The organism is Sphingomonas sp. AC449, from assembly GCF_979253475.1.
The window spans coordinates 218,186-273,501 of record NZ_CEEDCZ010000002.1 but is presented as its reverse complement, the minus strand read 5'-3'; the positions used below and the strand labels follow the sequence as shown (position 1 = coordinate 273,501).

At 65.7% G+C, this 55,316-nt stretch carries 57 protein-coding genes and 1 tRNA gene (2 of these 58 running past the window's edge); 27 read left to right on the top strand and 31 right to left on the bottom strand.

What is annotated here, in order from left to right:
- From AC0CH3_RS04885 to AC0CH3_RS04865, 5 genes are all read right to left on the bottom strand, one after another.
- On the bottom strand, positions 1–2,559 hold the 5' portion of the coding sequence (locus tag AC0CH3_RS04885; RefSeq protein WP_465237661.1) for a class I SAM-dependent DNA methyltransferase. 306 nt of this gene lie to the left of the window's left edge; only the first 2,559 of its 2,865 coding nucleotides appear in the window; its start codon is at positions 2,557–2,559; its stop codon lies beyond the left edge, outside the window.
- 83 nt (positions 2,560–2,642) lie between these two features.
- Positions 2,643–3,182 (bottom strand): hypothetical protein, encoded by a 540-nt coding sequence (locus AC0CH3_RS04880; RefSeq protein ID WP_465237660.1) that lies wholly within the window; start codon positions 3,180–3,182, stop codon positions 2,643–2,645.
- Between the two features lie 74 nt (positions 3,183–3,256).
- On the bottom strand, positions 3,257–4,120 hold the full coding sequence (locus AC0CH3_RS04875; RefSeq protein WP_465237659.1) for a hypothetical protein: 864 nt from the start codon (positions 4,118–4,120) through the stop codon (positions 3,257–3,259).
- A gap of 49 nt (positions 4,121–4,169) precedes the next feature.
- Positions 4,170–4,826, bottom strand: a complete 657-nt coding sequence (locus AC0CH3_RS04870) for a hypothetical protein (RefSeq protein ID WP_465237658.1) — start codon at positions 4,824–4,826, stop codon at positions 4,170–4,172.
- A 41-nt stretch (positions 4,827–4,867) separates the two neighbouring features.
- Positions 4,868–5,521, bottom strand: a complete 654-nt coding sequence (locus tag AC0CH3_RS04865) for a hypothetical protein (protein WP_465237657.1) — start codon at positions 5,519–5,521, stop codon at positions 4,868–4,870.
- Positions 5,522–5,649: 128 nt separating this feature from the next.
- On the opposite strand from AC0CH3_RS04865, the gene AC0CH3_RS04860 reads away from it, so the two are divergent.
- The 3 genes from AC0CH3_RS04860 (at position 5,650) to AC0CH3_RS04850 (ending at position 8,727) form a co-directional block, all read left to right on the top strand.
- Positions 5,650–6,099, top strand: a complete 450-nt coding sequence (locus AC0CH3_RS04860) for a hypothetical protein (protein ID WP_465237656.1) — start codon at positions 5,650–5,652, stop codon at positions 6,097–6,099.
- Between the two features lie 359 nt (positions 6,100–6,458).
- Positions 6,459–7,124 (top strand): hypothetical protein, encoded by a 666-nt coding sequence (locus AC0CH3_RS04855; protein WP_465237655.1) that lies wholly within the window; start codon positions 6,459–6,461, stop codon positions 7,122–7,124.
- 424 nt (positions 7,125–7,548) lie between these two features.
- On the top strand, positions 7,549–8,727 hold the full coding sequence (locus AC0CH3_RS04850) for a hypothetical protein (RefSeq protein WP_465237654.1): 1,179 nt from the start codon (positions 7,549–7,551) through the stop codon (positions 8,725–8,727).
- 109 nt (positions 8,728–8,836) lie between these two features.
- On the opposite strand, the gene AC0CH3_RS04845 is transcribed toward AC0CH3_RS04850, so the two are convergent.
- Positions 8,837–10,879, bottom strand: a complete 2,043-nt coding sequence (locus AC0CH3_RS04845; RefSeq protein ID WP_465237653.1) for a hypothetical protein — start codon at positions 10,877–10,879, stop codon at positions 8,837–8,839.
- Positions 10,880–11,017: 138 nt separating this feature from the next.
- Positions 11,018–11,091 (bottom strand) — tRNA-Gly (locus tag AC0CH3_RS04840).
- 244 nt (positions 11,092–11,335) lie between these two features.
- Here AC0CH3_RS04840 and AC0CH3_RS04835 point away from each other — a divergent pair.
- The 5 genes from AC0CH3_RS04835 to AC0CH3_RS04815 all read left to right on the top strand — a co-directional run bounded on the left by AC0CH3_RS04835 (position 11,336) and on the right by AC0CH3_RS04815 (position 16,690).
- Positions 11,336–14,386 (top strand): TonB-dependent receptor, encoded by a 3,051-nt coding sequence (locus AC0CH3_RS04835; protein WP_354302348.1) that lies wholly within the window; start codon positions 11,336–11,338, stop codon positions 14,384–14,386.
- A complete protein-coding gene (locus tag AC0CH3_RS04830; RefSeq protein ID WP_354302346.1) occupies positions 14,386–15,417 on the top strand; it encodes a phytase in 1,032 nt (343 codons plus the stop codon). The genes AC0CH3_RS04835 and AC0CH3_RS04830 overlap by 1 nt, the downstream gene beginning before the upstream one ends.
- Before the next feature lie 107 nt (positions 15,418–15,524).
- The gene (locus tag AC0CH3_RS04825) at positions 15,525–15,773 is read left to right on the top strand and encodes a glutaredoxin domain-containing protein (RefSeq protein ID WP_465237652.1); all 249 of its coding nucleotides are present in this window, start codon (positions 15,525–15,527) and stop codon (positions 15,771–15,773) included.
- A 3-nt stretch (positions 15,774–15,776) separates the two neighbouring features.
- Positions 15,777–16,334, top strand: a complete 558-nt coding sequence (locus tag AC0CH3_RS04820; protein WP_354302344.1) for a TspO/MBR family protein — start codon at positions 15,777–15,779, stop codon at positions 16,332–16,334.
- Positions 16,331–16,690 (top strand): thiol-disulfide oxidoreductase DCC family protein, encoded by a 360-nt coding sequence (locus tag AC0CH3_RS04815; RefSeq protein ID WP_354302343.1) that lies wholly within the window; start codon positions 16,331–16,333, stop codon positions 16,688–16,690. The genes AC0CH3_RS04820 and AC0CH3_RS04815 overlap by 4 nt, the downstream gene beginning before the upstream one ends.
- A 2-nt stretch (positions 16,691–16,692) precedes the next feature.
- Here the strand turns inward: AC0CH3_RS04815 and AC0CH3_RS04810 are convergent, their stop codons facing one another.
- Complete coding sequence (locus tag AC0CH3_RS04810) at positions 16,693–17,556, bottom strand: NAD(P)-dependent oxidoreductase (RefSeq protein WP_354302342.1); 864 nt, start codon at positions 17,554–17,556, stop codon at positions 16,693–16,695.
- Positions 17,557–17,737: 181 nt separating this feature from the next.
- On the opposite strand from AC0CH3_RS04810, the gene AC0CH3_RS04805 reads away from it, so the two are divergent.
- Both AC0CH3_RS04805 and AC0CH3_RS04800 read left to right on the top strand, forming a co-directional pair.
- On the top strand, positions 17,738–18,352 hold the full coding sequence (locus tag AC0CH3_RS04805) for a TetR/AcrR family transcriptional regulator (protein ID WP_056021153.1): 615 nt from the start codon (positions 17,738–17,740) through the stop codon (positions 18,350–18,352).
- 272 nt (positions 18,353–18,624) lie between these two features.
- Entirely contained in the window at positions 18,625–19,017 is a 393-nt protein-coding gene (locus tag AC0CH3_RS04800) for a hypothetical protein (protein ID WP_354302340.1), read from the top strand.
- 251 nt (positions 19,018–19,268) lie between these two features.
- Here the strand turns inward: AC0CH3_RS04800 and AC0CH3_RS04795 are convergent, their stop codons facing one another.
- Entirely contained in the window at positions 19,269–20,027 is a 759-nt protein-coding gene (locus tag AC0CH3_RS04795) for a competence/damage-inducible protein A (RefSeq protein ID WP_056021146.1), read from the bottom strand.
- Positions 20,028–20,078: 51 nt separating this feature from the next.
- On the opposite strand from AC0CH3_RS04795, the gene map reads away from it, so the two are divergent.
- Complete coding sequence (map, locus tag AC0CH3_RS04790) at positions 20,079–20,906, top strand: type I methionyl aminopeptidase (protein ID WP_056021143.1); 828 nt, start codon at positions 20,079–20,081, stop codon at positions 20,904–20,906.
- A 134-nt stretch (positions 20,907–21,040) separates the two neighbouring features.
- Here map and AC0CH3_RS04785 read toward each other — a convergent pair whose 3' ends face one another.
- Positions 21,041–21,403 carry a hypothetical protein gene (locus AC0CH3_RS04785; protein ID WP_156350402.1) on the bottom strand — a complete coding sequence of 121 codons (363 nt, stop codon included), beginning with the start codon at positions 21,401–21,403 and terminating at the stop codon, positions 21,041–21,043.
- Between the two features lie 130 nt (positions 21,404–21,533).
- Here AC0CH3_RS04785 and purL point away from each other — a divergent pair, with 130 nt between their 5' ends.
- From purL to bfr, 3 genes are all read left to right on the top strand, one after another.
- The gene (purL, locus tag AC0CH3_RS04780; protein ID WP_354302338.1) at positions 21,534–23,762 is read left to right on the top strand and encodes a phosphoribosylformylglycinamidine synthase subunit PurL; all 2,229 of its coding nucleotides are present in this window, start codon (positions 21,534–21,536) and stop codon (positions 23,760–23,762) included.
- Positions 23,763–23,884: 122 nt separating this feature from the next.
- On the top strand, positions 23,885–24,055 hold the full coding sequence (locus AC0CH3_RS04775; RefSeq protein WP_082445953.1) for a (2Fe-2S)-binding protein: 171 nt from the start codon (positions 23,885–23,887) through the stop codon (positions 24,053–24,055).
- Positions 24,056–24,155: 100 nt separating this feature from the next.
- Complete coding sequence (bfr, locus tag AC0CH3_RS04770; RefSeq protein ID WP_056022246.1) at positions 24,156–24,671, top strand: bacterioferritin; 516 nt, start codon at positions 24,156–24,158, stop codon at positions 24,669–24,671.
- A gap of 90 nt (positions 24,672–24,761) precedes the next feature.
- Here bfr and AC0CH3_RS04765 read toward each other — a convergent pair whose 3' ends face one another.
- The 10 genes from AC0CH3_RS04765 to AC0CH3_RS04720 form a co-directional block, all read right to left on the bottom strand.
- Positions 24,762–25,199, bottom strand: coding sequence for an Hpt domain-containing protein (locus AC0CH3_RS04765; protein ID WP_082446028.1), 438 nt, complete (start codon positions 25,197–25,199; stop codon positions 24,762–24,764).
- 49 nt (positions 25,200–25,248) lie between these two features.
- Complete coding sequence (locus tag AC0CH3_RS04760; protein ID WP_354302335.1) at positions 25,249–25,491, bottom strand: sulfurtransferase TusA family protein; 243 nt, start codon at positions 25,489–25,491, stop codon at positions 25,249–25,251.
- Positions 25,492–25,503: 12 nt separating this feature from the next.
- Positions 25,504–26,874, bottom strand: coding sequence for a ribosome biogenesis GTPase Der (der, locus tag AC0CH3_RS04755; protein ID WP_354302334.1), 1,371 nt, complete (start codon positions 26,872–26,874; stop codon positions 25,504–25,506).
- A 73-nt stretch (positions 26,875–26,947) separates the two neighbouring features.
- Positions 26,948–28,270 (bottom strand): PQQ-binding-like beta-propeller repeat protein, encoded by a 1,323-nt coding sequence (locus AC0CH3_RS04750; RefSeq protein WP_056021131.1) that lies wholly within the window; start codon positions 28,268–28,270, stop codon positions 26,948–26,950.
- Positions 28,267–29,028 (bottom strand): tetratricopeptide repeat protein, encoded by a 762-nt coding sequence (locus tag AC0CH3_RS04745; protein ID WP_082445951.1) that lies wholly within the window; start codon positions 29,026–29,028, stop codon positions 28,267–28,269. Before AC0CH3_RS04745 ends, AC0CH3_RS04750 begins: the two co-directional genes overlap by 4 nt.
- A gap of 128 nt (positions 29,029–29,156) precedes the next feature.
- Positions 29,157–30,017: a 3-methyl-2-oxobutanoate hydroxymethyltransferase gene (gene panB / locus AC0CH3_RS04740; protein WP_056021128.1), complete on the bottom strand. Its 861-nt coding sequence runs from the start codon at positions 30,015–30,017 to the stop codon at positions 29,157–29,159.
- A gap of 66 nt (positions 30,018–30,083) precedes the next feature.
- The gene (locus AC0CH3_RS04735; RefSeq protein WP_056021125.1) at positions 30,084–30,494 is read right to left on the bottom strand and encodes a hypothetical protein; all 411 of its coding nucleotides are present in this window, start codon (positions 30,492–30,494) and stop codon (positions 30,084–30,086) included.
- Between the two features lie 116 nt (positions 30,495–30,610).
- A complete protein-coding gene (locus AC0CH3_RS04730) occupies positions 30,611–30,892 on the bottom strand; it encodes a DUF427 domain-containing protein (RefSeq protein WP_354302330.1) in 282 nt (93 codons plus the stop codon).
- An 11-nt stretch (positions 30,893–30,903) separates the two neighbouring features.
- Positions 30,904–31,260 carry an arsenate reductase gene (locus AC0CH3_RS04725; protein WP_354302328.1) on the bottom strand — a complete coding sequence of 119 codons (357 nt, stop codon included), beginning with the start codon at positions 31,258–31,260 and terminating at the stop codon, positions 30,904–30,906.
- A 58-nt stretch (positions 31,261–31,318) separates the two neighbouring features.
- A complete protein-coding gene (locus AC0CH3_RS04720; protein ID WP_354302326.1) occupies positions 31,319–31,696 on the bottom strand; it encodes a hypothetical protein in 378 nt (125 codons plus the stop codon).
- Between the two features lie 120 nt (positions 31,697–31,816).
- Here AC0CH3_RS04720 and AC0CH3_RS04715 point away from each other — a divergent pair, with 120 nt between their 5' ends.
- From AC0CH3_RS04715 to AC0CH3_RS04700, 4 genes are read left to right on the top strand one after another with little or no spacing between them, the layout of a single operon-like run.
- Positions 31,817–33,868, top strand: a complete 2,052-nt coding sequence (locus AC0CH3_RS04715; protein WP_354302324.1) for an NAD(+) synthase — start codon at positions 31,817–31,819, stop codon at positions 33,866–33,868.
- Positions 33,869–33,916: 48 nt separating this feature from the next.
- Positions 33,917–34,777, top strand: coding sequence for a CDP-alcohol phosphatidyltransferase family protein (locus tag AC0CH3_RS04710; RefSeq protein ID WP_354302322.1), 861 nt, complete (start codon positions 33,917–33,919; stop codon positions 34,775–34,777).
- A gap of 15 nt (positions 34,778–34,792) precedes the next feature.
- Positions 34,793–35,884, top strand: a complete 1,092-nt coding sequence (locus AC0CH3_RS04705; protein ID WP_056021109.1) for an inositol-3-phosphate synthase — start codon at positions 34,793–34,795, stop codon at positions 35,882–35,884.
- A gap of 1 nt (position 35,885) precedes the next feature.
- A complete protein-coding gene (locus AC0CH3_RS04700) occupies positions 35,886–36,587 on the top strand; it encodes a phosphocholine cytidylyltransferase family protein (RefSeq protein ID WP_354302320.1) in 702 nt (233 codons plus the stop codon).
- Positions 36,588–36,609: 22 nt separating this feature from the next.
- Here the strand turns inward: AC0CH3_RS04700 and AC0CH3_RS04695 are convergent, their stop codons facing one another.
- Positions 36,610–37,878, bottom strand: coding sequence for a M24 family metallopeptidase (locus tag AC0CH3_RS04695; protein ID WP_354302318.1), 1,269 nt, complete (start codon positions 37,876–37,878; stop codon positions 36,610–36,612).
- 72 nt (positions 37,879–37,950) lie between these two features.
- On the opposite strand from AC0CH3_RS04695, the gene AC0CH3_RS04690 reads away from it, so the two are divergent.
- On the top strand, positions 37,951–39,288 hold the full coding sequence (locus AC0CH3_RS04690; RefSeq protein WP_354302316.1) for a dicarboxylate/amino acid:cation symporter: 1,338 nt from the start codon (positions 37,951–37,953) through the stop codon (positions 39,286–39,288).
- Positions 39,289–39,306: 18 nt separating this feature from the next.
- Here the strand turns inward: AC0CH3_RS04690 and AC0CH3_RS04685 are convergent, their stop codons facing one another.
- The 6 genes from AC0CH3_RS04685 to AC0CH3_RS04660 all read right to left on the bottom strand — a co-directional run bounded on the left by AC0CH3_RS04685 (position 39,307) and on the right by AC0CH3_RS04660 (position 46,269).
- Positions 39,307–39,942 (bottom strand): glutathione S-transferase family protein, encoded by a 636-nt coding sequence (locus AC0CH3_RS04685; RefSeq protein ID WP_465237651.1) that lies wholly within the window; start codon positions 39,940–39,942, stop codon positions 39,307–39,309.
- Positions 39,939–40,826 (bottom strand): class I SAM-dependent methyltransferase, encoded by an 888-nt coding sequence (locus AC0CH3_RS04680; protein ID WP_354302312.1) that lies wholly within the window; start codon positions 40,824–40,826, stop codon positions 39,939–39,941. The genes AC0CH3_RS04685 and AC0CH3_RS04680 overlap by 4 nt, the downstream gene beginning before the upstream one ends.
- A 246-nt stretch (positions 40,827–41,072) precedes the next feature.
- Positions 41,073–42,146 (bottom strand): recombinase RecA, encoded by a 1,074-nt coding sequence (gene recA / locus AC0CH3_RS04675; protein WP_056021090.1) that lies wholly within the window; start codon positions 42,144–42,146, stop codon positions 41,073–41,075.
- A 157-nt stretch (positions 42,147–42,303) separates the two neighbouring features.
- Positions 42,304–43,197: a 4-(cytidine 5'-diphospho)-2-C-methyl-D-erythritol kinase gene (locus AC0CH3_RS04670; RefSeq protein ID WP_354302837.1), complete on the bottom strand. Its 894-nt coding sequence runs from the start codon at positions 43,195–43,197 to the stop codon at positions 42,304–42,306.
- Between the two features lie 2 nt (positions 43,198–43,199).
- Positions 43,200–44,600 (bottom strand): tetratricopeptide repeat protein, encoded by a 1,401-nt coding sequence (locus AC0CH3_RS04665; protein WP_056021084.1) that lies wholly within the window; start codon positions 44,598–44,600, stop codon positions 43,200–43,202.
- Positions 44,601–44,607: 7 nt separating this feature from the next.
- Positions 44,608–46,269: an electron transfer flavoprotein-ubiquinone oxidoreductase gene (locus AC0CH3_RS04660; protein ID WP_354302309.1), complete on the bottom strand. Its 1,662-nt coding sequence runs from the start codon at positions 46,267–46,269 to the stop codon at positions 44,608–44,610.
- Positions 46,270–46,456: 187 nt separating this feature from the next.
- Between AC0CH3_RS04660 and AC0CH3_RS04655 the strand changes: the two genes are divergently transcribed.
- From AC0CH3_RS04655 to moaB, 3 genes are read left to right on the top strand one after another with little or no spacing between them, the layout of a single operon-like run.
- Positions 46,457–47,158: a uracil-DNA glycosylase gene (locus tag AC0CH3_RS04655; RefSeq protein ID WP_354302307.1), complete on the top strand. Its 702-nt coding sequence runs from the start codon at positions 46,457–46,459 to the stop codon at positions 47,156–47,158.
- A complete protein-coding gene (locus AC0CH3_RS04650; protein WP_354302305.1) occupies positions 47,155–49,080 on the top strand; it encodes a lytic transglycosylase domain-containing protein in 1,926 nt (641 codons plus the stop codon). Before AC0CH3_RS04655 ends, AC0CH3_RS04650 begins: the two co-directional genes overlap by 4 nt.
- Before the next feature lie 5 nt (positions 49,081–49,085).
- Entirely contained in the window at positions 49,086–49,613 is a 528-nt protein-coding gene (gene moaB / locus AC0CH3_RS04645; protein WP_333996297.1) for a molybdenum cofactor biosynthesis protein B, read from the top strand.
- A 7-nt stretch (positions 49,614–49,620) separates the two neighbouring features.
- Here moaB and AC0CH3_RS04640 read toward each other — a convergent pair whose 3' ends face one another.
- Complete coding sequence (locus AC0CH3_RS04640; RefSeq protein ID WP_156350471.1) at positions 49,621–49,803, bottom strand: hypothetical protein; 183 nt, start codon at positions 49,801–49,803, stop codon at positions 49,621–49,623.
- A gap of 183 nt (positions 49,804–49,986) precedes the next feature.
- Here AC0CH3_RS04640 and AC0CH3_RS04635 point away from each other — a divergent pair, with 183 nt between their 5' ends.
- Positions 49,987–50,685, top strand: a complete 699-nt coding sequence (locus AC0CH3_RS04635; protein WP_354302303.1) for an outer membrane protein — start codon at positions 49,987–49,989, stop codon at positions 50,683–50,685.
- 79 nt (positions 50,686–50,764) lie between these two features.
- Positions 50,765–51,838, top strand: a complete 1,074-nt coding sequence (locus AC0CH3_RS04630; protein WP_354302301.1) for a PA0069 family radical SAM protein — start codon at positions 50,765–50,767, stop codon at positions 51,836–51,838.
- A 26-nt stretch (positions 51,839–51,864) separates the two neighbouring features.
- On the opposite strand, the gene AC0CH3_RS04625 is transcribed toward AC0CH3_RS04630, so the two are convergent.
- From AC0CH3_RS04625 to thiS, 3 genes are all read right to left on the bottom strand, one after another.
- Complete coding sequence (locus AC0CH3_RS04625) at positions 51,865–52,524, bottom strand: HAD-IA family hydrolase (RefSeq protein ID WP_465237650.1); 660 nt, start codon at positions 52,522–52,524, stop codon at positions 51,865–51,867.
- Positions 52,525–52,616: 92 nt separating this feature from the next.
- The gene (locus tag AC0CH3_RS04620) at positions 52,617–52,799 is read right to left on the bottom strand and encodes a CsbD family protein (RefSeq protein ID WP_055875955.1); all 183 of its coding nucleotides are present in this window, start codon (positions 52,797–52,799) and stop codon (positions 52,617–52,619) included.
- Between the two features lie 110 nt (positions 52,800–52,909).
- Complete coding sequence (gene thiS / locus AC0CH3_RS04615) at positions 52,910–53,917, bottom strand: sulfur carrier protein ThiS (protein WP_354302296.1); 1,008 nt, start codon at positions 53,915–53,917, stop codon at positions 52,910–52,912.
- A gap of 142 nt (positions 53,918–54,059) precedes the next feature.
- Here thiS and aroQ point away from each other — a divergent pair, with 142 nt between their 5' ends.
- The 3 genes in view from aroQ to accC are tightly spaced (at most 14 nt apart) and all read left to right on the top strand, a layout consistent with a single transcriptional unit that may run on beyond the window.
- On the top strand, positions 54,060–54,494 hold the full coding sequence (gene aroQ / locus AC0CH3_RS04610; protein WP_354302293.1) for a type II 3-dehydroquinate dehydratase: 435 nt from the start codon (positions 54,060–54,062) through the stop codon (positions 54,492–54,494).
- A 14-nt stretch (positions 54,495–54,508) separates the two neighbouring features.
- Complete coding sequence (gene accB / locus AC0CH3_RS04605) at positions 54,509–54,997, top strand: acetyl-CoA carboxylase biotin carboxyl carrier protein (protein ID WP_037527677.1); 489 nt, start codon at positions 54,509–54,511, stop codon at positions 54,995–54,997.
- Positions 54,997–55,316, top strand: the beginning of a protein-coding gene (accC, locus tag AC0CH3_RS04600; RefSeq protein WP_354302291.1) for an acetyl-CoA carboxylase biotin carboxylase subunit. 1,033 nt of this gene lie beyond the right edge of the window; the window shows 320 of its 1,353 coding nt (coding positions 1–320); the start codon lies at positions 54,997–54,999; its stop codon lies off the right edge, out of view. Before accB ends, accC begins: the two co-directional genes overlap by 1 nt.

The following is a 55,316-nucleotide window of genomic DNA, read 5'->3' as shown; positions in this document are numbered from 1 at the left end:
AAGGGTATTAGAATAAGAAAAGTCGGTACGCATACGAACACATACGGTGCCGATCCAGACCCAATGAAGCCGAGATGCGATCAGAGCAATCTCAATCTCCTTACCATCGTAGATCGCAAAATTTCGATCGCCGACGATAACATTCCCGTCGGCCATAGCCACCGGGAGGTATTCCCGATTTTCCGAGCTTACCCGTGGTATGATAATTGAATATCGTTCTGCTACGTTCTGGATTTGCCTGAACCGATGCGGGAATTCTGCCGCTGGTCTCGTTTCAGCGGCTTTGCTCTCGATCCTCACCCGCCGGACGCCCTCGATCCGACGTGAGACTTCGGGACTGCTCTCGGCAAGATCAACGTCGCCATCAGTCATCCATAGGCAATAACGTTGTTCGCCCCGAATAAGCTCTTGGGCACCGACAAATGGACGAATTATCGACCGTACCTGCGGCGAGTTTCTAAGCAATACTTCGCGTTCTTCACTATCTAAGAACAAAAATCCGCCGTCAGTTGGTTTGTTGCCCCATACCATTGGGGTTCGTCCAGCAGGCGGTTTACTGACCGGCTGCACTATCACGTCGGGACCTGCAACGAGGTATGCGTTTATGTTCGGCACAACCCGCTCAATTGCGTTCCCGGCCGCATCGGTTGTGTAGAGCTTTGCGCCTTTCGCTGTACCTGCAGAGAGCCCAACGACAGCAACAGTTACGCCAGCATTATAGTTCGCCAGATTTGCCCACTTAAAGGAGGGATAAGCAAATTCGATAGATCTACCCATCGCGAAAAGTACTGGCCAAAGGATAGAAACCTGAATACCCTGACACAACGAATTTGTCGTTACGAATGCGCTCTTTGCCGCACTTGAGTGCCCGTACTGACTGGCCTTCAAAAACCATCCCGCTACATAATCCAGCGATTTCCAATTTTTGGTTAGATTCTCGAAGAGATTCTGGAGTTCCTCTTTCTGCTCTTCGCTTTGCCATGTGCTTCCTAGATAGGGCGGATTGCCGCAGATGTAGGTTTCCGCATCAGCGACGTCTTCTAATCCCGTTACCTCTAACGCCAGCCGCCCGGTCACACCGCCCAGATCGCGCTCCAGGCCGAGGGCGGTGCGCACTGGCGGGCACACGTCCGGCCAGTCCAACCGAAGCGCATTGCCGACTGTGATCTGTCCGGTCTTATGGAGGGGCAGCACCATCGCGCGCGCCTCCTGCTGGCTGAGGTACAGGCAGTCCGCCTGGAACTCAGCGATCAGCAGCGCGAGGCGGGCGATCTCGGCGGCGAAGCCCTTGATCTCGATGCCGTAGAAGTTGCTGAGCGGGATGACGCTGCGGCGTTCGTCCAGCTTCAGACTGGCCTCGCCGCCCAGCCGCTCGACGATCACCGCCTCAATCGCGCGCATTTCCTTGTACGCAATGACCAGGAAATTGCCCGATCCGCAGGCCGGGTCGAACACGCGGATGTTCGCCAGCCGCCGCCGCAGGTTGCGCAGTTTCTGGCGGCTGTCGCCCGCCGCCTCCAACTGCTCGCGCAAGCCGTCGAGTAATAGCGGGTTCAGCACCTTCAGGATGTTGGGCACGCTGGTATAATGCATGCCCAGCTCGCCGCGCTCGCCATCGTCGGCTACCGCCTGGATCATCGATCCGAAGATGTCGGGGTTGATCTCCTTCCAGTCGAGATCGCCCGCGCGCAATAGAAAGGCGCGCGCGGTCCGGCTGAAGCGCGGGCTTTCGGTCGCGTCCGTGAAAAGGCCGCCGTTCACGAACGGGAAGACGTCCGCATAGGGGCGGATGCCGGCGGCGCGACGATAACGATCGTCGAGATTGCGATCATGCGTGACGGGCGTATCCATCGCGCGGAACAGCTCAGTCAGCACCTCGTGCGTGTTGCCCCATTGCTCGTCGCCGCCGCCATGGCCGGCATGGCTCATCTGGGTGATGGTGGCGGTGAACTGGTTCTCGCGGAAGATGCCCGTGTCCTCGGCGAAGAAGCAGAAGATCAGCCGTGCCATGAACTGGTTCAGCTCGTGCCGTCGCTCCTCGGTCGCCCAGTCAGGATTGTCCTTCAGCAACTCGACATACAGCTTGTTGAGCCGCCCCGTCGCCTTGACGTCGATCGGGTTGTTCTTGATTTCCTTGACAGTGGAAATGCCCGCCAGCGGCAGGAAAATCCCGAAGTGGCGCGGCAGGTCGGCATAGGCGCAGGCGATCACGTCGCCGCCGATCAGATCCTCGGCCTCGACCGTCTCGCCATCGGTGGCGAGGATGAACTTCGCCTTGGCGCTCGCGGTCTTGGGGCTAGCGCGCAGGGCCGTCAGCGTCGTGCCCACCTCGCCCGCCGCGGCGATGCCGATATGAATGTTGTTGCGCTGCAGGACGCCGCCGACATCGGATTGGTTGGTGCCATTCTTCGTCGCGCGGAGGCGATCGACAGTTGCCTTCTTGGCGCCGAACGCGGTGATGAACTGGAACGGAAATTCGGCGGCGTCGAACGGCTGTTGGACGAGGTCGGATACGGCTTCTTCGATCTCTACGGCGTTCATGCGGTTCGACAGGTCCAAGGTGCTGGCCCGCATCGGCGGGACTGGGTCATCGGGCGGATGATAGGACACGTCCGCCCGATAGTCATCGGTTGTGTGCCGCGTCAGGCTGCCGAGCGGATCGCCTCCATTGGCATGGCGTCGGCGTAGCTGCCGCCGGCGGGAACGAAGACAGAGCCTGGAAGCTCAACGCCGTGCACCTGTTCCGTCACTTCTCGCCAGCGGCGGTGAGCGCGCTCGATACCACGCTTGATCCGGCTCCGCGGCGGCAGGGCCGATGCGGTCAGGACATTGCGGGGGCCGACCGACCAGCGATGCGTATCCGTCAGGATCTCGACGGACGTGCCGTCGCTGGCGAGGTAGAGCTGCACGTCGGCATGCCAGTCGACGTGCAGGGTAGCGCGGGTGGCGAGGGAGACGCCGATCGGTCCGTCGGCGATCGGTAGGTCGAATTGGACGAGGATCATGTCGCGGCCGATCTCCTCGACGATGGCGGCGACTTCCAGTGCTTCGGCGAAGTTCTTGCGTCCGCCAGAGGCGAAGGCGGTCGGATTGGCGACTGGTGCATATTCCGGATAGCCCATCGCCACCCGAAGGCCGTGAGTCCACGCCTGCATGGTGTCGATCGAATGCTGCTTGGTCATGTCGGTAATCTCCTCTGGGGCCATCGGCCCGTTCGTTTCTTTTCCGCCCCCTTCACGAAGGCCATCATCCCCGCTCAGCGACAGGCCACCGGTGCGAAAATTTCCGCCTTGCGGGCTTCTGCGGCGAAGGCTGTGGCGAGCAGGTCGTCGCCGTATCGCTGCCAGTCGGCCGCGTAGGCGCGGTGGGCGCAGTGCTCGGTGACGAAGCCCGTCAGCCGTCGCGTCGCCTCCAGGACGGAGGCGGTGCCGCCGGACAGATGACGCCAGCGCATGAGGAGCGTGGCCGTGGTCAACACATCCCCTTCGCAGACCGAGCGGACGGCCGACCATTTCCCCTGCTTCATCAATTGGGAGACTAGGTCCGGGCGGCAGGTCAACTTGGCCGGGATGCCGAGCCGGGCGGCGATCTCAGCTAGATGAGCAGGCGCTGCCCCGCCGCATATCTCGCCGCACAGGTCGAGATGCCCCGAGGCATCGCGGCGCCAGGGCGACTGCAGCGCCTTCAGGCTGGACGGCAGCCGCAGCCCCGCATCCATTGCCCCGATCAGAATCTGCGGCAGATCGTTATGGAATCCACCCCACGTCACGATCTGGACGTGACCGAGCTGCCCTATGTCGGCGAAGAAGGCCCGCAAGGCAGCGGCCTCGTCCTGCTCCGGCAAGCCCCGGGTTTCGAGACGCAACGGGCGCAGGCCGTCCTCGGCCTCGGTCATCACCAGCCAGCTCAACGTCGTGATGCGATGGCACGGCCAGCGCGGCGTCACGCGGGGGTCGGTGCGCAGGTCGCGCGGTGACAGATGCCCGGCGTCGGCGGGCAGGAAGCGCTCGCTCGCCTGGTAGCGGGCGTGTGCTTCGTGGTCATAGGCAAGTTCGGCATCAAGGACGACGACGAAGCGGGGCGATGTGCTCTTCCAGAGCGAGGTCAGGTGGTGGTGCATCGTAATTCTCCGGCGGACGCTACGCGTCTGCGTGTTGAGCAAGGGGAGGTCAGCGGGTTGCGGGCTGAGCGGCACGCCAGCGATCAAGTGCGCGAAGCGCGGCCTGGGCGGGGTGGCCGGCATCGTCGAAATCACCAAAACCTTGCGCCCAACATCGCCATCCGGCGATCGCCTCGCCGATCAGCTCTACGGCGGTGGTTTCTGGATCTGGCAGCAGCACGGTCGGCATCACCGCGTCGCACTCATCGACGCGGGTTCCCAGCGGACACACGCACGGCATGAGGTGTGCGCGCGCCTGACGGACATGCCATGTGTGCCCACGCGGCATGTCCCGCCATCGACCGGCGGTATCGGTGGCGGCGGATACGACGTTTGGATGCCGCGTCAGATCGGCCAGTGCGAGCAGGCGGTGCGGGACGCTGCCCCAATTGCTCCAACTGACGATACCGCCGGTTGCCGGAACGTGTTGCTCCAGCCAGTCGAGTAGATCGAGCGGCGTGTCGCCTTCCCCCAGACATCGGGCGTCGGTGGCGAAAACATAATCACCGCCATCTTCCGGCGTGACGGAGAGCAGCCCGATGCCGCAGAGGAGGCGGGCATCCGGTCGATGACCGGCGGCGGGGCAGGCACCGATGGTTCGTAGGGCAAGTGAGATCGAGGCGGGCGCGTAGCCGCGCGCTTCGATCGATAGATCGATTAGAGACATGGATGTTCCTTGGGGACGGGCTGCGCTGCGGCCGATTGGAGTCAGTCGGCGACGGACAGGAGGTCGGCAACGTGGGCTTGCGCGGCGGGATGATCCGCCTGTTCGAGCCAGGTGGCGAAATTAGCGCTTATGGCAGCAGCGATGCTGCGACTGACCGGATTGGTTGATGCGAGACGTCGTATCAGCAGCCGGAACAACGCGATCACGTTGAGTTTCGCATCTTTTTCCAGTCCATCAACATCGGAGCGTATCCACTCGGCGAAGCGCCGGCCGGTATCGGCGGGTGCACACAGGATTCCGGAACAGCCGCAAGCCTGTTGGAACGTGACCGGAGTTCCCGCGCTGCGGGCGGTCAAGTCGAGCGCATATTGCTGGCCGCAGCCCGCGATCGCGCGCAGGACCGGCGACCATTCCGCCCCGGGCAGGCAGCTGAGCATGGCGACAGCGTCGTTCAGCCGATAGCCGGTAATCGTCGCGCCTTCGCGTATCAGATGCTGGTCAAGCCAGAGTAGCAACGTGTCCGTGGGGTTGGATGGTTGCAGGATGCAGCTATCGAGGCTGAAGCGAACGCGCGGGCCTTGCAGCGTTGCGGTTAGGACAGCTGCCCCGACGGGCATTCGCCGTTCGATGCCGACATGATGGCCGACGTCTAGTGGCGCGACGTGTAGGGCGGTGATGATATGTGCAGGAAGCATATGGTTGGGCTCCGGACACGTGACCGACTGCCGGATCGCTGAAACGACCAGTTGAGGGCACGCGAATGCTGGGCATGACCGGCGGAACCGGTCGACGACAAAAGTTCTGATCGAAGACCGACCGGCGAATGCCGATCTTGTTTTTCCTTCATTCAAAACCTTCGCATCAGCCTTTCGTAAGGATCAGCGACACCGGCGCCCTTTTCCATGCTGCTGGTATGGGTCGGACTTGCTGTCGCGAGTCCGAGGCCGAGGCCAACAACCGCACCGAGCGGTTCCAGGCGGACGCCGCCACACGTGAGGCGGTGCACGCCGCCGACGCCGCCTGGGCCTTCCTGACCGCGGCGCAGGCACAGTTGCAGGCCAATATCGACGGATTGGCCGCGGCCGACCTTGCGCTGCATAGCTTGCGCGCCGAATACGGCTTCGGCCTGCGCTCGACGATCGACATCCTCGTCGCGGACCAAAGTTTCCGTGGCGCTCAGCTTGCGGTGGCGTCGGCGCGGACCGACGTGCTGGTGGCACAGTCAGCGCTGCTCCGCGCAACCGGCCGGCTTAGGCGGGACGCCTACGGATGATGGGGATGGCCGGCTTGTGCGGTGAAAATCGCCTGACCGCTCTTATCAAAAAGCGCGTCCCCTCCTAGAAAGGGTTCATGAGCTTTAAAGGCGAAGATAGAGATTGCAGTCGCGTGAGCAGCGGCTTGGCGATCTGTGTGTTCGTCGAAGCGCGCTGATGATGTGCGTACTTTACACCCTCTTGCGATTGATTGCCATACTGATCTGGCGTGCCGACGAGAAGGCAAGATCGGTTTCGCCGGTGGTACCGTTGATGTCGTCGCGCTTGCCCCGACGCTTCGTCGATCATCCGCCATCGGCTTGGGCAGCCCCGTAGATCCTGTTGATCCGTCTTCCTGCCGATCAACAAGGACAATGTCATGAACGAAGTAGAACGCGGGCGCGAGCCAGCGAGCGTAACTGCACGCCTGAACGAATACCCGAACATCCCGGAGGAGGTTGGGCGCGTCCAGCTCAATTCCGATGGTTCGGTTACCATGGCGTCGCTTGAAGAGCTATCGACCTGGGTGCTCGATGTCGCCGCGACCTGCGGCAGCGAGGTTGCAGAAAAGGCACACTACGTCCGCCAGCTGCGCGCGGCGAAGGGTGGTGCGTCGAATACGAGCCAGACCGCCGGCCGCTTCCTCGCTCACCCGAGGCTGAAATCGGTGACGCTGACGAACGACCATCGAGCGCTGCTGGAACGGGTAGCTAAGGCGCACGAGGCGCTTCGGCCCTTGTTGGTCGCCGCGATCAGTAAAATGCTCCAACTCGAGCTGCATCTGGCCGACCTTCGGCGATGCGAGGACGCCATCGAGGGCAAGCGCCTTCGTGACATGGAGCAGAGCGATACCTGCATCTGGCCCGAGGCTCGCTCCGTCGTGTCGCGGCTGGGACGGGCCGGGGTACGTGAAGGCCACTGGTCGACGGTGACCCGTGCCACGGAGCATCATATCGCCCAGCTCATTCTGACGGACAACCTGCTCGCTGGGGTGGGATCGCCCGATGATCCCCAGATGAACGTCGATTTCGGAAGCGATCGGTAGATGAGTGGATGCACAAGAATGTTGCGCCAGTGGTTGCGGCGCCGCCGCTTCTCCCGCGCTAGCGCTGGCCCGCGTGAGCGGGCCAAAAACTCGACCGCAAGGTCGATCCACCGCTCCGCAGGAGCGCGCACAGTAAAAGATGCTGCGCATCATTTACTAGGTATTGCGCCTCTCTTCCGGGCGTCGGGTGAAACTCTGCGCTGCGGCATGGATCGCCCCTTTGTCGGTCGGAACGCCGCCGAGCTGGTTTTCATTGCTGCCGACAGCCTTCTGTCGGGGCGAAGCGGTGCCGATTAGCCCCCCTCTCTAGCGGGCTCGGCACCGCCTGTCCCGCATCATCGACTCATCTCAGATCGATTCACCCGACAGAAGGGAAGCAAATGCGCGCCCCATTCTGGCGCATCAACGATGAAAGTAGCAGATTATGAACAAGTTAGAACTGGATCTGATCCGGCAGGCGCTGACCCTCGAGGAGCTCGACGACTACCAATCAGCTGCCCGTCGCATTGCGGAGAACAGCCGCGCCATTCCGACCAAGGTGACAGAGGGAGTCGAACTGGGCGCCCTGTTGCTGAAGCTAGTTGAAGGTGTAGCGCCGAGGCTGACCGCTGCGAATGAGGCAGCGGCGTCCGACCGCCGGGAGAAGAATGCGGCTGAAATGCCGTGGGTCCATAAGACGTCGGCCAAGGACATCCTTTTAGATATTGAACGCCTGCAGTGGTACAATGATCGGATAGCCACCTTCGCGGCCCAGATGGCTGCGAAGCATTCCCTAATGGGACAATTACTGGCCGCACAGAAGCTCGCGGCGTTGAGCGTCATTGAGCGCCATGAACAGGAGCTCGGCAAGGTTCTGATGACGTTCGTCCGTCGGCTGAAAGGGGCAAAGCTGAAGACGGAATCCATCAAGGACCTGCCCAATGCCGTGCTCGCGGCGCTGGTCGCAACGCTCAACGGGGAGGCCGACAACGACCTTGCAGACGCGCTTGGTATTCCGGCGAAGGAGCGAGGTCATAAAGACGCTGCCGGGGCGGATGACGACCTAGACGCTCTTCAAAAGCAGATTGCGGTGTTGAAAGCGGAAGTTGAGTCGTTCAGCCACTATCGCGACTTGAAATCCCCGGTTCCTGATGAGCCGCCGGTTCATGTTCAGCCCGACGAATGGGATTACGAAAATGGCGACTTACCGCGTGCACTGTGGTCGGCGATCCACGAACCCATTCAGTATCGATTTGAGGACCGGCCCGCGATCCCAGAAGAAGCAAGCACCGTGCTCGGCATGCCGCTTCCAGCGGCACACGATTGGGCGACTCTCTTCGAAAGGGATGCCGATTTTCGCAAGATCGCGTTCGTTCCTTTCCGCAACCAGCGTGGCGGGCAGAACAACGTGCGCGATCTCTTCGCGGAGAGGTTCAAGTGTGATCCTGACGCGGTCGAGGACAATGTAGTTCGCGTCTGGCTCTTCCTTCTCGCGGGTCGCCAGATGGAGCCTGACAAACACGACCGCTTGTTCAAGCCGGCGTATTTTGACGGTGTCATGATGCCGTTAGCGTCGATTAGTCCCAACATGGTTCGGGTGCTGCGGTGGATTGGAGATGAGTGATCGGTAGGTAGCCGAAGGATGGCCGACGTACGACGCGTCGGCCATATGCAAGACCCGTGAGGCTTCTCGGCTTCCAGCTCTGCAGATGACCCGCCGACCAATCTTGACGCTACGCCTTTCTGCGCGAGGCACAGCCAACCGAAGAGCCCGTCCGAGACCGTTCCTCCAGTGGCAGTAAGGCAAGCGGCGCAGGTGTGAGGTGCGCGGTCATGTTCGGCGTTGCACCGCACATCAACGAGAGGCGCTTTGCAAGGATTGCGGCGCCCCCTTTGGCGAACCAGGCCTTGCTATATTTGCGGGGGCCCGTCCCCTCGCGAGCATGGCCCATGATGTCGTCGACGACGACTTGCTTCGCATCCGAGTCCTCGAGCGCGCTGCCACCGGCAGTCCGCATCGAGTGCAGGTCGGCCCGCTTTCCTAAAGATGTTCGAAGCAGGGGTGTGATGGCGTCGACATGGTCGATGATATAGCGGCCGGCCGAAGCATAAAAGCGCTTACCGCCTCTGTTCGTGAGGCCTTCGCGGTAGAGCTCGGGGAACAGCATGCGGTGGCCTTCCGCTTCGATGGCGGCCACATACTCTTTGAGCCCGAGGCGCAACAGTTCAGGGTGGAGCGGGATCGCGCGGTAGCGCGCGGGACGTTTCAGGCCTGCCGCCTTCTTGCCGTCCTTGCTGCGGGTCATGTTGTTCTTGATGACGAAGAACGGAAGATCGACGTCGAAGACTACTTCTTCGATCTCCAGCCCGCATGCTTCTTCCCTGGTGATGAAGGTATAGGCAAGCAGCAACGGCACCCAATAGGCAGCGTCCTGCCAAACGGCACCGCTTGGATCGACCTTTAAACGGCGACTGCAGTTGCCACCCCCAGTATAGATCGGACTGGAAAAAGCGCAGATTAGCTGTTCCTCCGTCCAAGGCATCCGGTCGGGATTGCTCGGGTCGTCGCTGACCGTTGCAGTGAACGCGTTGAAGTCGACTACAAGGTCTTTCCCGTAACGCGGCTTCCACGACACCTTTGCCAACTCGCGCGAAAAGCGCGCCATGATCGTCAAGTCGCGATTATAGGTCCGGTCGTTTCGGGGCGTCGTATTTTTCATCGCCTTGACCTCGGCGACTACCTCTTCGACCGGACGCATCATGCTGCCAGACGTCAGTGATCCCCAGCGAAATTCCACCGGCAAATCGCGCAGCGTTTTGGCGAACAACTGTGCATCGATAGCACTGTAATCACACAGTCGCTTATCGCCCGTGATCCAGCAGAAAGCCTGGATGACGCGCCGCCGCTGACTCAAATCCGCGTTCCAGTCTCCGGACCCTTGGATCATCTCGATGGTAGATTCAATAATTTCGCTGAATGGCCGAGTATCCTGGGTCAGGAATGGTGAGCCAGCGGATGCGGATGCGAATTGCTGGTCGCTGCCATTGTCACGGGGCGTGCGGTTAGGCGCAGGCCGCTCGGTGGAGCCTCGGCGGATCGCTGCGACAACGTCGTCGTCGAGGAGCGCCGCGAACGGGTCACCCTGTCGGATCGCAAGCGGATGCTGCGCGAATCCCGCACGCGCCTGCGCCTCTGCTCGTGCGAGCAGGATTTGAACCCGCGCATCCTCGATTGTCCGTGCGGTCACCGGTGCGGAGAGCTGCTGCAGGACATGCTCGGCGTCGCGGTTCGCGAGTTTGTGTGGTGCAAGCGACTTGAGCATGAGCACGACGGCGGCGCGGTCCTTGTCCGCGAAGCTATCGGTTAGTTCGTCGATCAGGTCGGACGGGATGCTGTCGGCATCGGCCGGCAAGCGCGCCGCGATCCGGTAGGTAGCCTCCAGGACGCGAAGCGGGCGCTGATCGACGCCTGAAGCCGCGCGGCTAGTGAGCTGGGGCGCCAACGCCAGCCCCAGCTCCTCGTCCAGTCCCGCCCTGAACACGCTTTCCAGCTCTCCCGCCTTGAGAAAGCCGCGGCTGGCCCGGTCGAACATCTGCATCACCATCACCTCCCATTTCGCCGACAGTCTGGTGACGAGACGACGGGCCTCGACCGGATCTGCGGTAGCCAAAGGGACCGTTATAGGAGAATTTGCCAATCCGCGCAGGTACAACCTGCGCCGGTAATGATAGCGCGCGCCGCGCCGCCAGAGATAGGAAACCGAGGCCACATCCACGTCTCGCCCGATCGCCGGCGCGGACCTCTCATGCGGGCGGACGATACCGTCGTGTGTACAGCTTGGTGCACAGACCGGTGTCCCGCGAGGCGCGACCGGACGCCGGAATGGCGGATTCGTGTGGGTTCAGCGTAGATGTGGAGCGGGTGAAGGGAATCGAACCCTCGTCACTTGCTTGGGAAGCAAAAGCTCTACCATTGAGCTACACCCGCATGCCGTATCCGTGCTGGTCGATCGACCAGCCGAACCGCATCGCACTGCGATGGCGAGCGTCTATCGGCTCGACGCGGACGGCGCAAGATGCTTCTGAGCGATGGGCGCCGCGATCCACGTCCCGGGCGACACGGGTGACCACCACGTCACTGAACTGTCACCGCCACGTCACCCAGATGCCATCCGCGTCCCATAGGCACCCCCGCAGGCCAGCCGACCAGCTGGACCACTGGGGGAAGTATCATGATCATCGGCCTGTCGCACCGCTCACGCGGTCCCGTCCTTCTGCGCGCGCTGTTGCTCGGCTGTGCGGTGATGCCGCTCGCATCGGGCATTGCGCGCGCCGAGACGAAAGCCGACCCCGCCGGGGCGCCGCGCGCGAGCGGCAGCATCACCGGCGTCGTGTCGCAGCAGGGTAGCGGCGACTATCTCGATGGCGCGTCGGTTTCGATCCCCGCGCTGGGCCTCGCCACCGCCGCCGACCGGACGGGGCGGTTCTCGCTGACCGGCGTCCCCGCAGGCACGCACGACGTCGTGATCCGCTATGTCGGCTTCCCGGACGTCACGCGCAGTGTGACGGTCGCGGACGCCGCGGTGCCGCTCGACGTCGCGATGACGGCGTCGGCCCCTGACGCGGATGCGGAGATCGTGGTTTCGGGTTCGCGGCCGATCGCCGAGTCCGAAGCCGCGGCGCTTCAGATCCAGCGGACCAGCCCGTCGCTTGTCTCGGTCATCGCCTCGGACTCGATCGGGCGCCTGCCCGACCAGAACGTCGCGCAGGCGGTCAGCCGGTTGCCCGGCGTCGGCGTCCAGCGTGACCAGGGCCAGGCGCGGTACATCACGCTGCGCGGCGCGCCGATCAACTGGACCACGCTGTCGTTCGACGGGATCAACGTCGTCAGTCCGGAGGGCCGCGATGCGCGCTTCGACTCGATCCCCTCGGCGATCGCGTCGCAGATCATCGTCCGCAAGGCGGTGACCCCCGACATGACCGGCGAGACGATCGCGGGCAATGTCGACATCATCACACGCTCGGCCTTCGACTATCCAGGGCTGAAGGTGCAGGCCAAGGGCGGGGCGGGCCATGTCGAGCTGGGCAAGAAGACGGAATATGAAGGCTCGCTCGTCGTGTCCGACCGGATCGACACGGGGATCGGCGAGTTCGGCATCGTCTCGTCCGCCAGCCTGTATCGGCGCGGCATGGTCACCGACAATTTCGAGACCGATTTCGAGGCGGTCGATCGCGACCTCCGCCCGGGGTATCAGACGCGCAACTGGGCGCGCGAGACCGAGAACAAGCTCTACCGGCTGACGCGCAAGAACTATTCGCTGTCGACCCGGCTCGACTGGCGCCCTGCCCCCGGTCACAAGCTGTTCGCCGAGACGATCTATTCGGCGTTTCAGGACGATGAGCAGCGCAACAACTACATCTTCGATCTCGACGACCAGCAGTCGCGCACGCCCAACGGCACCGCCGCCTGTTCGGTGAACGCGCGTCCCGCCTCGGGGACCACCGGCTATGCCGACGTCTGCACGGGTAACACGCCGCTGCTCGGGACGGTGTACGGCGTCGATCTCAATTCGAACTTCACGGTGCGCAAGTACAAGCAGTCGGTGTTCACCAACACGCTGGGCGGCGATCACGAGCTGGGCGACTGGAAGGTCGCATGGCGCGGCAATTTCACGCGCTCGATCGACGACCGGTCGCAGCCCGCGCAGCTGAACTATGACAGCCCCTCGTTCGGGACCAACGGCGCAAACGCCGCCAACCGGCTGACCGTCGGCTACGACCTGACCGATCCGCAGCTTGCGAAGGTCGAGCTGTACCGCACGATCCGCAACCCCGACGGCACCTTCTCGCGCGGCGACCGGGTGACCGCGATCGAGGATTTCCCGCGCACCCTCTCGCGCCTGCGCTCGCTCAAGGCGCAGGACGTCACCGAGGCCTATACCGCAAAGCTCGACATCAGCCGCGCGGCGACGGTGTTCGGGGCCTCGACGGTGTTCGCGGCCGGCATCCGCTACGACGATCGCACCAAGACCTCGAACGAATATCTGCTCGACCTGAGCACGCCCGCACAGTTCGCGGCGGCCGGCATCCCGACCAACTATGCGGCGATCGCCAAGCCCGGCGGGTTCCAGGGCGAGATCCCGCTCGGCTACACCTTCCAGTATTTCGACCGCGACAAGGTCCTCGGGCTTGTCGACCAGGCACAGGCCGTCGGCAGCTATGTCCGTACCGACGCCAATTTCTACGACGTCGGCGAGCAGGTCTATGCGGGCTATGCGATGGCGACCGCGACGACCAACTGGGGCAGCGTGATCGGTGGCGTGCGGGTCGAGCATATCCGCAACGATGCGCAGGCCTTCTCGACCGTCGGGTTGCTCGACGTGAAGTCGAGCCAGACGCTCGTCTATCCGAGCCTTCACCTCAACTGGGACGTCAACGACCGGATGAAGGCGCGGTTGTCGTTCAACACCGGCGCCGCACGCCCCGATTACGATCAGCTTCGCCCCAACCTGTCCTATGACGACGCGAACCGGACGATCAGCGGCGGCAACCCGGACGCGAAGCCCGAAAAGGCCAAGGGTGTCGATCTCTACGTCGAATATTACACGATGCCGCGCGGCTTCCTGTCGATCGGCGCCTATTACAAGGACGTTACCGACGTCCTGTTCGACTCGACGCAGAGCTTTGGCCGGTCGATCCTGAACACCAACGGGGTCGATCGCTCGGACTATGTCTTCTCGACCGTCGTCAACGGCGGCAGCGGCTATATCATGGGGATCGAAGGCGCGATCCAGCAGCAGCTCGATCCGTTCGTCGCCGATCTCGGCCTGCCCGACTGGATGGGCGGGTTCGGCGTCCAGCTCAACGCGACGATCAACAAAAGCCGCGCCGAAACCCCCGGCACCGCTGCGCTGCCGTCGCGCAAGGTCCCGCTGCCCGGTGCCTCCGACGCGATCTACAACCTGATCGCCTATTATGAGAAATACGGCTTTTCGGCGCGTGTCTCGTATCAGAACCGGTCGGCATGGCTCGATGCGATCGGTGGCACCGCCAATATCTCGGGCGTCGTCCGCGGGATCGACGGCGGCGATTTCTATTGGGCCAAGGACAATGAACTCGACGCGAGCGTGCGGTATGCGATCAACGGCAATGTCGAGATCTACGGCGATTTCGCGAACCTGCTGAACGGTCCCGGTCGCCGCTATGCCGGATCCTCGGCCTACACGATCGAGCACGAGACGTTCGGACGTCGGTACACCGGCGGCGTGCGAGTGACGTTCTGATGCGCGCGTTTCCTTTTGCCGCGCTCCTGCTGTGCGGCTGCGTGACGCAGACGACGACGCCGCCAGCCGCCGTGCCGACGGTGGCGGTAACGGTGGCGGCGACGGCCGAGACCGATCCGGTGGACAGCCTGTCGGATGCGGCGGACGATCCCGCGATCTGGCGCAACGCGGCCGATCCCGCGAAAAGCCTCGTGATCGGGACCGACAAGCAAGTCGGGATCCATGTCTACAGCCTTGCCGGCAAGCGGCTGAGCTTCACCCCCGCCGCGCGGCTCAACAATGTCGACATTCGCACGTCGGGCGGGCGCGTGATCGCCGCCGCGAGCGACCGCGCCGAGCTGGCGACGGCGCACGTCGCGCTGTTCGTGCTCGACACGGCTGCGGCGCGGTTGATGCCGCTCGGCCGGTTTCCGGTCGGTCCCGGCGAAGCCTATGGCATGTGCCTGTGGACCCGCGCCCGCGACAAGGCGCTGTTCGGCTTTGTCGTCCTGAAGGACGGCCGGATCGACCAGGTCGCGATCGACCTTTCGGGGGCCGCCCCCAAAGTCACGACGGTGCGCTCGATGAAGCTTGCCAGCCAGGCCGAAGGCTGCGTCGTCGATGACCGGACCGGGCTTCTTTACGTCGCCGAGGAGGATGTCGGGCTCTGGCGGTTCGACGCGGATCCTGCGGCCGCGCCGACCGCGACGCCGATCGCAAAGGTCGACGGCAAGACGCTTGTCGCGGATGCCGAAGGGCTTGCGCTCGCCCCGTCTGGCCGCACCGGCGGCTATCTCGTGGCCTCGAGCCAGGGTGACAATGCCTACACGCTCTACCGACTGCCCGGCGCGACCTTTGTGGGGCGGTTCCGTATCGGTGGCGGCGCGATCGACGGCACGAGCGAGACCGACGGGATCGAACTCGCGCTCGGCAATTTCGGGCCGGACTATCCGACGGGGCTGTTCGTCGCGCAGGACGGCGACAATGCGCCCGACACGCAGAATTTCAAGTTCGTCAGCTGGTCGAGAATACGGCGCGCGCTCAAACGCTGAGATGCGCGCGGCGTTCGACAGCGCGGCCACGGAACGTCCGTCCCGGTCCCGCGCTATAGCGGCATGCGCGCGGTCCGATGATCGGATCGCGCGACCGCGAGGACGATATGACCGAACCCCGTACCGCCACGCTGCACCGGATGGTGCTCCCCGACCATATCTGCCCGTTCGGCATCCGTGCAAAGCAGTTGCTGCAGTCAGAGGGCTATGACGTCGATGACCGCATCCTGCGCGACCGCGACGCGGTCGAGGCGTTCAAGACCGAGCATGGCATCGCGACGACGCCCTTGATCGTGATCGACGGCGAGACGATCGGCGGCTGCGACGATCTCGAACGCTATCTCGCGGCGCGCTGAGTGATGGCGCCCCCCCTCCCCGCTACCAAGGCCGCGGACGATGCGGTCAACTCGGGCGCCCCCGCGCTGTCACGCGCCGCGTCTGCGCTCATCATCGTCGCGGTGCTCGGCGTGAGTGCCGCGATCGGGCGACGCAACGCGCCCGATCCGTCGCACCCCGCGACCCGGCGCTGGTACAAGCGGCTCGACAAGCCGTCCTTCACGCCGCCCGATGCGGTCTTCGGTGCGGTCTGGCCCGTGCTCGAGACCGGGCTCGCGGTGGGTGGCTATCGCCTGCTCCGTCAGCCCGCCAGCACGACGCGTTCGGGCGCTGTCGGACTCTGGCTGCTCAACACCGCGATGGTTGGCGGCTGGACCGAGGTCTTCTTCCGCAAGCATGCGCTGCGATCGAGCGCCGCCGTCGCCGGCGCGATGGTCGCGACCGGCGGCGCTTACGTCGCGACCGCGGCGAAGGTCGACCGCCCGGCGGCACTGCTCGGCGTGCCGTTTGTCGGCTGGCTGGGCTTTGCGACGCTGCTTGCCGCGCGGATCAGCGCGACCAACACGGATCGCGCGCGATGACCCGCCTGACCGTCTGGCATGACGGCGACTGTCCGCTATGCCGACGGGAAATTGCGATCATGCGGCGCCTCGATCGGCGTGGCGCGATCGAATTCATCGATGCGACCAGCCCCGACGCGACGTGTCCGATCGACCGGCGCGCGCTCTTGGCGCGGTTCCATGCCCGCGAAGACGGCACGCTGCTATCGGGCGCCGCGGCGTTCGCCGCGATGTGGCGCGTGATCCCGGTGCTGCGGCCGCTCGGGTTGCTGGCGCGCAACCCGCTCGCGTTGCGGCTTATGGAACGCGCGTATCTCGGCTTCCTCGTCGTCCGCCCCCGTCTGCAACGGCTGCTCGGGGGGCGGGACGCCGTCTGACGCTAGAGACCGGCGCTGCGACGCGCGACGAGCCCGATCGCTGCCCAGTCGACGTCTGGACCGTCCTGCGCGATTGCCGTGCGGAGGTGATCGCGAACCACGCCGAGGACGGGCATCGGTGCGCGAAGCGTCCCTGCGGCGGCGTCGACGAGGTTCATGTCCTTGAGCCCCAACGGCGCGGCAAAGCCTGCCGGCGTGAAGCGGTCCTCGACGAGAATCTCGCCATAGGTCTTGTAGACCGGGGCCCCGAACAGCGTCCCCGTCAGCACTTCGAGCAGCATCGCGCGGTCGACACCGCCCTTCTCTGCCAGCGTCATCGCCTCGGCCATCGACTCGATCGCCGCCATGATCATGAAATTGCCGCTGAGCTTGACGAGATTTGCCGCCGACGGTGTATCGCCGACGCGAAAGACGCGCTGGCCGATCGCCGCAAACAACTCGTTGCACCGATCGATGCGCTCATCCGCCCCCGCCGCGACGACGAACAGCGCCCCCGCTGCGGCCGCCGGTGGCCGTCCGAACACCGGCGCCGATACGAATCCCCCAGCATTCCCCTGATCCGCCGTCAGCCGCTCGGCGAGCGCGACGCTGATCGTGCTGTGCGACACATGCAAGGCGGGGCAGCCGAGGATGCCTCGCTCGCCGTATACGACCGTCTCCAGCGCGGCATCGTCGGCGAGCATCGTCATCACCACCTCGCCTTGCGCCGCGTCAGCCGGCGTCGCCGCCAGTGTCGCCCCGCGTGCCAGCAGCGGGTCGGCCTTTGCCGCCGACCGGTTCCACACGGTGACGTCATGTCCCGCGTCGATCAGGTTGGTCGCCATTGCGATCCCCATCTGGCCCAAGCCGATGAATCCGATCTTCATATGCCGTTGTCCTTGTCTCACCACGATGGCGGCGGCCGCCACCTGTCCGTGCCAAAGCGACCAAGCCCTGCTCGCGTTCCGTCGCGGCCAGCACGGGGCCGCCGCCCCACGCGCTGGCGTGTCCGGCAAACCCCGTGCGATCACTGGACGTTTTCCGCACCGGGCCTATATACCAAGCGGTATGAATAGGATTTGCGCATTCACCGCCCCGAAGGGCCGCCCTCGGGAGTTCGATCTCGATCAGGCGCTTGCGGCGGCTTTGCGCGTGTTCTGGCGGAACGGCTACGAAGCGGCATCGATGGCCGAGCTGACCGCCGAGATGAAGATCACCAAGCCAAGCCTGTATGCTGCGTTCGGCAACAAGGAGGCGCTGTTTCACAAGGCGCTCGACCTCTACGAGCGCGAGAAGCTTGCCTATATGACGTCCGCACTCGATGCGCCCAGCGCGCGCGCGGTGGCCGAGCGGTTGCTGATGGGCGCGTTGCAGATGCAGACCAGCAGCTGCGATCCCAAGGGCTGTCTCGGCGTCATCAGTTCGGTCGCATGCGGCGCCGAGGCCGAGCCGATCAAGACCGAGGTCGTCAAGCGGCGCGCATCCTCCGAGGCCGCGCTCATCCGCCGTTTCGACCAGGCCAAGGCTGCGGGCGAGTTCCCCCCGGGCCTCGAGTCGCCCGCATTGGCGCGGTACCTGTTCGCGATCATGCAGGGGCTGGCTATCCAGGGAGGTTCGGGCGCAACGTGCGACGAACTCAAGCAACTCGTCGCGACGAGCATGATGGTCTGGCCGACGCGCTGAGACCGGTCGGCATCCGTTGGCGACAGCGACGCGGTATGCGACCCGCTTAAATTACCGGCCAGTACAGAATGTGATTGACGCCTCTGCGCCCGCTTAATATACCGACTGGTATTGAAGCTTCGACCGGGTCCGGTTGACGTCTTCTGGGTCAGCTTCGGCGGCCCGACGGGAATTGGCGCTACACGCCTCGATACAGACGAGCCTGCGATTGGACGCGTGCGTCACGCTTGCCGGCAGTGTCGATGCACGATCACGGGACAAGGGGATTCAGCATGGCATATCTCGACCTCGACAACATGTTCGCTGCGCCCTCAGGGTGCCGCGCAGCCTCCGCCGTCGCCGCGCCGACGGGGTTCTCCGCGATCGAATGGAGCGTCATCGCGATGGCGAAGCGCGACACGTTGCGAAGCCTGACGACCCCCGGCCGTATTTCGCGCGCGATGGGCAGCCTGTTTGGTCTGGGCGCTGCGTCGCGCCTCGCCGACCCGCGCCTCGAAGCGCTCCGCCGTCTTGCGGTCTATGCCTGGCGCCGCGGCTTCGCGCTGCCGACGGGCGAGATCGCCCGGTTCCTCGACGCGGGCTATACCGAAGCGCAGATCGAGACGCTCGTCATCAGCGTCACCGGCATGCGCGTCGGTTCGCAGTCAGCGCGCGCGGCGGCTTGACGCCAAATCCTGTTCAGGCTGCCGTCAGTCGATCGGCCGACCCGAACGGACCGGGCGCAAGGCGACGAAGGCGAGTGCCAAGATCGGCAACGCGGCAATACATCCAATGATCGTCAGCATTACATTGCTCGCAGTCATACAGCCTCTCCATTATTTTTTGAGAAGCTAGACCGAGATCGCAACGCCATGCAAGCGCGTTGCGTGATCCGCAAAAATCGCCGCGGGCACGCGACACCGTCGCCTGGAGGCGGCTAGATCCCGTCGGGTGCGACCACCCGCCCCGCGGCCTCGAGATCGCGGACGAGATCGGCGATGCACCGGTCGACGAGGTCCGTGTCGGCGCTGCGCACCACGAAATTGGCGCCCGTCCGCCCGTCGCGGAAGAAGGGATAGCTGCCGATCGCAACGCCTTCATGCGCCTTTTCCGCATCGCGCAGCAGGTCGGCGACCTCGCTCTCGGCGACCCAGCAGCCGATCGTCCTCGACACCACGGGGCGACCGCCCTCGAGCGTCCCCGTCAGCGCATCGAGCATGCCCGCGGTGATATGCGGGACACCCGCCATGATGAAGATGTTGCCGATCCGGATACCCGGCGCGCCCGACACCTTGTTGTCGATCAGTTCGGCCCCCGCCGGCGTCCGCGCCATCCGCGCACGCGCTTCGCTCAGCCCGCCGCGGGTCGCGTAATAGCGCTCGAGGATGGCCATCGCGCGGGGATGATGCTCGACCGCGACACCGAGCGCCTCGGCAATCGCGTCGACGGTGATGTCGTCATGCGTGGGTCCGATCCCGCCGGTCGTGAACAGGTAATCGTTGCGCGCGCGCAGCGTGTTGACCGCCTCGACGATCGCCTCCGTCCTGTCCGCGACCACGCGCACTTCCGCCAGACGGATGCCCTGCACGTTGAGCCACGCCGCGATCTGCGCGACGTTCTTGTCCTGCGTCCGACCCGACAGGATTTCGTCGCCGATGATCGTCAGCGCGGCCGTCCAGATGCGTTCCTGTCCCATGGCCTTTGCATAGCCTCGCAAAAGCTCCGCCGCCACGCTATATCCTTCACCATGACCGAATATGTAACCGTCACGTCCGACGCTCCCGAGGCACGCACCGGCGCCATCAAGCTTCATGGTCCCGCCGCGTTCGAGGGCATGATGAAGGCCGGTCGGCTTGCGGCCGAGACGCTCGACATGATCGTGCCGCACATGGTGCCAGGTGTCACCACGGCCGAGATCGACCGGCTGATCTACGACTTCGTGACCGCTGCAGGCGCCGTGCCTGCGACGCTCGGCTATCGCGGCTACACCCACAGCGTCTGCATTTCGATCAACCATGTCGTCTGTCACGGCATTCCAAGCGAGAAGACGCTGAAATCGGGCGACATCGTCAACGTTGACGTCACACCGCTGCTCGACGGCTGGCATGGCGACACGAGCCGGATGTACCTGATCGGCGACGTGCCGATCAAGGCGAAGCGGCTGGTCGAGGTCACGTATGAGTGCCTGATGCTGGGTATCGAGCAGGCGAAGCCCGGCAACCGCATGGGCGACGTCGCCAACGCGATTCAGCGTCATGCCGAAAAGCACCGCTACGGCGTGGTCCGCGATTTCTGCGGCCACGGCGTCGGCCGGCTGTTCCACGACGCGCCCGAGGTCGTCCATGTCGGCAAGCCCGGCACCGGCCCCGAACTGCGCCCCGGCATGATCTTCACGATCGAACCGATGATCAACATCGGCCGCCCCGACGTGAAGCTGCTCGACGACGGCTGGACGGCCGTGACGCGCGACCGCTCGCTGTCCGCCCAGTTCGAACATTCGATCGGGATCACCGAGACCGGCTGCGAGATTTTCACGCTCAGCCCCAAGGGTTACACGCAGCCGCCCTACGTCTGATCGCGTGAGTTTCGCATAGGCACCGACGACGCGACGATCGTCGGTGCACTATGAGCGTCGGGACCGGGGGCCATGCAGTGGTCCCCGCCCGACGCGATTCGAGCGGCAAGAATAGGTTCGGTTCTACCCTGCCATCATTTGCCCACCGGCGGCCGGTAGACGATGAAGCGCTGACCATTCCAGACCGCCATCGCGCTGGATACGCCGTTGCCATATTGCAGCACGTCGCCGGCGTCGCAGGCGTATCGAGACAGGGACGCGAAATCACATGCGGCGCGGCGATCGACACGGTTGACCTTGTTGAACTTGAAATCGTTGCCGACCTCAACCTTCATTTCAACCATAACCACGTCGGACATGAAGGATCGGTACATCATCACCTTGTGAAGATTACCATCCTTGGAAATGGCGACGCGATCCATTCGCCCATCCCTGTCAAAATCACCGGTGATTACTGCGCCCGGTCCGGCCGCTGCTAGCATCATGGCAAGTAACATTGTGCTCTCCCCCCTTAATGCGAGGAGAATGGCACATTTACGATAGTTGTCCAGCCGCGCCGGCCCGGGTCTGCCGGAAAAGGGCATCCGTGCTGGAAACTACCAGGGCGGGCGGCTATGGCCTCCCCCCATGACCGAGATCACACCGCAGATCGTCGCCGACCACGGCCTGTCCCCCGAAGAATATGAGCGCGTCCTGCACGCGATCGGCCGCGAGCCCAATCTCGTCGAGCTCGGCATCTTCTCCGTGATGTGGTCCGAGCATTGCAGCTACAAGTCGAGCAAGATCCACCTGATGAAGCTGCCCACCAAGGGCCCCCGCGTCATCTGCGGCCCCGGCGAGAATGCCGGCGTCGTCGATATCGGCGACAACCAGGCGGCGATCTTCAAGATGGAGAGCCACAACCACCCGTCCTATATCGAGCCGTACCAGGGCGCGGCGACCGGCGTCGGCGGCATCCTGCGCGACGTCTTCACGATGGGCGCGCGGCCGATCGCCAACCTGAACGCGCTGCGCTTCGGCCGGCCCGATCATCCCAAGATGCGCCACCTGATTTCGGGCGTCGTCCACGGCATCGGCGGCTACGGCAATTGCGTCGGCGTGCCGACCGTCGGCGGCGAGGTGAACTTCCACAGCGCGTATGACGGCAACATCCTGGTCAACGCGATGACCGTCGGGATCGCCGATCAGGACAAGATCTTCTACTCGGCCGCCAGCGGCATCGGCAATCCGATCGTCTATGTCGGCTCCAAGACCGGTCGCGACGGCATCCACGGCGCGACGATGGCGAGCGCGGACTTCGGCGAGGATTCGGACGCCAAGCGCCCGACCGTCCAGGTCGGCGATCCCTTCACCGAAAAGCTGCTGATCGAGGCCTGCCTCGAACTGATGGCGACCGACGTCATCGTCGCGATCCAGGACATGGGCGCAGCCGGCCTCACGTCGTCGGCGGTCGAGATGGCGTCGAAGGGCGGCGTCGGCATCGAGCTGACGATGGACGACGTGCCGCAGCGCGAGACCGGCATGACGCCGTACGAGATGATGCTGAGCGAAAGCCAGGAGCGGATGCTCATGGTGCTCAAGCCCGGTCGCGAGGCCGAGGCCGAGGCGATCTTCAAGAAGTGGGAACTCGATTTCGCGGTCATCGGCCGCGTCACCGACACCGGCCGCATGGTGTTGACGTTCAAGGGCGAGACGGTCTGCGACATTCCGCTCGGGCCGCTCGCCGACGAGGCGCCGCTCTACGATCGCCCGCACGTGCCGACGCCCAAGCCCGCGCCGCTCGCAAACGCGCCACACAGCAACGACATCGCCGCCGATCTGGTGACGCTGATGGGCTCGCCCGACATCGCCTCGCGCCGCTGGATCTGGGAGCAATATGACCACATGGTCGGCGCCGACACGGTGCAGCGCCCCGGTGGCGACGCCGCGGTCGTCCGCGTCCACGGCACGCAGAAGGCGCTGGCGATGACCACCGACTGCACGCCGCGCTATTGCTTCGCCGACCCCGTCGAGGGTGGCAAGCAGGCGGTCGCCGAGGCGTGGCGCAACCTCACCGCGGTCGGCGCGCTGCCGCTGGCGGTGACGAACTGCCTCAACTTCGCCAACCCGCAGCGGCCCGAGATCATGGGCCAGATCGTCGGCTGCCTCGAAGGGATGAGCGACGCGTGCATCGCGCTCGACTTCCCGATCGTCTCGGGCAACGTCTCGCTTTACAATGAATCCAAGGCGACCGGCGGCGGCTCGGCGATCCTGCCGACGCCCGCAATCGGCGCGATCGGCCTGCTCGCGGACTGGCAGAAGAATGCGACGATCGCGTTCAAGGGCTCGGGCGACATCATCCTCGCGGTCGGCACGCGCGGCGGGCATCTCGGCCAGTCGCTGTGGCTGCGCGAATGCCATGGTCGCGAACAGCGCGACGCCGGCCCACCGCCGCCCGTCGATCTCGCCGCCGAGCGCCGCGTCGGCGACCTGATCCGCGAGGCGATCGCGCTCGGCCAGCTGACTGCGGTCCACGACGTCTCGGACGGCGGCATCGCGGTGACGCTCGCCGAGATGGCGCTCGCGGGCGGCATTGGCGCGATGATCGACCGCAAGCAGCCGTTCGACTGCGCGCGCGCGTTCTTCGCCGAGGACCAGGGCGTCTATATCGTCACCGTCGAGGATCATGCGCTGCTCGACTTCCTCGGTGCGGCGCATGCCGCCGACGTCGAAGCCGAGCCACTCGGCCGCACGGGCGGCAAGCGCCTGATCTTCGAGCGCCCCGACCGCGACGACGTCATCACGCTGGATACGCTCCGCTCGGCGCATGAAGGCTTCTTCCCCAAGCTCATGGGGACGGACGCGGCGCTGGCGTAAGTCGATCGATCCGGCGTGGCAGGCCCCCACGCCGGACATCCGGCTTGTTGCGAATAGAACGCAAAAGCGCTTGCGACTGGTTCGCATTATCGCTAGATCATGCGCCTCATAGAGGAGCATTCATGGTCGTCTGCGTTTGCAATGCCATACGAGAATCCGATGTCCGCAGCTGCGCGCGAGGCGGATGCACCACGCCATGCCAGGCGTTCCGGTCACTCGGTCGTCGGCCGAAATGTGGTCAATGCACGTCGGTCGCGCGCGCGATCATCGAAGACGAACGCGCTGCTGCATAGCGTTTGCATCTAATAACTCTCGGAAATCGGCCAGTATCCGGGCTTGCCGTCTGGTCTGTCACCCCGCTACATGATCGCCAGAGGTGACGGAGATATGGCCATGCGCGGCGACCCCCAAGTAATCGACCTGCTCAACGAGGCGCTCAAGAACGAGCTGACCGCGGTGAACCAATATTGGCTCCACTACCGGATGCTCGAACATTGGGGGGTCTACAAGCTCGCCCAATATGAGCGCATGGAATCGATCGACGAGATGAAGCATGCCGACTGGCTGTCGGAGCGCATCCTGTTTCTCGATGGCCTTCCCAACTTCCAGCTGCTCGGCCGCCTGCGGATCGGCGAGACGGTCGAGGAGGTGCTGAAGTCGGACCTTGCGCTCGAGGTCGAGGCGACGGTCCAGCTGAAGGGCGCCATCGCCTATTGCGAGAGCGTGAAGGATTATATCAGCCGCGACCTGTTCGCGCGGATCCTCGCAAGCGAGGAAGAGCATGTCGACACGCTAGAGCGCCAGTTCGAGATGATCGCCCGGATGGGCATCCACAACTACATCCAGCTCAACTCGATTTCGGAGCACGACTCGCCCAAAGCCGGCGCGGCGCCCTATCTGAAGGCGTGAGCGGCGCCGGTATCCGCTGACCACGATCGCGAGTGATCGGGGTCAGCGGGCCGCGCGTCCTACAAGAACGATCGCGGCCTGACGGCGCGTTTATTCGGTGCCGAAACCGGTGGGTACGGCACGACGCCCGAAGCCACCGCCGACCGGACGGCGCGCGACCACCGGGTTGGCTTCGCGCTCGAGCAACGTCAGTGTTTCGCCGAACAGCGGGCGCAGCCGCGCGACATGCTCGAGCGCGGCCTCGGGCGTATCATGCACTTCGATACAGTCCCGAGCGATCGTCTCGATCGTTTCGGCGAGATCGGCGAGCGGCTCGGCGCCGAACTGGCGCGCCTCCCCCTTCAGCGTATGCGCGGGAATGATCAGCGCCGCCGCACTGCCCGCACGCATCGCCGCCTCGATCGCCGCGACGGACTTGACGCCATCCTCGCGGAAATAGCCGAGGATGCGGATGAACCCGCCCCCCAGTTCGCTGCGGGCCTGCTGAAACGCAGGCCAGTTGACCAGAGTGCTTCCCTCGAACGACACCGACACCTTCTCCCGTTCGGCTGGACTGCCATGAAGGACGTTCGCGACCTTATGGCGATTGTGTAAAGACAGTGTTGCCGACCGGCCGGCGTGTCACGACAAAAGTTGGCGCAACTGCATCCGTATTGATCGACATATCGGCATCCGCCGCCGCGGCGACCAGCGTCAGTTCGGCAGGCGCCTTCGGATCGTCGGCAACGATCGTCACCGCGTCCGCGCCTTGGCGCAGGGCCTTGGCAAGCCGGACGGCGGGCCAGGGGCAGCGCAGTCCCCTGGCATCGATATGCATCATCCGCCGCCCCGCTTACTTGTCCTCGTCGTACGGGTTCTTCGGCGCGCGGAACATCAGCCGCACGGGCACCGCGCCGAAGCCCAGATCCTTGCGCATCGAGTTCACCAGATAGCGCTCATAGCTCGCGGGCAACTGATCGACACGCGTGCCGAAGATGACGAAGCTCGGCGGACGCGACTTCACCTGCGTGACGTAGCGCATCTTGATCCGCTTGCCGCCCGGCGCGGGAGGCGGCGTCGCCTCGATCGCGCGTTCGAACCAGCGGTTGAGCTCGCCCGTACCGACGCGCTTCGACCAGGCCTCGCGCGTGTCGAAGCACGCCTGGAGAAGCTGGTCGATGCCCTTGCCGGTCGCGCCCGACACGGTCATCACGGTCACGCCCTTGACCTGGCTCAGCCCGTCCTCGAGCGCGCGCTTGACGCCATTGAACAGCGACGACGGGCTTTCCGCGACATCCCATTTGTTGAGCGCGATCACGAGCGCGCGCCCCTCCTGCAGGACCTTGTCGGCAATGCGCAGATCCTGAGCCTCGAGGCCCAGCGTGGCATCGAGCAGCAAGACCACCACCTCGGCAAAGTCGACCGCGTGGAGCGCGTCCTCGACCGACATCTTCTCGAGCTTGTCCTGCACCTTGGCGCGCTTGCGCATGCCCGCGGTGTCGATCAGCCGGACCTTGCGCGCTTCGCCGCCGGTCGGATGCCAGTCATAGTCGACGCTGATCGAGTCGCGCGTGATCCCCGCTTCGGGCCCCGTGATCATCCGGTCCTCGCCGAGGATACGGTTGACCAGCGTGGACTTGCCCGCGTTCGGACGCCCCACGATCGCGAGCTTGAGCGGCCCCTCATATTCGTTGTCGGGCTGTTCCTCGGGAAGCTCGTCCTTGCCCTCGAGCAGCGGCAGCAGCGCCTCGAACAGGTCGCCCATCCCCTCGCCATGCTCGGCGGAGAGCTGGACGGGATCGCCGAAACCCAGCGCGAGCGACTCGAGGATACCGTCCTCGCCCGCGCGTCCCTCGGCCTTGTTCGCCGCCAGGATCACGGGAACGTCGGCGGTGCGCAGCCAGCGGGCGATCTCTTCGTCGAGCGGAACGATCCCCGCACGCGCGTCGAACAGGAACAGCGCGACATCGGCCTGGTTGACCGCGGCCTCGGTCTGCTGGCGCATCCGGCCCGGCAGCGTCTGCGCGTCGTGATCCTCGTAGCCGGCGGTGTCGATGATGCGGAATTCGAGCCCGATCAGCGACGCGTCGCCCTCACGACGATCGCGCGTGACGCCGGGGCGGTCGTCGACCAGCGCAAGCTTCTTGCCGACGAGGCGGTTGAAAAGGGTCGACTTGCCGACATTGGGGCGGCCGACGATTGCGACCACGGGGAGTTTGGACATGGCCCGCCCTTAGCGTGCGAAGCGGCCGTCGTCACCTGTTACCCCTCTCCCCCGCGGGAGAGGGGCGCCGGGTTTAGCGATAGGCGGTGATCTTGCCCTTCTGGTCGAGCGTGTAGAGCGTCGAATTCGCCACGATCGGCGGCAGCGTGAACGGCGTCTTGGTCTCGATCGTGTTGGCGACCTTGCCGTCGCCCGGATTGACCGAGACGATCTCGCCGCGGGAATTGGTGAGCAGCAGCCGCTCACCCGCAAGCACCGGACCATACCAGGTCACGGGGCCCTTCTTCTTCTTCTCGTTGTCGAAGCGCTGGAGCTGCGCGATCCAGCGCGCCTTGCCGTTCGATCGCGAAAGGCAGACCAGCCGCGCGTCGTCGGTCACGACGAACAGCCATTCGCCCGCGATCCACGGCGTCGAGATGCCTGCGAAATTCTGCTCCCAGAGCCGCTGCCCGGTTGCCAGCTCGAGCGCCACCATGCGACCGCCCTGCCCGACCGCATAGACGCGCCCGCCGTCGATCACCGGCGCCGCATCGATGTCCGACAGGCTCGATACCGACGTCGTGATCGACGTGCGCGACAGCGCGTCCTGCCAGAGGATGCGGCCGTTCTCGTACCGATACGCGCTGAGTTCGCCGCTCGAGAAGCCCGAGACGACCGTGCCCTGGCTGACCGCAGGCGCCGCGACGCCGAACACGCCCTGCGTTTCGAGCGTGCCCGACTGGACCCACTGGATCTTGCCGTCGCCTTGGTTGATCGAGAAGATCTGGTTGTCCTGCGTGAGGACATACACCGCGCCGTTTGCAACCGTCGGCGAACCACGCAGCGGACCGCCCGGCTTCGCGCGCCACAGGATGGCGCCGTCCGAGGCGTTCATCGCGACGACGTCGCCGACGCCGTCGGTGGCGTAGACCTTGCCGTCGTCATAGCTCGCGCCGCCGCCGAAGCGCGCGGACTGGTTGGTCTTGCCCTCGGTGATCGACACCGTCCAGAGCGCGGCCCCGGTATCCGCGGCATAGGCATGGACCATGCCACCGACGTCCATCGCGAACAGCTTGTTCTCGCCGACGACCGGCGACGCCGCCATGCGCTCGCGGTTCGAACCACCGTTGATCGTCGCCTGCCACGCACGGTTGAGCTGCGCGCCCAGCGCCAGCTGGCCCATCGACTTGGCCGGGTTGCCGCCGGGCTGCGCCCAGGCGTCGTTGACCGCCGGCGCGGGCAGCAGGACCTGGACGTCGGCGATCGTCGCGTCCGTCTCGACGCCGTTTTCCGAGGTCAGGATCGACACGCGGTCGCCGACCGTCGGCGTCTTCTTCACGCTACCCTTGAAGATACCGCAGCCGCTCAGTGCCATGAGCGCAGCCACTGCGACCGTCACCCGATAAGACTTCGTCATTGCGCTTTGGTATCCTCGTTAGAAGCAGTCCCGGTGTTCGATGCGGTTGGCGCTGCGCCGCTGGCTTTCGACGCCGCCGTATCGACCACGGCATCGACGCCCAGTACACCGGCCATCTGAACCGCGCGTTGACGGATCGTTTCCGGCACGCCCGCGTCGCGCGCGATCTGGCCGAACATGGCCCCCGCCTGCGGACGCTGGCCCTGTCGCAGATAGGCGACCGCGACCATTTCGCCCGCGCTCCCGAACCACGGATTGCCCGTGACCGCGAGGCGACGCAGCCGCTCGACCACGACCTGCGGCTTGAGCGTGTCATACTCTGCCGACGTCTGGCGAATCAGGGCAAGATCACGAAACGGCTGGGCAACCGACGTGTCGGCAGCGATCGCCGCGAGCTTCGCCGCGCCGCCCTTCATATCCTCTTTCTGCAGCAGGATGTCGGCCTCGGTAAACCGCGCGAGTGCGCTGTATCCGGCACTGTCCGACGTCGCCAACGGGGTCAGCGTCTTGCTCGCCTCGGCGACCTTGTCGGCGGACAGCGCGTCATAGGCGATCTGGAGCTGCTCGCCCTCGACACCCGCGGTGGTCTCGCGGCGGTGCTGCCAGTACATGTACCCCGCAAGCGCGACGAGTGCCGCGACGACGGCGACGGCGACCCACTTGCCCCAGGTCGTCCAGAACCCGGCGAGCTGGTCGCGGCGCAGCTCCTCGTCGACCTCACGGAGAAAGGCTTGATCGGTTTTCGGCGGCAGGGCCAAGGGTAACTCCGGAAACTATGGAGGGAACAAAACCGGGAATGGCTGTGAAGAGGCGGGACCTTAGCGGCCACTCGGACGAAACGGAAGCCGGATCGATCCTCCCCCCGCGCCCGCGCCTCCTGCGCGCATCAGTCCTTTGGTGCGTAGGTCTGATCGGGTCCGGGAAACGCGCGCGACCGGACATCGGCGGCATAGGTTTCCGCCGCGCCCGAAATCTTCGAGGCAAGATCCTCGAACCGCTTCACGAACCGCGCGGTCCGGTCGAACAGGCCAAGCATGTCCTCGGCGACAAGCACTTGTCCGTCGCATAGGGCGGATGCGCCGATGCCGATCGTCGGACAGGCGACGGTGCGGGTGATCTCGATCGCGATGGGCTCGACGACGCCCTCGATGACGAGCGCGAACGCACCCGCCTCGGCGACCGCCTGCGCATCGGCGACGATCTTCGCAGCCTCTTCGGGCGTCCGCCCGCGCGCGCCGTAGCCGCCCAGGATATTCACCGCCTGCGGCGTCAGCCCGACATGGCCCATGACCGGGATCCCGCGCTCGGTCAGGAACTTGACGGTCGGCGCCATCGCCGTGCCGCCTTCGAGCTTCACCGCGGCGGCACCCGTCTGCTTGAGCAGCCAGGCGGCGCTCTCGAACGCCTTTTCGGGCGACGCCTCATAGCTGCCGAACGGCATGTCGATCACGACCACCGCATGATAGCTGCCCCGGACCACCGCGGCACCATGCGCCGCCATCATGTCGAGCGTCACCGGCACGGTCGACGGCAGCCCGTAGATCACCTGCCCCAGGCTGTCGCCGACGAGCAGCATGTCGCAATGTGGATCGAGCAGCTGCGCATTGCGGACGGTGTACGCGGTCAGCATCACCAACGGGGTCGCCCCCTTCTGGCGGCGGATCGCCGGGATCGTCAGCCGCTTGAGCGGGGCCGGGGTCGGGTTCGCGCGACTCGTCGCGGTATCGAGGGTGTAGGTCGTTGACATGCCGCTATCCTAGCGTCCGCAACGCCGCTCGCCCAGACCACGTCCCGTTCGCGTCGCAAGCCCGCGTCAGACCGTCCAGCTGTTGCGCCGCGCGTGCGTCGCGAGCCAGATCGCCGCGAGCGCGATCAGGGCGATCACGAGCGGGACCGCCAGCGTCTCGGCCATCCCCTTTTGCGCCACGATATCGGTCGCCGTGAAGAGCCAGCCGAACTGGACGACGATGGCGAGCAGCGAGGCGATGAGAAACGGGCGGGCCGCGGCGCGGCGCATGAACAGCAGGATCGCACCGACCAGCCCGGTCAGCACCGCCGTGGCGAACACCGGATCATACCAGCCGGGCAACGCCGCATACAGCGCCCGGTCGTAATCGGTCGCCGCGCCCATTGCGTCCGCACCCAGTCGCATTTGCTGGATACAGCTGAAGCAGCCGATCAGCGCCCACAGGACCAGCAGGACGGTAGCGATCCTGAACCACATCGGCCCCCGCCTCACGAAGATCATTCCCGTCTGCCCTGTCCCGCTGCACCCGATGGTGCCCTGTTGATTCAGGTTAACAGACTGCGCCGGACTGGCGGGATAGGCAAGCGCGACGCTCAGACGATCTCGACGCCTTTCCAGAAAGCATAGCGTCCCTTGATCGGCGCGGCCTTGGCGGAGGGCTCGAGGTAATACCATGCCGCGTCGACGTTGCGCTTGCCGTCGACGACCAGCGTCTTGTAGCTCGCCACTCCCTTCCACGGGCAATTCGACTGGGTCGGGCTGTCTTCGAGCAGCGCGGCATCCACGCTGTCGACGGGGAAATAGTGATTGCCCTCGACGACCACCGTATCGTCCGAGCTCGCGATCACCCGGCCGTTCCACTGTGCTTTTGGCATCGACTCGATCCTCAGTTGTTTCCCAGCCCCGCCGCCTCATAGCGCTCGGGCTTGAACCCGAACAGCAGCGTGGCACCCGTATCGAGCACGGGACGCTTGATCGTCGACGGCTGCTCGATCATCAGCGCGACCGCCTTATCGGTGTCGAGATCGACCCGATCGGCCTCGGGCAGCTTGCGGAACGTCGTCGACGCCCGGTTCAGCACGGCATCGAGGCCGGCACGGTCGATCCAGTCCATGAGATGCCCGGCATCGATCCCGGCGGTCTTAAAATCGTGGAATGCGTGGGCGACACCCTGTGTATCGAGCCACGTCCGTGCCTTCCGGACCGTGTCGCACTGCTTGATTCCGAACATCGTGATCGTCAAAACACCGCTCCCTTTCGACGCCTGAAGCATCGGTGCGACCGCACCGAGCCGCCTCGCGTTATAGCAACCCGGCCCCGCCGTTCCCATCGTCAATACGCGCCCGAGCGCGCAGCCTGCCCGCCAGCGCAGACACCGCCGCGGCGGGGATGGCGAGGATACACAGGATCATCATCCCGCCGAGCATCAGCGCGCCGGGTTGCGCATGCACGGCCATCACCAGCAGTTGCGCGACGGTGACGACCGCCCCGGCGAGGCCCCAGCGCGATCGCAGCACAAAACCCGCGACCGCCGACAACGCCAACGAAACGGGATACCAGAGCCGCCAATAGCCACCCGCATCCCATGGCTCCGCCACGCCGGACCACTGACTCACCAGCTGCCAGTACATCGCGCTCACGAACAAAAGCGCGAAAAACCGGATCGTGCTGGTCTTCATGCCCCCCGCCTTCTCACGATATGCCGCGCGGCGCCAATGTGCGCGCAGCGACTGCGGTGCGCCGCTGCCCTTTTTCGCAAGCCGGTGGCGTGGCGCGCCGGGGGCGTTTATCGGAGGCGCATGACGCATTCATTCTACGCGATCCATAGCCACGGGCTGATCCGGGTTGCCGCAGCGACCCCGCGGGCTTCGGTGGGCGATACCGCCGCCAACGCCGCAGCGACGATCGCGCTCGCGCAGGAGGCGGATGACCGCGGCGTCGACCTCGTCGTGTTCCCCGAGCTCAACCTCACCTCCTATGCGATCGACGATCTCCACCTCCAGACCGCACAACAACGCGCGACGCTCTCGGCGATCGCTACGGTCGTTGCGGCGAGCGCGACGCTGCGGCCGGTATTGCTCGTCGGTGCGGCGCTGGTGCGTGGCGGGCGGCTCTACAATTGTGCGCTGGCGATCGCGCGCGGGCGCGTGCTCGGCGTGGTGCCGAAGTCGTTCCTGCCCAATTATCGCGAATTCTACGAAAAGCGCTGGTTCGCGAGCGGCGCGGGGCTGGCCGGTCTGACGATCGAGCTTGGCGGTGAGACCGTGCCGTTCGGGACCGACCTGATCTTCGCCGCGTGCGATCTGCCGGGCTTCGTCTTCCATGCCGAGATCTGCGAGGACTACTGGGCCCCCACCCCGCCCTCGACCATGGGCGCGCTCGCCGGCGCACTGATCTGCTGCAACCTGTCCGCCTCGAACATCGTCATCGGCAAGGCGCGCGAGCGGGCGATGCTGGCCGCGGCACAGTCGGCGCGCGCGGTGTGCGCCTATGTCTATGCCGCCGCGGGACCGGGTGAGAGCACGACCGAAGTCGCGTGGGACGGCCAGGGGCTGATCCACGAGCTTGGCGAACAGCTTGCCGAGTCGAAGCGGTTTGCGACCGAGCCGGAGCTTGTCGTCGCGGACGTGGATTGCGAGCGGATCACGCAGGAACGCCTGCGCTTCGGCACGTTCAACGACGCCGCGGTCCTCGCCGGCCACCCCGAAGCGCGCATGCGACGGATCGCGTTCGACCACGCGCCGGACCACGACGACACGTCGTTCACCCGCACGGTGCGCCGCTTTCCGTTCGTCCCCAACGACCCGGCGCGGCGTGACGAGGACTGTTACGAAGCGTTCAACATCCAGGTCGAGGCGCTGTCGAAACGGCTGGTGGCGGCGCATGCCGAGACGATCGTGATCGGTGTCTCGGGCGGGCTCGACTCGACGCACGCGCTGATCGTCGCGGCCAAGGCGATGGACCGGCTCGGCCGCCCGCGCACGAACATCCTCGGCTTCACGATGCCCGGTTTCGCGACCGGCGAAGGCACCAAGGCCAATGCCTGGGCGCTCATGCGCGCGCTCGGCATCACCGCGGAGGAAATCGACATCCGCCCCGCCGCGCAGCGCATGCTGGAGGATATCGGCCACCCCTTCAGCGACGGCGACCCCGTCTACGACATCACGTTCGAGAATGTGCAGGCGGGGTTGCGCACCGATTACCTCTTCCGCCTGGCGAACCAGCGCCGTGGGATCGTGCTCGGCACGGGCGATCTCAGCGAGATGGCGCTCGGCTGGTGCACCTACGGCGTCGGCGACCAGATGAGTCATTATGCGGTCAACAGCGGCGTGCCCAAGACGCTGATCCAGTTCCTGATCCGCTGGTGCATCCGCACCGACCAGTATGACGCGACGACCGACGCGATCCTGTCGACGATCCTCGCGCAGGAAATCTCCCCCGAGCTCGTGCCCGCCGGTGCGGACGGCGCGTTGCAGAGCACCGAGTCGATGATCGGGCCCTATGCGCTCAACGACTTCTTCGCGCATTACGTGATCCGCCACGGTCTCGCGCCGTCGAAGATCGCGTTTCTGGCGTGGCACGCATGGCGCGACGCGTCGGTGGGCGCGTGGCCCGCGGACCTCCCCGCCACGGCCCGCGTCGCATATGACCTGCCGACGATCCGGCACTGGCTCGAGAAGTTCCTGCACCGCTTCTTCACGACCAGCCAGTTCAAGCGCTCGGCCATGCCCAACGGCCCGAAGGTCTCCGCGGGCGGCGCGCTGTCGCCGCGCGGGGACTGGCGCGCACCGTCCGACGGAAACGCCACGCTATGGATCGAAGAATTGCGGTCAGGCGTTCCAACGGGTTAACCGCGCCATCTTGCATAAGTCTCGGGCGGCGCGCATTATGAAAATCCTATGACAGTGGCTCCACCGGATGGATCGCGCGATCGCCGGATCGAGATCCCATCTAACCTTTGGCTGATTCACCCGGCAGGCCGCGCGCTTTTGCCGATCGCGCTCGCGCGTCGCGTGTCGGCCAATACGGTGTCGATAGCCGGGCTCTGCCTCGGCGGCCTCGCTGCCTTTTCGTACATGCAGTGGGATCGACCGTCCTTTGCGGTGCTGGGTCTCGTGCTTTCGGTGGGCTGGTTGATCGCCGACGGTCTGGACGGGATGGTCGCACGCGCCACCAAGACAGCGAGCCCCCTGGGACGCATGCTCGATGGGCTTTGCGATCACGGCGTCTTCGCGCTGATCTATGTCGCACTGGCGGTGACGGTCGGCACCGCGGAAGGGTGGGTCCTCGCCTTTGCCGCCGGTGGCGCGCATGCGGTGCAGTCCAATCTGTATGAAGGCGAGCGCTCGCGGTTCCATCGCCGGATCAAGGGAGTGGCGCTTGCCGCGCCGCCCGTTCCGACGGGCAATGCGCTGGTCCGCTTCTACGATGGCGTCGCCAGCCGCATCGACCGGATCGCGATGCCGTTCGAACGCGCGCTGGGCCAGGCGGCCGATCCGGTCGAGCTCGGTCATCGCTACGCGGTCCGCGCCGTCGCGCCGTTGCGCTTCATGGCCTTGCTTACCGCGAATGTCCGGGTATGGGCGATCTTCGTCGCCTGCTTCGCCGGCAACCCACGCATCTTCTGGTGGTTCGAGATCGTCCCTCTGACGCTCGTCGCCATCGTCGGGCTCGTCTGGCACCGTCGTGTCGAACGCGCTTTCGTTCGTAATACCACAACGCCGCGACCAAAGACCGCGTCGCGCATGCATCTTTCTTAAGGAACAGGGTCAATAATGAATAGCATTCGGATCGCCGTGGTCGGCATCGGCAACTGCGCGAGCTCGCTCGTGCAGGGTCTCGAGCATTATCGCGAGGGGGCCAACGACCAGGTCGGCCTGATGCATTTCGACATGGGCGGGTACAAGCCGAGCGACATCAAGGTCGTCGCGGCGTGGGACGTCGATCGTCGCAAGGTCGGCAAGGACGTCGCCGAGGCGATCTTCGCCAAGCCCAACTGCACCGCAGTGTTCGCCCCCAATGTCGGCAACACCGGCACCATCGTGAAGATGGGCAAGACGCTGGACGGCGTCGCCGACCACATGGCCGACTTCAAGGACGACCGCACGTTCCTCCTCGCCGACGCCGCAGAGCCGACGCGTGAGCAGGTCATCGCGGATCTGAAGGCGTCGGGCGCCGACGTTCTGATGAACTACCTGCCCGTCGGTTCGCAGGAAGCGACCGAATTCTACGCCGAGTGCGCGATCGAGGCGGGCGTTGCGTTCGTCAACAACATCCCCGTCTTCATCGCATCGAACCCCGTCTGGGCGAAGAAGTTCGAGGACGCCGGCGTCGCGATCATCGGCGACGACATCAAGGCACAGCTTGGCGCGACGATCGTCCACCGCGTGCTCACCGACCTGTTCGCCAAGCGCGGCGTGAAGCTGGATCGCACCTACCAGCTCAACACCGGCGGCAACACCGACTTCCTCAACATGTCGAACCATCGCCGTCTCGAGTCGAAGAAGATTTCGAAGACCGAAGCCGTCCAGTCGGTCGCGGCCGAGCGCATGGACGACGACAACGTCCATATCGGCCCGTCGGATTACGTGCCTTGGCAGAACGACAACAAGGTCTGCTTCCTGCGCATGGAAGGCCAGTTGTTCGGCGGCGTGCCGATGAACCTCGAGCTGCGCCTCTCGGTCGAGGACAGCCCCAACTCGGCGGGTGTCGCGATCGACATGATCCGCTGCGCCAAGATCGCCAAGGACCGCGGCATCGCCGGCGTGATCGACCCCGCCTCGGCCTATTTCTGCAAGCACCCGCGCACGCAGATGACCGACGATCTCGCGCAGATCGAAGTCGAGCGGTTCATCAAGGCCGCCTGACATGATCGAGACGGCTGTCATCCTCGCCGCCGGGGAAGGCAGCCGCCTTCGTTCGTCCGCCCCGTACAAGCCGCTCTGTGCGGTCGCGGGGCGGCCGCTGATCGCGCACGCGCTTGAAGGCCTGGCTGCTGCCGGCATCAAGCGCGCATTCGTGACGGTCAGCTATGGCCGCGACGCGATCGAGGCGTATCTTGCCAGCCATAGCTGGCCGCTGATCGTCGAAACGATCGCCGCGGACCATCGTCAGCCCAACGGCGTTTCCGTCCTGGCTGCCGGCACCGCACTCCAGGGCGAGGAGGCCGTGCTCGCGATGTGCGACCACCTCGTCGTCCCGACGCTCTATGCGCGCATGGCGAAGGCGGGCGCGGGGGACGGGCTGCGGCTCGGTATCGACCGCCGGCTTGGCCATCCCTGGGTCGATCCCGAAGACGTCACCTGCGTCGCGACCGATGGCAGCATGATCACCGCGATCGGCAAGGGCCTCGAACCGCACGACGCCTACGACACGGGCGTGTTCGCGATCGGGCCAGCACTGATCGCCGCGCTGGCGACGCTCGAGGCGCCGTCGCTGACCGAGGGCGTCCGTATCCTCGCCGCCAGCGGCACCGCGCGGGTCGTCGATTGCAGCGACCTCGACTGGATCGACGTCGACGACGCACCGGCGCTGGCCAAGGCCGAACAGTGGATGACTCAGGCGGCCTGAACCACCCGGAGCACGACTTCCCTCACCCCAGCGGCGCGTCGATCGACTGTGGTGGCGTGCTGAACCAGCGTGGGCCGGCATCGGTCATGTGGAAACAATCCTCGATCCGGATCCCGTAGCGGCCGGGGCTGTAGATCCCCGGCTCGTCGCTGAAGCACATGCCCGCCGCGAGCCGCGTCGTCTCGCCGCGGACGAGGTTGACCGGCTCGTGCCCATCCATGCCGATCCCGTGGCCAGTCCGGTGCGACAGGCCCGGCAATGCATAGCCGGGGCCATAGCCGAGCGTTTCGTAATAGCGGCGGACCGCATCGTCGACGCTCCCCGCGGTGGCCCCGATCCGCGCCGCTGTGAAGGCGACCTGCTGGCCGCGTGCCACCTGATCCCACACCTTGCGCTGGTCGGCCGACGCGACACCGTGGACCCAGCTGCGCGAGATGTCGGACTGATAGCCTTGCACCGTGCAGCCGCAATCCATCAGCACGACCTGTCCGTCCGCGACGCGGTGAACCTCCCGGCTGCCATGGGGATAGGCCGACGCCTCGCCGATCAGCGCCAGCGCGAATTCGGGTGCACCGCCCAGTTTCCGCGTCGCCGCGGTCATCAGCGCGCCGATCTCGGCGCCGGTCATGCCCGTCTCGACTCGCGGTTTGGTCCAGCGATAGGCGGCGAGCGTCACGTCGGTCGCGATCTGCATGAGCGCGATCTCGGCGGGCGTCTTGATCATCCGACAACCACGGACGACCGGATTGGCGGAGACGATCGTCGCCCCCGGCAGCGCGCGTGTCAGCCCATCCGAGGCGAAGAAGCGGACCGTCTCCTCGATCGCGACCGGTCGCCCTGCCAGCTTGCGATCGCGCAGGAACCCCGCCACCACAGCCAGCGGATTTTGGTCCTCCTGCCACACGCGCACTTCGGCGGGCACCGCGAGCGTCTCGCGCACCGACGGTTCCTCGAAGAACGGCGTGACGATGCAGGGTTCGCCCTCGACGGGCAGGATCGCCGCGGTCAGCCGTTCGCTGCGACCCCAGCGCACGCCGGTGAAATAGATCATCGACGATCCCGGCTCGATCAGCACCGCGCCGATGCCCGCCGCCTTCATCAGCGTCTGCGCGCGCGCAAGCCGCCCCGCGCGTTCGGCGGCATCGATCGGCCTGGCCGCGCCGGTGATATCGGACAGCGCCGAGAGGTCGGGCTCGGCCGCGCGTAGGACGGCGCCGAACGACAGCAGCGGGAGCGCGGCCGCGGCACCGAGCAGGTGACGACGGGTGGGGAAATTGGACGGGATCGACATCGCCGGACGATAGGGTCCTTGACCCGGGCGCCGCAATCCCCTTCCCTCGCCGGCGAGTTTCGGGAGCGATTAATGGCCAAGCGGCTTACCTATTACATATTGTTCGGGCTGGTCGCGGGCATGGCCGTCGGCTGGATCCTGAACGCGTCGATCGACGACGGCACGGCGCAGTCCGCGGCGCAACTGAAGGACATTGCGGGCTATTTCTCGATCGTGACGTCGCTGTTCCTGCGGCTGATCAAGATGATCATCGCCCCGCTGGTCTTCTCGACGCTCGTCGTCGGCATCGCGCATATGGGCGACACCGGCGCGCTTGGCCGCGTGGGCCTGCGCAGTCTCGGCTGGTTCATCTGCGCAAGCCTGTTGTCGCTGACGCTCGGCATGATCCTCGTGAACGTGCTCCAGCCTGGTGTCGGGCTTGCGCTTGCGATCCCGCCCGCGACCGCGTCGAGCGGGGTCGATGCCGCGGCGTTCGATCTGGCGAAGTTCATCTCGCACATCGTCCCCGACTCGATGATCGCGGCGATGGCGAGCAACGAGATCCTTCAGATCGTCGTGTTCTCGGTGTTCGTCGGCGTGGCGATCACCGCGGTCGGCGACAAGGCCGCCCCGCTCGTCAAGGCGATCGAGGCGCTCGTCGCGGTCATGCTGCAGATCACCAATTACGTGATGCGGTTCGCCCCGTTCGCGGTCTTCGCCGCCGTCACCGCGACGCTTGCCGAACGGGGCCCGAGCATCCTCGGCGATCTCGGCTATTTCATGCTGACCTTCTATCTCGGGCTCGCGCTGCTTTGGGTGATGCTGATCGGGATCGCCTTCGTGCTGATCGGCCCGCGCACGCGGCTGTTGGTGCGCTATATCCGCGATCCGCTGATCCTCGCCTTCTCCGCGGCGTCGTCGGAGGCGGCGTATCCGCGGACGCTCGAGGCGCTCGACCGGTTCGGCGTGCCGCCGCGGATCGCCAGCTTCGTGCTGCCGCTCGGCTATTCGTTCAATCTCGACGGGTCGATGATGTACATGACGTTCGCGTCGCTGTTCATCGCGCAGGCTTACGGCATCGACATGCCGATCGGGCAGCAGATCGCGATGCTGCTCGTGCTGATGGTGACGTCGAAGGGGATTGCCGGCGTGCCGCGCGCGTCGCTGGTGGTCATCGCGGGCACGCTGTCGATGTTCAAGATCCCCGAGGCGGGCATCCTGCTGATCCTCGCGGTCGACCATTTCCTCGACATGGGCCGCTCGGCGACGAACGTCATCGGCAATGCGGTCGCAGCGACGGTGGTCGCGAAATGGGAGGGCGGGCTCGACGAACGCGAACCCGCCGACCGCGATCCGCCCGCCGCACCGACCGGCCACGGGCCGAAGGTGAATATCGACAGCTACGACAAGATCGGACCGGGACAGGCCTGACTCTACCGGGGCCGTGCGTCAGGCGTAGGCGTACGGCCCACCCTTGGCGAGCGCCGCCTGATACGCCGGCCGCGCATGGATCTTGCTCAGCCACGCCATCGTCGCGGGCCGCGTCTCGTTCAGACCGCCCCGGCTCCGCGCGGCCTCGAGCGGAAAGCTCATCATGATGTCCGCGGCGGTCATCTGGTCCCCCGCGAACCATGGCCGCTGCGCCAGTTCGGATTCGACGTAATCGAGATGCACGTCGATCATAGGCTGAATCTTCTTCACCGCGATCTTCCCCATGACTGGAATCCGCGCCAGCACCAGCTTCAACAGCAGCGGGGGCATCATCGAGCCTTCCGCATAATGGAGGAAGAAGCGGTAGCGCAGCGCCGCGGCGAGCTTCGACGGCGCGCCGAGCCGACCGTCCGCCTTGTCGACCAGATATTCGACGATCGCCCCCGTCTCGGCGATCACCAGCCCGCCATCGGCGTCACGGTCGTCGATCACGGGGGACTTGCCGAGCGGATGCACCGCCTTCAGCTCCGGCGGCGCGAGCATCGTCTCCTTGTTCCGCTCATACCGCTTGATGTCATAGGGAAGACCAAGCTCCTCGAGCATCCAGAGAATACGCTGCGAGCGGGAGTTTTCGAGATGGTGAACGATGATCATGACGTCGTGCTTTCACAAGGGGCGACGGGCTTGTGCGCCGTCCATATCCAGGCCGCCGCGGGAAATTCCACCACGTCGCCAACACGGTAACGCTCGCAGGCCGTAACAAGATGCGCGATCCTCGCGGCGCGCTCGTCGTCAGGCGCATCGCGGATCCACGATGCGGCGGGACCGATACGGCGAAAATACGCCACCGCGTCCGCGACCGGATCGGGGCCCTCGCCCGCACGATAGGCGAACTCGACATAGTGCGGCGATGTCGTCTGCCAGCCCGCACGCGTCAGTATGGCATCGACGTGCCCCGGATCGGCGAACGCGAACGGTCCGGGCGCAGTCGATACGGGCGCCCCGGATGCCCCGGCGTCGCCGCCGCCCGTCGCGGTCGTCTCCGTCGCCCAGCGATTTGCGGCACGGTCGGCGAAGCACGAGAAGATCAGGGTCGCCCCCGGCGCTGCCGCGCGCGCGAGCGCTGCAAAACTGGCGACCGGGTCGGCGAAGAACATGACACCGTGGCGCGATATATAGAGGTCGACCGGCGCCCAGTCGTCGATTGCCGCGGTGACGTCGCCGCAGGTAAATACAAGCCGGCCGGGTTCGTCGTCTGCGGGCACGCGCGACCGGGCAATCTCTATCAGCCGTGACGACAGGTCTATCCCAACGATACGCGCGCGCGGAACCCCGGTGCGGATCGCGCGCGCAATCGCGAGCGACGTCCCGCCCGCGCCGCATCCGATATCGACGATCGTTCGGGTGTCTTTGCTGGTCGCGGCGATGACGGCATCGTCGAGATGTCGCGACAGGCCGGCAAAGCTCCGGTCGGTGCGCACCCACTCGCTTGCCCAGATATCGCCTACGCGGTTGGTCCAGTCATACGCCTCGGTCATGCCTCGTCATAGACCGCGCCGCATGCCAAGACGAGGCGATACGTCATCGGCGATCATGGCGGATCGATTGGCCGATACGCAGTGCCAGCGCCAGACGCGTCGTCGGTCCGCGTAACGGGCGCCGGGACGCTCGAGACGGCGCGGCGCATCAATCGTGGCCCAGTCACGGTGTCCGACATCTCTCACGCAAAAAGGCCCGCCATTGCCGACGGGCCTTTCCAAATTCGGTCAATCCGGTGCCGGCGATCAGACGTCGTCGTCGGCTTCGGGACCTGCCATCATCTCTTCCGCGACCTTCTCGGTGCGCGCACGGATCGCCTTCTCGAGACGATCCGCGGTCTCGGGATTGTCCTTGAGGAACGTCTTCGAATTTTCGCGACCCTGGCCGAGACGGACGCTGTCGTAGCTGAACCAGGCACCCGATTTCTCGACGAGACCGGCCTTCACGCCGAGATCAAGGATTTCGCCGAGCTTCGAGACGCCCTGCCCGTACATGATGTCGAATTCGACCTGCTTGAACGGCGGCGCGACCTTGTTCTTGACGACCTTCACGCGCGTCTGGTTGCCCGTGACTTCCTCGCCGGTCTTGATCGCGCCCGTGCGACGAATGTCGAGCCGCACCGACGCATAAAATTTCAGCGCGTTGCCGCCCGTCGTCGTTTCGGGGTTCCCGTACATCACGCCGATCTTCATGCGCAGCTGGTTGATGAAGATCACCATGCAGCGCGAACGGCTGATCGACCCCGTCAGCTTGCGGAGCGACTGCGACATCAGACGCGCCTGGAGGCCGACATGGCTATCGCCCATCTCGCCCTCGATTTCCGCGCGCGGCACGAGCGCTGCGACCGAGTCGACGACGAGCACGTCGATCGCGTTGGAGCGCACCAGCGTGTCGACGATCTCGAGCGCCTGCTCGCCGGTATCGGGCTGCGACACGATCAGTTCGTCGATGTTGACGCCCAGCTTCTTGGCATAGACCGGATCGAGCGCATGCTCGGCGTCGACGAATGCGGCCGTCCCGCCCGTCTTCTGCGCTTCGGCGATCACATGCAGTGCAAGCGTCGTCTTGCCCGAGCTTTCCGGGCCGTAGATCTCGATCACGCGCCCGCGCGGCAGGCCACCGACGCCAAGCGCGATGTCGAGCCCGAGCGACCCCGTCGAGATGACCTCGACCTGCATCGTTTCCTTCGAACCCAGGCGCATCGCCGAGCCCTTGCCGAACGCGCGGTCGATCTGCGCGAGAGCGGCGTCGAGCGCCTTCTGGCGGTCGTTGGTTGCGGTTGCCATGCCGGTGTTGATCACTTTCAAATTAGCGGCCATCGAAGAAGCTCCCATCGCTAAACCAAGCGCGCATGCCATTCAACGCGTCAAACGCCATGTATTCCATTTGTTCTCCAAGAACAAGAGCGGAACATGATACATCGAGCGCGTTTGGCGCTCCGAGATCGGTCGACATTCGTCCGATCGCGTTCGCGGGTCACACCAGCGTCGTCGCCAGCGTCCACCACCCCCGGGCCGCTGCCCCAGCGTCGGCGGCATCGCGCGCCGCGATCGCATCGAACACGGCAAAGCAGGTCGCGCCCGAGCCCGACATCCGCGCCAACACCACGCCGTCAGCCGCGTCGAGAAAGGACCGCACCTCCGCGATCACCGGTGCGAGCGCGACCGCGGGTGGTTCGAGGTCGTTGCGGCTTGCACGCGCACGCGAAAGCAGATCGCCTTCGGGGATCGGTCCGCGGTCGCTCCCGTCCCAGGTGCCGAAGACCGTCGCGGTAGACACCGCGACGCCGGGATTGACCAGCAGCAAGGGGGTACCGGCCAGCCCGGCGAGTTCGACCAGGACCTCGCCCTTGCCGACGCCCAGAGTCGTACGGCTGACAAGGCAGGCCGGCACGTCCGCACCGAGGCGGGCGGCGATCTCGTGGAGCCGCGGGTCGGTTGCCGCGATACCGTGAAGCCGGGCGAGCGCGCGAAGCGCCGCCGCCGCATCCGCCGAGCCGCCACCGATGCCCGAAGCGATCGGAAGATGCTTGTCGAGGATGATCGCGTGGCGCGCATCGATGGCGAACATGGCGCCGAACGCGTCGGCGGCCGCAGTGACGAGGTTCCCGTGCCAAGGGGCGTTCCCGGACGTTTCCCGGGCAGCGGCGTGCGCGCGCGTTTCGTGGACGTCCGACCCGCCAGACGGGAGAAGCGCCGCGGCAAACGGGCCGACGATCGTGAAGCTGTTGGTCTGCGCGATCTCGACGGTAACGCGATCACCGTCCGCGGCGAAGGCGAACAGCGTCTCGAGTTCGTGATAGCCATCGGGCCGGCGCGCGCGGACGTGAAGCGCCAGGTTGATCTTGGCGGGCGCGGGTTCAACGATCATGGTCATCGCCGTGCCGCTCCGGGCAGGCCATTCGCGATCTTGTCGGCGATCCGCGTCATGTCCTTGGCCTCCGCGGTCAGGCTGGCCGCGCGCCAGGCATAGCGTGCCTCGTATCGCCGTCCGACGGTCCAATAGGCATCGCCGAGATGATCGCTGATCTCCATGCTGGTCGGTTCGGCCTGCGCGGCCCGTTCGAGCAGCGGGAGCGCGCGCGGGGTCCTGCCCGACAAGTGATACGCCCATCCAAGCGAGTCGGTGATCGACGCATTTTGGGGGTCGAGCCGGCTGGCACGCTCGAGCATGCCAGTCGACGCCGCGATGTCGTCCCCATGCTCGATCTGCGCAAACCCTAGATAATTGAGCGCGAGCGGTTCGGTCGGCGCCTGCGCGACCGCCCTGGCGAGCGCAACGCGGGCCTCCGGCCACCGCCCCGCCTGATCGAGCGCGCCACCATATTGCAGCCACGCGCTCCACGTCGCGTCGTTCGCCGCGACCACCTTGCCGTACCACCGCGCCGCCGCGACAGGATCGTTCGTCGTTACAAGCAGGTCGGCATAGCGTTGCCAGTCCGCGACCGCCGCCGTCTTCGCCTCCGCGCGCGCCGACGCCAGTGCCAGCGCTTCGGGTTCGCGGTCCGCATTCAGCAGGATATCGATCCGCTGGTTCATCGCGGCATCGGCGAACGCCCCTTTCGGATCGACGCCGTCGAGCACCGCGAGCGCACGATCGACGATCGCATTGCGCGCAAGCCCCGCCGCCAGCACGACGCGGTTGCGATCGAAACCGGGATCGGCGAGCAAGGCCGCCTGCGCCAGTGCGACGGACAGCGGCGAGGGTTCGCCGCCGACGAGATCCCCCGCCAGCCGGCCCAGCAGCCGCGAGACGCCGATCGCAAGCGCCTGCTTGCGGGGCGCGTTGGCGAGCAGCGCCCGCGTTTCGGCAGCAAAACGGTTGGCGACCGGGTCCCTTGCCGCGGTCGCCAGTGCGGGCGTCGGATCCTGCCCCTCCGCGTGCGCGATCCATCCGTAGAGCGAGGGCGCCAGCACGACGAGCGGTCCCTTGGCCAGCGTAGCGACCGCTGCGCTCGCGGCGCTCGCATTTCCTTTGCGCGCCGCCTCCGCGAGCGGGAACAGCGCGGCGTCGGCAGGCGCGACACCGGCCGCATTCAGAACGCGCGCCGCGCGGTCAACCAGCGCCATGTCGCCCGCCTCGATCCCCTCGCGATACGCGCGGATCGCGAGGACCGGATCAGCGGGATCCGCCGCGAGCGCCTGTGCATAGGCCGCCACCGCGACATCGACCCGGCCATCGGCATCGGCCGCGCGCGCCTGGAGATAGGCCGACAAGTCGCTCGTCCCCGCCATGGCGGCGCTGGGCGCCATGCCGATGACGAGACCGAGCAACAGGCGTTTACATATTGGGATAGTTCGGGCCTCCACCGCCTTCGGGGACCACCCAGTTGATGTTCTGGGTGGGGTCCTTGATGTCGCAGGTCTTGCAGTGGACGCAATTCTGCGCGTTGATGACGAACTTGGGGTCGCCGGTCTCTTCGCCCACCACCTCGTAAACGCCAGCCGGGCAATAGCGTTGCGCCGGCTCGTCGTACAACGGAAGGTTGTACGCGATCGGCACCGACGGGTCCTTCAGCGTCAGATGGACCGGCTGGTCCTCCTCGTGATTGGTGTTCGAGATGAACACCGAGGACAGACGATCGAAGGTCAGCACGCCGTCCGCCTTGGGATAGACGATCGGCTTGACCAGGTCCTTGCGCCACAGGCTCTCGTGGTCGGGATGGTGATGCAGCGTGAACGGCACCTTCAAGCCCCAATGCTCGAGCCACATCGTCACGCCCGCAAGCCCCGACCCGAGGAAGTCCCCGAACTTCTTGACGAGCGGCACGACGTTGCGGACGACCGACAGCTCCTTCTTGACCCAGCTCTGCTCGAACGCCTGCGGATACGCCGCCAACTCGTCGTGACCACGCTGCGACACGATCGCATCGACCGCCGCCTCGGCCGCCATCATGCCGGACTTCATCGCGGTGTGCGTGCCCTTGATCCGCGGCACGTTGAGGAAGCCCGCGCTGTCGCCGATCAGCGCGGCGCCCGGCATCACGAGCTTGGGGATCGACTGCAGCCCGCCGTCGCTGATCGCGCGCGCGCCATAGCTGACGCGCTTGGCGCCCTTCAGCAATGCGGCGATCTCGGGGTGCGTCTTCCAGCGCTGCATCTCGTGGAACGGCGAAAGGTGCGGATTGGTGTAGTTGAGCCACGTCACGAACCCGATCGAAACCTGGCCATTGGCCTGGTGATAGATCCAGCCGCCGCCGTTCGACCCGTCGGTCTCGCTGAGCGGCCAGCCCTGCGTATGGATGACGCGGCCGGGCGAATGGAGCGCAGGATCGATGTCCCACAATTCCTTGATGCCGAGACCATAGACCTGCGGGTCGCTGTCCTTGGCGAGATCGAACTTGGCGATCAGCTGCTTGGTCAGGTGCCCGCGGCAGCCCTCGGAGAAGAAGGTGTATTTGGCGTGGAGTTCGAGCCCCGGGGTATAGTCGCCCTTGTGCGTGCCGTCGCGCGCGACGCCCATGTCGCCGGTCGCGACGCCCTTCACCGATCCGTCGTCGTTGAACAGGATCTCGGCGGCGGCGAAGCCCGGGAAGATCTCGACGCCGAGCTCCTCCGCCTTGCCCGCCATCCAACGGCACAGGTTACCGAGGCTGCCGGTATAGGTGCCCTTGTTGTGCATGAACGACGGCGTGACGAAGTGCGGCATCTCGCTCTTCTTCGTCTTGGTGAGGATCCAGTGATGGTTCTCGGTCACCGGCACTTCCGCCAGCGGGCAGCCGTCCTCGCGCCAGTCGGGGAGCAGTTCGTCGAGGCTTTTCGGGTCGATGACCGCGCCCGAGAGGATGTGCGCGCCGACCTCCGAGCCCTTCTCGAGCACGCAGACCGAGATGTCCGCGTCCTTCTCGGCGGCCAGCTGTTTCAGACGGATCGCTGCCGAGAGGCCGGCCGGACCAGCGCCGACGATCACCACGTCGTAGGGCATCGATTCACGTGTCGTCATCATCGTCTCCCGGGGGATTTCCCCTGATTGCCCGGCATCCTGGCCGTCGCGCTCGTTCGGGCTCGGGCCGGCACCGTCTTGTCCATGTCTTGTTCGTTTAGGCGATTGCGCGAGTTGACCGCCACGTCAACTCCACAGCATAGGGTAAATGGTGGGGGCGGACCAAAACTTCGACTGGCAAAATGCCGTGCTGAGCACCCTCGATTGGTGGCAGGAGGCGGGTGTCGACACGCTCGTCGACGATGCGCCGCGCGACTGGTTCGCCGCACCGCAGGCCCCGACGCCAGCGATACCGGCGGCTGCCGTTCCCGTCGTTGCGCCATCGTCGATGCCGCACGCGCTCGCCGATTTCCTGACATGGCGAAATGGTCCGGACGTTCCCGAGGCGAGCTGGGGCGGCATATCGCTGACCGCGGCAGGCCCCGCTGACGCTACGGTCATGGTGCTTGTCGACTGCCCCGATCGCGACGATTGCGACGAGACGGGGGGCGGCGCGCTGTTGAGCGGGGCATCCGGCCGGCTGCTCGACCGGATGCTCGCGGCCATCGGGCTGACCCGTTCGGAGGTCCATCTCGCGTCGGTCTGCGCCAAGCGCCCGACCGCCGGGCGGATCCAGCGCGAGGTCGAGGATCGGCTTGCCGAGATCGCCAAGCATCATATCCAGCTGATCGCGCCCCCCCGGCTGCTTCTGCTGGGGAATGCGGCGAGCCGTGCCATCCTCGGGATGGAATTGCAGGCAGCGCGCGGGCGTTTGCACGACTTTAACCATAAGACCGGAGAGACGGGGGTCGTTGCCAGCTTTCATCCGCGCTTCCTGATGGAAAAGCCGGCGGCAAAGGCAGAAGCCTGGAAGGACTTACAGATGCTGATGGCGGCAAAAGCGGCATGACCCGGACATTTGCAAGGGTGCTGCGCCATGGCGCGCTGCTCGGCGGTGTCGCGCTGACGATCCCGGCCTGGACTGCGCCAGCGACGGCCGCCCCCGCGGCGGTCGCCCCCGTCGATACCGGCGCGGTCGATGCCGGTGCCGACTCCCGGCTGGTCGGTGCGCCGACGCTCGAACAGATTCCCGACCAGCTCGATGCCGAGCAGCGCGGGGCCTATCGCCAGGTCTTCGCCGCGATCCGCGACGGCAAGTGGACCGACGCGCAGATCCAGCTCGACACGATGAAGCCCGGTCCGCTGCACGCGATCGCGCGCGCCGAGATGTACACCGCCAAGGGCTCCCCCAGGGTCGAGCTCGAGCCGCTGGTCGCGCTGCTCAACGAAGCGCCCGAATTGCCCGAGGCCGAGCAGGTCGCACGTCTCGCCTCGCTGCGGGGTGCGGTCGGCCTTCCTCCCCTGCCCGTCGCCCAGCGATTGATCTGGCAGGACGGTGCGCCGCGCCGCGTCCGCGCGAAGAGCCTCAAGGGCGACCTGATCGCAGCGGATCTCGCGCTCAAGATGCAGCCCTACGTCAAGGCGGACATGGGCCGCGAGGCGCAGTCGCTGCTCGACAGCACGGTCGGGCTTACGCCGGAGGCGCTGACCGAGTGGCAGCAGAAAATCTCGTGGATCTATTTCCTGCAGGGTGACGATGCCAATGCGCGCGTCATGGCTGCCAAGGCGCAGGACGGCGTCGGCGAATGGGCCGTGCAGGCCCGCTGGGTCGGCGCGTTGTCCGCTTGGCGCCAGAATGACTGCGCGAGCGCCGGCGCGGGATTCGAGGGCGTCGCAGCGCGCGCGGGTGACGTCGATCTGCGGGCCGCCGCGCTCTACTGGACGGCACGGTCGGACATGGTCTGCGGACGGCCCGACAAGATCGAGGGCCGGCTGAAGACCGCGGCGCAGTTCAGCGAAAGCTTCTACGGCCAGCTCGCGCGCCAGCAACTCGCGATGAAGGACAAGGGCACCCGCGTCGGCGGCGTCGTTGCCAGCGACTGGAACGTCGTCGGCAAGCGCCCCAATGTCCGCGTCGCCGCGGCACTGGTCGAGGTCGGCGAGACCGACCTGGCGGACACCGTCATTCGCCAGCAGGCGAAGATCGGCGATCCGCGCGAGTTCGCGCATCTGGTCCGCGTCGCCGAGGCGCTGAGCCTGCCGGCGACGACGGTGTGGCTCGCCCACAACTGCCCGCAAGGGGTCACCTCGACCGCCGAAGCACGCTACCCCACCCCGAACTGGACGCCCGACAGCGGCTGGCGCGTCGAAAAGGCGCTGGTCTATGCGCACACGCTCGAGGAATCGCGCTTTCGCAACTCGGTGCGCAGCCCGGCCGGCGCATATGGCCTCATGCAGATCATGCCCGCCGCCGCAACCGACTTCGCGCGCGAACGCGGCACCTCGATCGACCTCAAGGCGCTGACCAAGCCGTCGACCAACATGGATATCGGCCAGCGGCATCTTGAGCGCCTGCGCGATATGGCAGGCGTCACCGGCGGCCTGCTGCCCAAGGTGATCGCCGCGTATAACGCCGGGCCGCGACCCGTCGGCGACTGGAACGCGATCGTCCATGATAACGGCGATCCGCTGCTCTATATCGAGAGCATTCCCTATTGGGAGACGCGCGGATACGTGACGACGGTGCTGCGCAATTACTGGATGTACGAGGCGCAGGGCGGCAAGAAGGCGTCGACCAGCCGGACCGCGCTGTCGCAGGGCATGTGGCCACGTTTCCCCGGCCTGCCCGGCGCGGTCGCGGTACGCATGAATGCCACGCCGAACCGTCGCGCGAGCGCAAGCACTGCCACTTTGGGCAACGCCATGCAGCCGAACATCGCAGTCAACGCGCGCGTCGGGATGCAGTCGACCACCGTCACGCGGGCCGATTGAACGCCATGCCGATCGACGAAAGCCGGACCTTCCTCCCGGTCCGCATCGCCGTGCTGACCGTATCAGATACGCGCGGGCTGGCCGAAGACCGCTCCGGCGACACGCTGGTCGCGCGCCTTGCCGAGGCGGGTCACATCCTCGCCGACCGCCGGATCGAGAAGGACGATGTCGACACGATCGTCGCGCGGCTCCACGCCTGGATCGAAGATCCCGAGGTCGACTGCGTCATCACGACCGGCGGCACGGGCGTCACCGGGCGCGACGTCACGCCCGAGGCTGTCGAACGGGTCGCGGAAAAGATGATCCCGGGCTTTGGCGAGCTCTTCCGCATGTTGAGCTACAAGACGATCGGCACCTCGACCGTGCAGTCGCGCGCCTGCGCATGCGTTGCGCACGGAACCTACATCTTCGCCCTGCCCGGATCGACGGGAGCGGTGAAGGATGGATGGGACGGTATCCTGCGCGATCAGCTCGACAGCCGCCACCGGCCCTGCAACTTCGTCGAACTGATGCCGCGCCTGCTCGAACGCTAGATCGTGGTTACGCCGGATCGCTCGGTTTTGCCGCGCGGATCAGGTCGGTCAGCTGGCGGTTGATCGAGGCACCGTGGAGGTGGAGGTGCACCGCCTCATAGCCCTCGCGACGAAGCCGCTGGCGCAGCGCGTTGATCGACTCGCACTCGCCCGATCGCGCCAGTTCGAACGCCCTTTCCATCGTCGTCATGTTTTCCGCCATGGCCTCGCCTACGCGCAATCATGGCGGAGTGCGAGCGTGCAAAGGACCGGTGCGGCACAGATTGATGCAAAGCCCTGATTATTGGCGTTAACGTCGTATCAGGATTAACGCAGGATAGGTGACCCGAGACGGTCCGGCCATGGGGGACGGACCGGACGGGAAATCACTGTCATGCGCACCATTCACCTGCTCGCCCTGTTGACCGCCGGAACGCTCGCGGCACCGGTCGCCGCGCAGTCCTATGACGGCGTTCCGCTCGATTCGCGCGGCAATCCGGCGAGCCTGGTATCGGGCCTGCGCGTCGAACCGCGGATCGGATATGAGCGGGTCATCGCCGAGTTGAACACCGAGACGGCCACCGATTCGAACAGCGTCCGCGAGGCGAAGAGCGGCGTAACCTATGGCGGCGAGGTCGGGTACGACGCGCAGGTCGGCAGCGACACCGTATTGGGCGTTTATGCCGGCATCGAGGGATCGAGCGCGAAAACCTGTGCGAGCGACCTCTTCTTTCCCGACAACGGCGATCGTACCTGCCTCGCGACCGATCGCAACCTGACCGTCGGCGCACGCGGCGGCTATCTGTTGTCGCAAACGACCTTCCTGTACATCAAGGGTGGGTTTTCGCGCGGGCGTCTCGAGCTGCGCAACACGAATGCGGCCGTTCCCGCGAATAACTTCTCCGAGAAGGACTCGCTCAGCGGCTTCCACGCCGGCGCCGGATTGCAGACCAGCTTCTCGCCGCGCTTCTATGGCAAGGTCGAATATGTCTACACCGACTATAACGGGTATGAGACGTTCGACGGCGTGACCAAGACCAGCCTCGACTTCAGCCGTCATCAGGTGAACGCAGGCTTCGGCGTCCGCTTCTGATCCACGCGACGAGACGGGCGGCGTCGATGCCGCCCGTCTCGTTCTTTATTTGTTCCGGACGGTCTGCTATCATCCGGGGATGACCAAACCGCGTCCCGTCCGCGGTGCGACGCTCAACGGCGAAAGCACACGCTTCAATCTGCCGCAGACCGAGGCCGATGGCGACTGGCTGGATGCGCGCACGGACATCGACGGGGTTGTTCCGCGATTGCGCACGACGGTGACCGTGGAGCGCGCGCGGACGATCATATCGCGCAACGCCTCCCCCGACGTACCGTTCGACCGCTCGATCAATCCCTATCGCGGCTGCGAGCATGGCTGCATCTATTGTTTCGCGCGACCCAGCCATGCGTTCCACGATTTGTCGCCCGGGCTCGATTTCGAAACGCGGTTGTTTGCCAAACCCGACGCGGCCGACCTGCTGCGGGCCGAGCTCGCCAAGCCGGGCTATAAAGCGCGGCCGATGGCGCTCGGGACGAATACCGATCCGTATCAACCGATCGAGGCGGACTGGCGGATCACGCGGAGCATTCTCGAGGTGCTCGCGGAAACCGACCACCCGGTGACGATCACGACCAAATCGGATCGCGTGGTTCGCGACATCGATCTGCTCGCACCGATGGCCGCCAAGCGTCTCGCGACGGTGGCGGTGTCGATTACCTCGCTCGACCCCAGGATCGCCGCGACGATCGAGCCGCGCGCACCGCATCCCGAGCGTCGGCTGAAGGCCGTACGAACGCTCGCCGATGCCGGGATTCCGGTGTTCGTGTCGATATCGCCCGTCATCCCCGCGATCACCGATCACGAAATCGAGCATCTGCTGGCGCGTGCCGCCGAGGCGGGCGCGACGTTCGCCTTCTTCATTCCCGTACGGCTGCCGTGGGAAGTCGCGCCGCTGTTTCGCGCATGGCTCGACGAGCATTTTCCCGATCGTGCGGGCAAGGTGATGGCGACGATCCAGTCGATCCGCGGCGGGCGCGACAATGACCCGGGCTTCGGCTCGCGGATGAGGGGCCAGGGACCTTGGGCGGATCTGCTACAGACCCGGTTCGCGATCGCCTGCCGCAAGCACGGGCTCAATACCGAGAGGATCGGATTGCGCAGCGACCTGTTCCGTCCACCTCGCGGACCGCAGGGCGACCTGTTCGCATAACCCGGCCGCGACGATACGCCGCGGGCTTATGCGTGCGTCACGAGCCTGAGACCGTCGGGCGCTATATCGACCCCCAGTTCGCGGTAATCGACGACGCTGGGATATTCCGCGGCGACGGTGGATGCGGCACCGTGCGTCGCGGTGATAGCCAGCACGTCGGAGCCCGCCGCCGTCGCCGCCGCGAAACCCGCCGCCGCGTCTTCGAACACCAGACAGTCCGCCGGCGCAACGCCGAGCCTTTGCGCGCCAAGCAAGAAACAGTCCGGGGCCGGTTTGCCGGTCGTGACGTCCTCTGCTGCGATCATCCCCGTCGGGACCGACAGGCCAGCGGCGCGCAGGCGACACTCGGCAAGCGCACGTGGGGCCGACGTCACGATCGTCCAGCGTTCGGATGGCAGCTGCGCGAGGAACGCCGCGGCGCCCGCGATCGGCGAGATATCCGCCACGTCCTCCATCTCCGCCGCGGTGATCGCCGCTGCCTCTGCGACGGGATCGACGCCCGGCAGGTTCAGTCGCCTGATCGTCTCGACCGACCGGACACCATGGATCGTCGGCAGAAAGGTGGCGACGTCGAGCGCGTGCGCGATGGCCCACCGCGTCCAGCATCGCTCCGCCGAGGCGATCGACGTCAGGATGGTACCATCCATGTCGAACAGAAACGCCTGGTACCGTCGCGTGGGGATCATGGGGACGCTCATATGCGAAAAGACCAATAGGGCACAAAGAAAAGGCCGTCCCGGTTTCCCGGAACGGCCTGTATTCACGTACCAGGTGTAGCTTAGATGTCGTCGCCGAGTGCGCCCTTGACGCTGCCCTTGACATTCTGTGCAGTACCCTTGGCCTGCTGTGCTTCGCCCTCAGCGACCAGACGGTCGTTGTCGGTCGCCTTGCCGACGGCTTCCTTGACGTTGCCTGCGACCTTGTTGCCTGCTGCTGCGACCTTGTCGGTGAATTCGCCCATCAGAGCCTCCATCTGTTTCGCGACACGCCAGTCGTGCCGCTCTGAACTTGTGAAGGTATAACGGTCATGTTTACCGGCGGTTCCGTGACGTCTGCGTCATGAGGTCGCCATCAGATTAGCCCGGCCAGCGGGCTCGACGGATCGGCATAGCGCCGCTGCCCCATCCGGCCGGCACGATAGGCGAGCCGCCCGGACTCGACCGCGGCCTTCATCGCCGCCGCCATCATCAGCGGATCCTTCGCCTCGGCGATCGCGGTGTTCATCAGCACGCCGTCGCAACCGAGTTCCATCGCCACCGCCGCATCGGACGCGGTGCCGACGCCCGCATCGACCAGCACGGGCACCCCTGCCCCCTCGACGATCAGCCGGATCGTCACGCGGTTCTGGATCCCCAGCCCCGAGCCGATCGGCGCGCCCAGCGGCATGATCGCGACCGCACCCGCATTCTCGAGCCGCTTGGTCGCGATCGGATCGTCGACGCAATAGACCATCGGCTTGAAGCCCTCGTTGGCGAGGACTTCGGTCGCGCGCAGCGTCTCGACCATGTCGGGATAGAGCGTCTTCGCCTCGCCGAGCACCTCGAGCTTCACCAGCTCCCAGCCCCCCGCCTCACGCGCCAGCCGCAGCGTGCGGATCGCCGATTCGGCATCGAAGCAGCCCGCGGTGTTGGGCAGGTAGGTGATCTTCTTCGGGTCGATGAAGTCGGTCAGCATCGGCGCGTTGCGATCCGACACGTTGACGCGGCGGACGGCGACGGTGACGATCTCCGCGCCCGACGCCTCGACGGCGGCCGCGTTCTGCGCGAAATCCTTGTACTTCCCGGTCCCGACGATCAGCCGCGAACGGAATGTCTGCCCGGCGACCGTCCAGCGATCCGCGTCGATCGCTGCGACGTGATCGCCGCCGCCGACGAAATGCACGATCTCCAGATCGTCGCCATCCTCGACCATCACCTCGGCCAGCGTCGAGCGCGGCACGACTTCCATGTTGCGTTCGACCGCGATCTTCTCGGGAATGAGTCCCAGTTCGGTCGCCAGCCCGGCAAGGCTGAGGCCGGCGGAGACCCGCTTGTGCTCGCCGTTCACGGTGATCGAGACGGTGCCGTCGGAGTGGGGCATGCAGAGTTTTCCGTTCGTTTCGACCGAAGTCGGGAAACCACCCGTCCGCTGCCGGTCTCATGTCTCGACTTCGCTCGACACGAACGGGTAAGGGAGGTGCATATAGGGGGTGGTTCGATGCCCCTGCAACCAGGAGCAGCCCTTGCCCGCGACAGTCTTCGTCCTGAACGGCCCCAACCTCAACCTGCTGGGCACGCGCGAGCCGGAGATCTACGGCGACGAGACGCTCGACGACATCGCCGGCCAGCTCGAGGATCGCGCGCGCGAGCTCGACCTGACGATCGACATGCGCCAGTCGAATCACGAAGGGCACCTCGTCGACTGGATCCAGGAGGCGCAGGCGCGCGGCGCCAAGGCCGTCATTCTCAACGCCGGCGCCTTCACGCACACCTCGGTCGCGGTCCATGACGCGATCAAGGGCGTGAAGACGCCGGTGATCGAAGTGCATCTTTCCAATCCCCACGCACGTGAATCGTTCAGGCATGTAAGCCTGGTCGGACAGGCGGCGAAGGGCACGATCGCGGGTTTCGGCGCGCTTTCGTATCTGCTCGCGCTTGAAGCCGTCGCACGGTTCTGACAGGAGGCCCCGCCATGACCGATACACCAGAAACAACAGGCGCAATGCAGGTCGACGTGACCCTGGTGCGCCAGCTCGCCGAACTGCTCGACACCACGCAGCTGACCGAGATCGAAGTCGAGGACGGCTCGCGCCGGATCCGCGTCGCGCGCAAGGCCGCACAGGCTGCGCCCGTTGCGCATTACGCGCCCGCCCCCGCCGCGCCCGCCGTCTCCGCACCGCTGGCGATCCCGCAGGCCGAAGTCGGCGCCTCCGCCCCGGCAATCAGCGCGAGCGCGGTCAAGTCGCCGATGGTCGGCACCGTCTATCTCGCCGCCAACCCGGAGGCGAAGCCGTTCTCGACCGTCGGCCAGAAGGTCAATGCGGGCGACACGCTGCTGATCATCGAGGCGATGAAGGTGATGAACACGATCGTCGCGCCCTCGGCCGGCACCGTCACCGCGATCCTCGTCGAGAACGGCCAGCCGGTCGAATTCGACCAGCCGCTGGTCGTGGTCGAATAATGAAGCAAATTAAGAAGCTGCTCATTGCGAACCGCGGCGAGATCGCGCTGCGGATCCACCGTGCCTGCCATGAGATGGGCATCAAGACGGTGGCGGTCCACTCGACCGCCGACGCCGACGCGATGCACGTGCGGCTCGCGGACGAGGCGATCTGCATCGGACCGCCGTCGGCCACCGACAGCTATCTGAACATCCCCAACATCATCTCGGCTGCCGAGATCAGCGGCGCGGATGCGATCCATCCGGGCTACGGCTTTCTCAGCGAGAACGCGCAGTTCGCCGAGATCGTCGAACTGCATAACATCCTGTTCGTCGGGCC

Excerpts from the sequence above, each read along its gene's own strand:
- AC0CH3_RS04880 (WP_465237660.1), bottom strand. The coding sequence starts at position 3,182 with ATGACCAAGCAGCATTCGATCGACACCATGCAGGCGTGGACTCACGGC.
- AC0CH3_RS04875 (WP_465237659.1), bottom strand. The coding sequence starts at position 4,120 with ATGCACCACCACCTGACCTCGCTCTGGAAGAGCACATCGCCCCGCTTC.
- AC0CH3_RS04870 (WP_465237658.1), bottom strand. The coding sequence starts at position 4,826 with ATGTCTCTAATCGATCTATCGATCGAAGCGCGCGGCTACGCGCCCGCC.
- AC0CH3_RS04865 (WP_465237657.1), bottom strand. The coding sequence starts at position 5,521 with ATGCTTCCTGCACATATCATCACCGCCCTACACGTCGCGCCACTAGAC.
- AC0CH3_RS04860 (WP_465237656.1), top strand. The coding sequence starts at position 5,650 with ATGCCGATCTTGTTTTTCCTTCATTCAAAACCTTCGCATCAGCCTTTC.
- AC0CH3_RS04855 (WP_465237655.1), top strand. The coding sequence starts at position 6,459 with ATGAACGAAGTAGAACGCGGGCGCGAGCCAGCGAGCGTAACTGCACGC.
- AC0CH3_RS04850 (WP_465237654.1), top strand. The coding sequence starts at position 7,549 with ATGAACAAGTTAGAACTGGATCTGATCCGGCAGGCGCTGACCCTCGAG.
- AC0CH3_RS04835 (WP_354302348.1), top strand. The coding sequence starts at position 11,336 with ATGATCATCGGCCTGTCGCACCGCTCACGCGGTCCCGTCCTTCTGCGC.
- AC0CH3_RS04830 (WP_354302346.1), top strand. The coding sequence starts at position 14,386 with ATGCGCGCGTTTCCTTTTGCCGCGCTCCTGCTGTGCGGCTGCGTGACG.
- AC0CH3_RS04825 (WP_465237652.1), top strand. The coding sequence starts at position 15,525 with ATGACCGAACCCCGTACCGCCACGCTGCACCGGATGGTGCTCCCCGAC.
- AC0CH3_RS04820 (WP_354302344.1), top strand. The coding sequence starts at position 15,777 with ATGGCGCCCCCCCTCCCCGCTACCAAGGCCGCGGACGATGCGGTCAAC.
- AC0CH3_RS04815 (WP_354302343.1), top strand. The coding sequence starts at position 16,331 with ATGACCCGCCTGACCGTCTGGCATGACGGCGACTGTCCGCTATGCCGA.
- AC0CH3_RS04810 (WP_354302342.1), bottom strand. The coding sequence starts at position 17,556 with ATGAAGATCGGATTCATCGGCTTGGGCCAGATGGGGATCGCAATGGCG.
- AC0CH3_RS04805 (WP_056021153.1), top strand. The coding sequence starts at position 17,738 with ATGAATAGGATTTGCGCATTCACCGCCCCGAAGGGCCGCCCTCGGGAG.
- AC0CH3_RS04800 (WP_354302340.1), top strand. The coding sequence starts at position 18,625 with ATGGCATATCTCGACCTCGACAACATGTTCGCTGCGCCCTCAGGGTGC.
- AC0CH3_RS04795 (WP_056021146.1), bottom strand. The coding sequence starts at position 20,027 with ATGGGACAGGAACGCATCTGGACGGCCGCGCTGACGATCATCGGCGAC.
- map (WP_056021143.1), top strand. The coding sequence starts at position 20,079 with ATGACCGAATATGTAACCGTCACGTCCGACGCTCCCGAGGCACGCACC.
- AC0CH3_RS04785 (WP_156350402.1), bottom strand. The coding sequence starts at position 21,403 with ATGTTACTTGCCATGATGCTAGCAGCGGCCGGACCGGGCGCAGTAATC.
- purL (WP_354302338.1), top strand. The coding sequence starts at position 21,534 with ATGACCGAGATCACACCGCAGATCGTCGCCGACCACGGCCTGTCCCCC.
- AC0CH3_RS04775 (WP_082445953.1), top strand. The coding sequence starts at position 23,885 with ATGGTCGTCTGCGTTTGCAATGCCATACGAGAATCCGATGTCCGCAGC.
- bfr (WP_056022246.1), top strand. The coding sequence starts at position 24,156 with ATGCGCGGCGACCCCCAAGTAATCGACCTGCTCAACGAGGCGCTCAAG.
- AC0CH3_RS04760 (WP_354302335.1), bottom strand. The coding sequence starts at position 25,491 with ATGATGCATATCGATGCCAGGGGACTGCGCTGCCCCTGGCCCGCCGTC.
- der (WP_354302334.1), bottom strand. The coding sequence starts at position 26,874 with ATGTCCAAACTCCCCGTGGTCGCAATCGTCGGCCGCCCCAATGTCGGC.
- AC0CH3_RS04750 (WP_056021131.1), bottom strand. The coding sequence starts at position 28,270 with ATGACGAAGTCTTATCGGGTGACGGTCGCAGTGGCTGCGCTCATGGCA.
- panB (WP_056021128.1), bottom strand. The coding sequence starts at position 30,017 with ATGTCAACGACCTACACCCTCGATACCGCGACGAGTCGCGCGAACCCG.
- AC0CH3_RS04735 (WP_056021125.1), bottom strand. The coding sequence starts at position 30,494 with ATGTGGTTCAGGATCGCTACCGTCCTGCTGGTCCTGTGGGCGCTGATC.
- AC0CH3_RS04730 (WP_354302330.1), bottom strand. The coding sequence starts at position 30,892 with ATGCCAAAAGCACAGTGGAACGGCCGGGTGATCGCGAGCTCGGACGAT.
- AC0CH3_RS04720 (WP_354302326.1), bottom strand. The coding sequence starts at position 31,696 with ATGAAGACCAGCACGATCCGGTTTTTCGCGCTTTTGTTCGTGAGCGCG.
- AC0CH3_RS04715 (WP_354302324.1), top strand. The coding sequence starts at position 31,817 with ATGACGCATTCATTCTACGCGATCCATAGCCACGGGCTGATCCGGGTT.
- AC0CH3_RS04710 (WP_354302322.1), top strand. The coding sequence starts at position 33,917 with ATGACAGTGGCTCCACCGGATGGATCGCGCGATCGCCGGATCGAGATC.
- AC0CH3_RS04705 (WP_056021109.1), top strand. The coding sequence starts at position 34,793 with ATGAATAGCATTCGGATCGCCGTGGTCGGCATCGGCAACTGCGCGAGC.
- AC0CH3_RS04700 (WP_354302320.1), top strand. The coding sequence starts at position 35,886 with ATGATCGAGACGGCTGTCATCCTCGCCGCCGGGGAAGGCAGCCGCCTT.
- AC0CH3_RS04695 (WP_354302318.1), bottom strand. The coding sequence starts at position 37,878 with ATGTCGATCCCGTCCAATTTCCCCACCCGTCGTCACCTGCTCGGTGCC.
- AC0CH3_RS04690 (WP_354302316.1), top strand. The coding sequence starts at position 37,951 with ATGGCCAAGCGGCTTACCTATTACATATTGTTCGGGCTGGTCGCGGGC.
- AC0CH3_RS04685 (WP_465237651.1), bottom strand. The coding sequence starts at position 39,942 with ATGATCATCGTTCACCATCTCGAAAACTCCCGCTCGCAGCGTATTCTC.
- AC0CH3_RS04680 (WP_354302312.1), bottom strand. The coding sequence starts at position 40,826 with ATGACCGAGGCGTATGACTGGACCAACCGCGTAGGCGATATCTGGGCA.
- recA (WP_056021090.1), bottom strand. The coding sequence starts at position 42,146 with ATGGCCGCTAATTTGAAAGTGATCAACACCGGCATGGCAACCGCAACC.
- AC0CH3_RS04670 (WP_354302837.1), bottom strand. The coding sequence starts at position 43,197 with ATGATCGTTGAACCCGCGCCCGCCAAGATCAACCTGGCGCTTCACGTC.
- AC0CH3_RS04660 (WP_354302309.1), bottom strand. The coding sequence starts at position 46,269 with ATGACGACACGTGAATCGATGCCCTACGACGTGGTGATCGTCGGCGCT.
- AC0CH3_RS04650 (WP_354302305.1), top strand. The coding sequence starts at position 47,155 with ATGACCCGGACATTTGCAAGGGTGCTGCGCCATGGCGCGCTGCTCGGC.
- moaB (WP_333996297.1), top strand. The coding sequence starts at position 49,086 with ATGCCGATCGACGAAAGCCGGACCTTCCTCCCGGTCCGCATCGCCGTG.
- AC0CH3_RS04640 (WP_156350471.1), bottom strand. The coding sequence starts at position 49,803 with ATGACGACGATGGAAAGGGCGTTCGAACTGGCGCGATCGGGCGAGTGC.
- AC0CH3_RS04635 (WP_354302303.1), top strand. The coding sequence starts at position 49,987 with ATGCGCACCATTCACCTGCTCGCCCTGTTGACCGCCGGAACGCTCGCG.
- AC0CH3_RS04630 (WP_354302301.1), top strand. The coding sequence starts at position 50,765 with ATGACCAAACCGCGTCCCGTCCGCGGTGCGACGCTCAACGGCGAAAGC.
- AC0CH3_RS04625 (WP_465237650.1), bottom strand. The coding sequence starts at position 52,524 with ATGATCCCCACGCGACGGTACCAGGCGTTTCTGTTCGACATGGATGGT.
- AC0CH3_RS04620 (WP_055875955.1), bottom strand. The coding sequence starts at position 52,799 with ATGGGCGAATTCACCGACAAGGTCGCAGCAGCAGGCAACAAGGTCGCA.
- thiS (WP_354302296.1), bottom strand. The coding sequence starts at position 53,917 with ATGCCCCACTCCGACGGCACCGTCTCGATCACCGTGAACGGCGAGCAC.
- accB (WP_037527677.1), top strand. The coding sequence starts at position 54,509 with ATGACCGATACACCAGAAACAACAGGCGCAATGCAGGTCGACGTGACC.